Source organism: Curtobacterium sp. MCPF17_003, from assembly GCF_003224385.1.
Taxonomy (GTDB): Bacteria; Actinomycetota; Actinomycetes; order Actinomycetales; family Microbacteriaceae; genus Curtobacterium; species Curtobacterium flaccumfaciens.
In genome coordinates, this window is record NZ_QKLC01000009.1 from 115,344 (window position 1) to 157,658 (window position 42,315).

Here is a 42,315-nt window from a genome sequence, read left to right on the forward strand (position 1 = left end):
GGCTGTGCGAGATCACGATGCCGCTCGACGAGTCCGCCAGGATGCGGGCACCGTCCCCGAGCACGGCGAGGTTGTTCGGTCGACCACCGGACTGCAGCTTGGCGAGGGAGGCGAAGTCCCCCACGTCGTCCCAGTCGAAGTCACCGGGGACGACCGCCATGCGTCCGGCCGCGGCGGCCGGTTCGGCGACCGTGTAGTCGATCGCGATCTTCTCGAGCATCGGCCAGACGGCGTCGACGACGGCGCCGCGGGCCGAGGTGTCCCAGGCGTCGGCGAGTTCGTTGATGCCCGCCAGCAGTTCGGGCTTCGTCCGACCGATCTCGGCGAGCAGCACGTCGGCGCGCGCGATGAACATGCCGGCGTTCCAGAGGTAGTTGCCCTGCTCGACGTACGAGCGGGCGGTGTCCAGGTCGGGCTTCTCGACGAACGACTTCACCGCGTGTGCGGTCGGGGCACCCTCGATGTCGAGCGCGACGGTGTCCGCATTGATGTACCCGAAGCCGATCGCGGGTTCCGTCGGGGTGATGCCGATGGTCGTGACGTAGCCGGCGCGGGCGACGGCGACGGCCTCACGCACCGAACGACGGAAGCCGCGGGCGTCCCCGATGACGTGGTCGGCGGCGAACGAGCCGATGACGACGTCGGGCTCGCGGCGCACCAGGATCGCCGCGGCCAGGCCGATGGCGGCCGTGGAGTCCTTCGGCTCACTCTCGAGCACCACGTTGTGGTCCTCGACGCCGGGCAGCTGCGACTCCACCGCGACCCGGTGCGCACGGCCGGTGACGACCATGATCCGCTGGTCGCCGGCGAGCGGCGCCAGGCGGTCCCAGGTCTGCCGCAGCAGCGAGGTGCCGGAACCCGTCAGGTCGTGCAGGAACTTGGGTGCGTCCGCGCGCGACAACGGCCACAGGCGCGATCCGATGCCCCCTGCGGGGATGATCGCGTAGAAGTCTTCGAGAGCGTCAGCCACGCGCTCACCGTACCGGTCCCACCGGGCGGATCCTGGGTGGTCTCCGCACGATTCCCGCATGCGGGCTCCCGCAGCGTCGGCCGCCGCGTTGTTCACCCGGCGCGCGCGTCCCGTTCACGTCGTCGGCCCCACCGGGTCACGTCACGCCCGGAGCATGGGCAGCACCATGAGCGCACGCAGCGTGGAGCGCGGCACGTCCCCCCGGACCGTCGCCGTCGTGACCGAGAGCTTCCTGCCCACCCTCAACGGCGTGACCACCAGTGTCCTGGCGGTCCTCGACCACCTGGAACGACGGGGTCACCGCGCGGTCGTGATCGCCCCGGACACCCCCGGCCTCGCGCAGTTCCGGTCGCGCAGCGCCGTCGAGCGCTACCGCTCCTTCGACGTCCACCGCATCCCCGCCGTCGCCTACCGCCAGTTCCCGGTGGCACTCCCCCACCCGGTGCTCGACACGATCCTCGCCGCCTCCGGCGCCGACGTGCTCCACGCCGCCAGTCCGTTCCTGTTGGGTGGGCGCGCGATCACGGCAGCCGGGAGGCTCGGCATCCCCTCCGTCGCCGTCTTCCAGACCGACGTGGCCGGGTTCGCCCGCCGCAACGGCCTGACCGCGACCGTCCCGTTGGTGCGGAAGATCCTCGGACGCATCCACGCCGGCGCCTCGCTGACGCTCGCCCCGTCGAGCGCGACGGCCGCGATGCTCGCCGAGGAGGGCGTGCCCCGCGTCGCCCGCTGGGGTCGCGGCGTCGACACCGAGCTGTTCCACCCCGCGCGCCGGTCGACCGGGCACGTGCGGGGACTCCGTCGCCGCCTGGCCCCGAACGGCGAGACCATCGTCGGCTACGTCGGACGCCTGGCCCCGGAGAAGGAGGTCGAGCGGCTCGCCGAAATCGGCGGTGTCCCCGGCATCCGGGTCGTCGTGGCCGGAGGGGGTCCATCGCGGGCGATGCTCGAACGTCGGCTCCGGCACCTCGACGTCACCTTCACCGGTCCCCTGCGCGGCGACGCCCTCGCCGACGCGTACGCCGCGCTCGACCTGTTCGTGCACACCGGTCCGGCCGAGACCTTCGGGCAGACCCTGCAGGAGGCCCACGCCTCCGGCCTGCCCGTGATCGCGCCGGCGTCCGGCGGCCCGCTCGACCTGGTCGCCCCGGGGCTCGACGGCGAGCTCTACGACGCCGAGGCCCCGCAGGCCCTGCGGCACGCGGTCCTGCGGCTGCACCACGACCGCGCGCTGGCGGAGCGGATGGGTTCCGTCGGTCGACTCCGCGTCGAGGGAACCACCTGGGAAGCCGTCGGCGACCAGCTCCTCGACCACCACGACGCGGCCCGCACCATCGGCGCGCCGCCCGTCGGACGGGGCCTCCGGGCCGGTCGGGACGAGAAGGTCAGCGCCCGCGCATAGGATGGGTCGTGTTCCACACGAACACGAACGGCAAGGGCTCGCCGATCGGGCGAGCCCGTCCTATGGAAGGACGAGCTCATGGCTGAGCACACCGGCGGGGGTACGGCGACCGCGGTGCCCGACGCACGTATCGATGGGGAGCGTATCGATGCTCCACGGGCTTCTCGGACGCCACAGGGCACGCTCTACCGCGGTTCGATCGGGATGTGGTCGTGGGTCCTCCACCGCATCACCGGCGTGGCGATCTACTTCTTCCTGCTCGTGCACATCCTCGACACGGCGCTCGTGCGGCTCTCACCCGAGGCGTACAACGCGGTCATCGGCACGTACAAGACCCCGCTCATGAACCTCGGCGAGATCGCCCTGGTGATGGCCATCGTGTTCCACGCCTTCAACGGGCTACGGATCATCCTGATCGACTTCTGGTCGAAGGGCCCGAAGTACCAGCGGGCCATGTTCTGGATCGTCATGGTCCTGTGGGCGGTGGCGATCGCGGGCTTCCTGCCCCGCCAGCTCATGAACCTCGTCGCGGACTTCAACTGAGGGGCACGAAGATGACCACGCAGATCGTCGAACCTCCCCGCTCGGCCGCAGCCGCCCGCAGCACCACCAACTGGGAGAAGTGGGGCTGGATCTACATGCGCGCCTCGGGCGTGCTGCTCGTCGTGCTGATCTTCGGCCACCTCTTCGTCAACATGGTGGCGGGCGAAGGCGTCAAGCAGATCGACTTCGCCTTCGTCGCCGGCAAGTGGGCCAACCCCTTCTGGCAGGTCTGGGACTCGCTCATGCTGGTCCTCGCGCTCATCCACGGCTCGAACGGCATGCGCACGATCGTCAACGACTACGTGTCGAAGCCGGGCATCCGGAAGACGCTCCTCGTCGCGATCCTGGCCGCCTGCGTCGTGCTGATCGTCCTCGGGCTCCTCGTCTGCTGGACCTTCGACCCGTGCCCCGCCGGCGCCGCTGCCGCTGACCTGCCGTCCTTCTGCCCGGCGCAGTAGCACCACCACCGCTGCTGCCCGCGTTCCCACCGTCTACGGAAAGACCCCTGTGACCGAGACCACCGTCCACCACCACCAGTTCGACATCGTCATCATCGGCGCCGGAGGCGCGGGCATGCGAGCCGCGATCGAAGCCGGCCCGAAGGCGAAGACGGCCGTCATCTCGAAGCTCTACCCCACCCGGTCGCACACCGGTGCGGCACAGGGCGGGATGGCCGCGGCCCTCGCGAACGTCGAAGAGGACTCGTGGGAGTGGCACACCTTCGACACGATCAAGGGCGGCGACTACCTGGTCGACCAGGACGCCGCCGAGATCCTCGCGAAAGAGGCCATCGACGCCGTCATCGACCTCGAGAACATGGGCCTGCCGTTCAACCGCACGCCCGAGGGCAAGATCGACCAGCGCCGTTTCGGTGGCCACACCCGCGACCACGGCAAGTCCCCGGTCCGCCGGGCCTGCTACGCAGCAGACCGCACCGGGCACATGATCCTGCAGACGCTGTTCCAGAACTGCGTGAAGCTCGGCGTCGAGTTCTACAACGAGTTCTACGCGCTCGACCTCATCATGGTCGACGTCGTCGGTGACGACGGTGTCACCCGCCAGCAGCCGGCCGGCGTCGTCGCGTTCGAGCTCGCGACCGGTGAGCTGCACGTCTTCCACGCCAAGGCGATGATCTTCGCGACCGGCGGCTTCGGGAAGATGTACAAGACCACCTCGAACGCGCACACCCTGACCGGCGACGGCGTGGGCATCATCTGGCGCAAGGGCCTGCCGCTCGAGGACATGGAGTTCTTCCAGTTCCACCCGACCGGGCTCGCCGGGCTCGGCATCCTGCTGACCGAGGGCGCCCGCGGCGAGGGCGCCATCCTCCGGAACGCCTCGGGCGAGCGCTTCATGGAGCGGTACGCCCCCACCATCAAGGACCTCGCACCCCGTGACATCGTGGCGCGCTGCATGGTGCAGGAAGTCGCCGAGGGTCGGGGTGCCGGACCGAACAAGGACTACGTGCTGCTCGACTGCACGCACCTGGGCGCCGAGGTCCTCGAGACGAAGCTGCCGGACATCACCGAGTTCGCACGCACCTACCTCGGCGTCGACCCCGTCGTCGAACCGGTGCCCGTGATGCCGACCGCGCACTACGCGATGGGCGGGATCCCGACGAACGTCAAGGCCGAGGTCCTGTACGACAACACCACCGTCGTCCCCGGCCTGTACGCCGCCGGCGAGTGCGCCTGCGTCTCCGTGCACGGCTCCAACCGCCTCGGGACCAACTCGCTGCTCGACATCAACGTCTTCGGCAAGCGCTCGGGCAACAACGCCGCCGAATGGGTCCAGACCGCCGAGTTCCTCCCCCTGCCGGAAGACCCGGCGGCCGGCGTCCGCGGCATGCTCGACCAGCTCCGTGCCTCGACCGGCACCGAGCGCGTCTCCGCCCTCCGCAAGGAACTGCAGGAGGAGATGGACAAGAACGCCCAGGTGTTCCGCACGGACGAGTCGCTCGCCCGCGTCACCGAGACCCTGCACACGCTCCGCAACCGCTTCATGCAGGTCTCCGTGCAGGACAAGGGCAAGCGGTTCAACACCGACCTGCTCGAGGCCGTCGAGCTCGGGTTCCTGCTCGACCTGGCCGAGGTCGTCGTCTACTCCGCACGAAACCGCAAGGAGAGCCGCGGCGGTCACATGCGCGACGACTACCCGAAGCGCGACGACGAGAACTACATGCAGCACACCATGGCGTACCTGACGGGCGACCCGCACTCGTCACTCGCCGACGACCACATCACGCTCGACTGGAAGCCCGTCGTCATCACGCGGTACCAGCCGATGGAGAGGAAGTACTGAGATGACCGACACCCTGGTCTCCGACGCACCCCGCACCGGCACCGTGCAGGACGCTCCTCCCGGATCCTTCTCCGTCACGGTCATCGTCCGTCGCTTCGATCCCGACGTCGATGACGAGCCGCGCTGGCAGGACTTCGACGTCATGATGCTGCCGACCGACCGCATCCTCGACGCCCTGCACAAGATCAAGTGGGAGCAGGACGGGTCCCTGACCTTCCGCCGCTCGTGCGCACACGGCGTCTGCGGGTCCGACGCCATGCGCATCAACGGTCGCAACCGCCTGGCGTGCAAGACCCTGATCAAGGACCTCGACGTCTCGAAGCCGATCTACGTCGAGGCGATCAAGGGCCTGCCGCTCGAGAAGGACCTCGTCGTCGACATGGAGCCCTTCTTCCAGAGCTACCGCGAGGTGCAGCCGTTCCTGCAGTCCTCGTCGGCCCCGACGCCCGGCAAGGAGCGCGTGCAGTCCGTCGCCGACCGCGCCCGCTTCGACGACACCACGAAGTGCATCCTGTGCGCCGCGTGCACGTCGTCCTGCCCGGTGTTCTGGACCGACGGGCAGTACTTCGGCCCCGCAGCGATCGTGAACGCACACCGGTTCATCTTCGACTCCCGCGACGACGCCGCGAACGTCCGTCTCGACATCCTCAACGACAAGGAAGGCGTCTGGCGCTGCCGCACGACCTTCAACTGCACCGACGCGTGCCCCCGTGGCATCCAGGTGACGAAGGCGATCTCCGAGGTCAAGCAGGCGATCATGCGCGGCCGGGCGTAGTCCCGGCTCCGTCCAAGGCCCAGCACCACGCCGACCGATAGGCTCCCGACCATGACGCTCGCGGACACCCGCCCCATCCTCGACCAGCTCGGCTACACGACCCGGTACGTGCAGCTCCCCGGCGAGACCCTGCACGAACCGCCGGTCGAGGGGGCGCTCCGCATCGTCCAGACCGACGCGTCCGGCTACGCGCTCGAGGTCGTCGACTACGGCACGGCTCGACGTCTCGCGCAGGCCACGGGCGAGGACGACGCGGTGGAGATGCTGCGCCGGTTCCTGAACCGTCCGTTCCCGGAGCCGCGCGACATCCCCCGCCACGAGCTCGAGGGGCTCCGTGACCGTGCGGCGTCGACCTACCCGCAGCTCGCGCAGCAGGTCGCGCAGGCCGGCGAGCAGGGGCTGACCATCCAGATCCCGGCCGGCGTCCCCGTCGACCGCATCGGTGGCCCGGACGGCTACCTGCTGCACCCGCTCGACACCCCGCTGCCCAATCGGTCGCTCCCCCCGCACGTGGCCTCGTCGCCGGAGACCCACCGCTACGTCGTCGACCGGCCGTTCCTGGTGAACGTCCGTTTCGTCCAGCCGTGGTTCGAGCAGCCGGGCGGGGCCCTGCGCTTCCAGATCGCCGACCCGTCAGCCACCGTGCGTGACCTGGTCGTCGACGGCGCGCTCGTCCGTCTCCGGGTGGTCTGAGCCCTCCGACACACGAACAGCCCGCCCCACGCTCGACGCGTGGGGCGGGCTGTTCTCGTTCGTGGAGCTACCGCAGGTCGGGGCGGTCGTACTGCGCGCCGGCCGGGCTCGACGGCAGGCAGCCGAACACGATCGCGGCGGCGCTGACGAAGAGCGCGATGAGCCAGAACGGGCCTGCCAGGTTCGCGTCGTGCACGCGACGCCAGCCCAGGGCGATGCCCGGCACGATCGTGGCGAGCCACCAGAGGAAGTAGAGCGCGAGCAGCACGAAGGCGAACGGCGACGGCGCGCTGCTCCCCGTGGGGTTGCCGTACTCGTCGACGGCGCCACTCGCCCCGACCGTCGCGAAGAGGACGGCGTAGAACCCGCCGAACAGCACGATGGTCACGATGGCGTTGGCGAGCACCGCGTACCAGAACTCACTCCGGCTGGCGCGGCCGTCGAACCGGGCGTACTTCTTGAAGAACCGGGTGAACGCGTCGAGGAACCCGATGCCGTACCACGGTGCCCAGAGCGGCGGGACCCCGTCGGGACCGAGCGGGATCGGCTGCGCGAACTGCGGGTACGCACCGACGTACGGCTGCTGCCCGTAACCCGGCTGCTGCCCTTACTGAGGCTGCTGCCCGTAGCCCGGCTGCTGCCCGTACCCAGGCTGCTGCCCGTAGCCCGGCTGCTGCCCGTACCCAGGCTGCTCGCCGGAACCGGGCTGCTGCCCGTGGCCCGGCTGCCCCTGCGACTGGTCGCCGTCCGGCTGGCCCCACTGGGGCGTCCCGCCGTAGCTCATCGGTTCGTCTCGGGCCGGTCGTACCGCGCGCCCTGCGGGTTCGACGGCAGCAACCCGAAGACGATGCCGGCGACGCCGATGAACAGCGCGATGATCCAGAGCGCACCGGACAGGTTCGCGTCGTGCAGGCGTCGCCAGCCGAGAGCGAGCGACGGCACCAGCGTCGCGAGACCCCAGAGCGCCAGCAGGACGAGCACCACCCAGAAGACCGGCGGGACCGGGTCCACCACCTGGTACTCAGTGCCGTAGTAGTCGACCATCCGGGCGTTGAGGGTGGTGAGGCGGATGACCGTCCCGATGGCCACGAGTGCCCCGGTGACGATCGTGTTCGCCAGGAACCACCACCAGAACTCACTCCGGCTCGCACGACCGGTGAACGTGGCGTACTTCGCGAAGAAGCGCGCGACTGCCTTCGGGAACGAGATCCCGTACCACGGGGCCCATCGCGGCGGCGTCCCCCCGGCGTCGGTCTGCTGACCGGTCTGCTGCGGGGCCGCCCACTGCTGCGTGCTCTCGGTCATCGGGAGCCCTGCGGACGGTCGAAGCGCGCACCCTGGGGGTTCGAGGGCAGCAGGCCGAAGACGATGCCGACGATGCCGACGAAGATCGCGATGATCCACAGCGCGCCCGTCAGGTTCGCGTCGTGCAGGCGGCGCCAGCCGAGGGCGAGCGTCGGGACGATGATCGCGAGACCCCAGAGCAGGGAGACGATGCCGACGATGACGAAGAGCGCGGACGGCTCGGTGACGGTGGACTGGACGCTGGCCGACGTCGAGGACGACATCGACACGGTCGAGCGCTCGGAGGTCGCGAAGCCGATGCCGTACAGGATGCCGAGGACGATGCCGACGATCCCGTTCGCCAGGTACCACCACCAGAACTCGCTCCGGCTGGCCCGACCACTGAACGTCGCGTACTTCTTGAAGAAGCGGCCGAAGGCCTTGCCGAACGAGATCCCGTACCACGGTGCCCAGAGCGGCGGTTCGCCGTTCGGTCCGGTCGGCGGCTGCTGGCCGTACTGCGGTGCGCCGCCGTTCTGGGGTGTGCCGCCGAACTGGGCGTTCGGCTGGTTGTTCGGATCCTGCGGGTACTGGTCGCTCACGTGGTCCCCCTCGAGTGTTGGCTGATGTTCACGGTCGAGTCAACCAGAACTCCTGAGAGGCCGTCAGAACCGGTACCGCGCGTCAGCCCTGCAGCGGACGGTCGTACTGCTGCCCCTGCGGGTTCGACGACATCAGGCCGACGATCAGCGAGAACAGGATGCCGATCGGCGGGATGACGAACAACAGCGCGAGCAGGCCGCTGAGGTTCACGTCGTGCAGCCGCCGCACGGTCAACGCGATGAAGCCGAGCGCGCAGGCCAGGTTCCAGAGGCTGCCGAGACCGTCGGAACCGTCGTCGATGAACGGCAGCACGTTGAACCCGTTGCCGATGATGCCCGCGGCCGCCGAACCGATCAGGTACCAGAGCGCCCAGAACCAGTACTCCGACTGGCTGGCCCGGCCGTCGAACCGCACGTACTTCTTCCAGAAGCGCAGGAACGCCTGGGGGAACGGGATGCCGTACCAGGGCGCCCAGAGCGGCGGCTCGGACCTGCCGCCACTCGGCCGCCCCGGACCGGGCTGCGCGGACTGGCCGTACGGGTCCCGGGGCGGGTACTGGTCACTCATCGTGGGGTTCCTTCCGGCGGGGCTGTCGGTCCACACAGAGTGTGGCACTCCCTCGAGCCGGCGAGCGTCCTCCGTGCGAACGACTCTGGCCCCGACCGTGCACCTGACCCGACCGTGCGGTCAGGGCAGGAGCGCGAGCTTGCCCCCGGGGTGCCCGGACTCCAGCAGCTCCGCCGCCGCCTTCGCCTCGGCCAGCGGGAAGGTCCGCGCCACCGGGACCTCGAGCTGTCCGGCGCCGGCGAGGTCGATGAGCCGCTGCCGCACCGAGTCACGGAACGCCTTGCTGGCCGGCTGCGCGCCGCCCACCGCGGCGATGCCGTCCGATGCAGCCCGCGCCTGCGCGGCGATCGTGACGATGCGTGACCGGTCCGCGACCAACGCGAGCGAGACGTCGACGGCCTCGTCGGTGCCGACGCAGTCCAGTGCCACGTCGATGCCGGAGGGTGCGAGGTCACGGACACGCGCCTCCAGGCCGTCGCCGTACTGGACCCACTCGCCACCGAAGCGTCGCACGACGTCCGCACCACGTTCCGACGCGGTTCCGATGACGCGGGTGCCGAGCAGCCGCAGCTGCTGGAGCAGGCTGACGCCGACCGCGCCCGAGGCGCCGTGCACCAGGACGGTGTCGCGCCCCTCGGCGCGGGTGACGCGGAGCATGTCGGCGGCGGTCGAGCCGGCGAGGAGCAGGTTGGCGGCCTCCGGGAAGCCGAGCGACGCGGGCTTCGCGAAGACGTCGGCCGCGGGCACCGTGACCGACTCCGCCCAGCCGCCGCTGATGCGGAACGCCAGGACCTCGTCGCCGACCGCTCCCCCGCCGGACGCGATCTGCGTGTCGGGGCCGACGGCGGCCAGGACGCCGGCGATCTCGTACCCGACGGCGATGGGCAGGTCCGCGGGATCGCCCTGACGGGTGTGCTTGGTGTCCGCCGGGTTCATGCCGGCGGCGCGGACGGCGATGGTGACCTCGCCGGAGGCGGGCGCCGGCACCTCGGTGTCGACGTACTCGAGGACTTCGCTGCCGCCGAACCGTGGTGCCACCCAGTGCTTCGTCATGCGTGCGACGGTACGCCGATGGCCTGCTGGCGGGACGAGCCACGATCGACTGACCGGCCTCGTGCTGCCCTTCCGGCACGACGCCGGATGGTCACGAGTGCTCGCGCCGGTCAGGGCGTGGTCGCTTCCGTAGCTCCTGGTACCAGGCGGAGCCTTCGACACGGCGGACGAGATCTTCGACGGCCGCCTCGCGGTCGCCGCTCTCGCGAGTCGATTCATCCGTGCCGCGATCGCTGGTCGTGGACACTCGCCATCCGTACCGTTCAGCTCCGCACGCGACTGACTCATGGAATGACCACCGCCTTTCGGACAAGCGTCGGACGCCAACCGAGGTCGAATCTCCGTGCCGGGCCAGGCGCAGTGGTGCGAGTCACGCTCGCCGGCATCGCCGTCTTCGGACAGCCAGGCTCGGCGCACACCCGGGGCCGCGGAAGGACGAATCGAGTGATTCGGGACTAGATGCTTCCCACTTGTGTACCCGGAGAAGACCCACTCACGATCTCGATCGCCTCGGCGAGCGAACGCTCCCGGACCCAAGCAAGCCGGTAGACCAGTGACCACTCGATGTCGGAGAGCGTTCGCACGATGTGTTCCTCACCGTCGATGTGCCACCGAAGCTCTCTGTCTGAATTGTCCTCAATCAGGTCGACTCCTGCAGGCGTCATCGCCTTCCCGTCGAACCACGGCGCATCATTTCGGGCTTCACCTTCTCGCACCAAGACGTAGCGCTCGGCGTCGGCCAAACAGCTGAACCACGCGAGAGGCCAGCTGCTCCCCTTGTCACGAATCTCGAACTTGTACCCAGAGCCGTCGGAAGCAATCCGGAAAGCGGTCTCCGGTGTGCCGTACTCGAAAACGATCCGCTCATCGCGCTTGATGCCGGGTATCGAAGAGAGGTCCGGCGGTTCATTGCCCACGAACGCTCCGAGCAGATCGGCGTCAAGTCGCCGAAGGCCAGTCCGATCAATCAAGCGTGAAAGCCCTTCTCGTCATCGACGGCAGCATTCCTTCGTCAGGTCTGCTCCGCAGCATCGTCATCGCATCGACCGGAGTTCCGCGTGAGGTCACGACCTGTACGTGCGGACCGCCGCCCGGCTGACCGAATGCCGCGTCGATACGACTCACCTTGAGCTCCCGCCCGCGATCCCGGTCGACCGCGTCGGTGGGCCGGATGGTTGGCTCCTCAACCCGTTCGGCGCGTCGTTCGAGTCGAGGCCACTCCCGCCCAACGCCTTGTCGCTCCCGTCGAGCGTGCACCCTCACGTCACCGACGGCATCGTGCTCGTGCATGCGCAGATCACACTTCCGTGGTTTGGCAGCCCGGCGGAGCGATCCGGTTCTCCATCGCCGAGGACACCGTGACGATCCGGGACCTGCTCGTCTGCGGTCAGCTCCGGAGGATGCCCGGCAGCGACTGATCAGACGGTGGCATCGGCGAACGCTGCACGGCCATCCCACAAGTGCTCGGGCTTGCCTCCGAAGCACTTCTGCCGACCGTCCGATTCGGCACGAAAGAACACTCGATCCGCACGGACCCACTTCGGATAGCTCATCGTCCTCAGTCATCTCACGGAGACAGCTCGGTGAATCTCGGTGACGTCGTTCGCCTGCAGGGAGGCCCACACTTCATCCACAGCGGAAGCGGAATCCAGCGTTTCGTCAGCAATGAGATAACGGCCGCCGTTGCCCGGCTGGACACGAACACGAGAGGTCGACGTCTGCACGATTCCAAGACGATCAGAAACCCACGTGCGCTGCCCGATTACCGGCGCGAACTTGCCTCGTCCTTCGGCTGCCACGGCAGCGTCATCGTCATAGACCGCTGCCGAATCCGGATCCCAAGCTGACACGAGGCCCCGCAGTACGCCCTCGACGAGGTCGGAGTCGATCGAGAGACGCTCTCCGTCGCGCAGTGGACCCGCGATAGTGATCTGCACCGTGTTGGAAGGCATGCGCTTCACTGCCCTCGCGGATCCGACCCGGAATCTCAGCGCAAGATGACCAGCGCTGCCCTCGCGGTACACGTTCAGGATGTACCCGCGTGCCGGGAATGCGACCCCCTCGGCGTCACGGTAGACGTGTGCGGAGAGCACCAAGGCGAGAGTTGCAGGATCCGGTAGGATACTGCGGTCATCGTCGGTGAGCGTCCACCCGTCGCCAGGGCCAAGGAATTCGTCGTACGCGGCGAGCTGGTCTGCGATTCGTCCAGCCAAGTGTCCGGGCAGCTCTTCTCGTGCGTCCCACACGGCACGAGCGTTCACCTGCGCAGTCCGGAGCCAAGAAGGAAAAGGCATCCGACAAATACTCCGTTCTCATCGGCGTCAAGATGACCGTCAGATCATCGCCGTCGTTCCCCACGCCTCGAAGAAGCCGTCGAACGGCGTCCGCTGCGTACGGATCCCACACATGCCATTCTAATCGAGCCCCTTCAGGCAAGGCGGCGATCTGGTCCTCGGCCTGCTCGATCATCTTGGGAATCCGCTTGCTCCAGTACGGACCAGACGGGTCCGCGAACGCAATTCCTCGGTCCAATGCCTTCGCATCGAAGAACACCTGCTGTAGGGGGTGTCCGCGTTCAGTCATGCCGTCGAAGTCGACGGTAGCGCCGTCTTCCGTACCGCGTGCCCGTCAGCGGTCCGGCACCACGGTCCACCGCTCCTCGATCACCGAAAAGTCCGACACCGCGAATCGCCCCACAATCTCGCGCCCTCGAGGAGCCCAGGTCGTGGAAGGTTCCGGAACGCGCCCAATCACCACAGAGACCCGAACTGAGTTAGTGCCCGAGGAACTTCTTGCGGAGCTCCTTGTGCCGGACGAATCCTTGCACACGGTTCACAAAATCGTCGACGGCTGCGGAGCGGTCCGAATAGTCGTTGACGGACTCCTCCGTGCTTCGTTCGTTCGTCGTTGAGACCCGCCATCCGTCTGCAGTCTTGTAGATGCAAGAGGTGTCCACGTCGTTGGAGGGCCGCCGCATCCAGCAGAAGGGAACACCTGCGGCTTCGGCAAGGGCGAGTTCGCGCGTGGCGTCGATGTCATCCATGAGTTCGTCCTGTTCTCAGTGCCGAAGGAGTTCGCGGAGCACGCCGAGCGCCTGGAGGATCCCGAGCGGCAGCGGCATCTCATCGGTTCAGCGCCAATCCCAGGAGAACTTTCACTCGAGCGCGTCGAGCGCGTCGAGCGCCGAGGGATCCAGGTCTGAGTGAAGTCGCGAGAAGTTCCCCTTGACCAGATCCATCCCGCAGATCAAGTCGTTGTCGACGGAGGCCCAGTCGATCTGTGACAGCGTCTCATAGTCGCGCATGACCTCCTCGAGATCACGGTGAACCGTGTCGGGAAGCGACTCCGCTTCGATCCAGGACTCACCGGGTGTCGCACTGCGCCCCTTCCCGATCAGTTGCACTACTGCTTGGCTGAGAGCGACATCCACGACCAAGTGCGGTCCTTCCGTTCAGGCCAGGTCGCCCGGGCGGGGCTGAATGCCGGATCCACCTTCACGCTCTTTGTGATCGCCGGGTTGTTCTTCAGAGGCGGGATCCGCTCCCAATCGTTCCTCCACCGCCGCCCGTACCCAATATCCGTTGTTACGCTCGTGGCATGACGTTCGAACAGCTTCGCGCTGACCTCGATGGCCGGGGCTTCGGCCTGGAGCTGGTAATCCTCCCTGGCGATCCGCCAGCCGGGCCCCCTCCCGAGGGTGCACTCCGGGTGGTGCAGGTCGGGCAGGCCTTCGAAGTGCAGTGCATCGACTACGGGCAGCCTCGGGTCGTCGTCAAGGCCCCTGACGAGGACGCGATCGGGCGAGCACTTCTGGGGTTCCTCGACCGGCCGATCCCGCCGGTGCTGACGATGGCCCCGTCGGAGGTCTCCGCGATCGAGGACAGACTCGCTCCGTACTATCCGCAGCTCCGCGAGCAGATCACGGCGAGTGGTGGTGCGAGCTTGATCCAACTCCCGCCTGGGATCCTCGTGGACCGCATCGGCGCGTTCGACGGCTGGCTCTTGACCCAGCTCAACGCTTCGTTCGAGTCTCGCTCCCTGCCGCCGACGGCGCTTCGGGAGCCTTCCGGAGTGCACCAGTTCGTGACCGAGGCGACCGTGCTCGTGCGAGCATCGATCGTGCCTGCCTGGTTCGGACAGCCCGGCGGTGCCATCCGCTACACGATCGCCGACGAGTCTGTGACCATCCGCGACCTCCTCGTCGAAGGTTCTCTTCGACGGATCTCCGTGCCTGTCAAAGCGCAGACTCCTTAGCCAAGCCGAAGCGATCGAGCGCGACTCGGGGATCGGTTTCCGGTCTACCGGACTCGATGACGGAAGCCCTTCTGGTCATCGACCGCAGAATTCCTTCCTTAGGTCTGCCCCGCAGCATCGTCATCGCATCGACCGGATTTCCACCTGAGGTCACGGCCTGCACCTGCAGACCGCCACCCGGCTAACCGAATGCCGTGCTCGTGCATGCGCAGACCACACTTCCGTGATTCGGGCAGCCCGGCAGAGCTCCGGAAGATCACCGGCAGCGACTGCTCCGACAGTGGGATCGGCGAACCCTGCGCGGCCATCAGCCGCAAGCGTTCGGGTTGCCTCCGAAGCCACTTCTCACTCGGGGAGGGCCGCCCCCGAGAATGCTCGCCGAGAGTCGACCTCGAGCGCACCCCGTTCGATGTCAGCTACGGGTACCCGCGCGACCGTTGCGAACTGCACCGCCGGGGCGATGAACCGCCCGCCTCCGAACCACGCTCGGTGAGGAGATCCGCGGACCGTCCATTCCAGAAGGTTCCTCTCGTTCTCCACACTCAGCGACATCCCATCGGGGAGTTCCTCGGGACGGTCGAGGAGCCAGTGCCCCAGCTCAAGGCCGGCCCGATAGCGAAGGGCACCAGACGCTGAAGCGGCAATCCGCCGCGCAGCGTCCTCGCCTGCTTCGAACGCCACCCCGGTCCAGTCACCGGATCCCCTGTCGCCTTTCCACGCGTGAACGGCTCCGCCTCGAACGACGTAGCGCTCCAGCGTCTCCCGATCACCGAACTCGACGAGCCCCGGCTCCGTCACGACCAGATCGTGTCCAGCGCGGCGCAGGAGGTCTTCGAGGAGTTCGAGGTGCGGGATAGCGATGCGTTCGTCCCTCACGACGGGATGCCGAGCTCGCGGAGGTCCGCAGACGAGCGGAAACTCACGGGAGGACCGGGGTCGATGAACCTGACTTGGCCCCCTTCCTGATGCCCGAATGCTGGAGCGATCTCGCTCACCTCGATCTTCAGCCCCTGCCCCTCGAAAGCAGCGGCGTCAAAGTCGTACGTCCGGTAGGCCTCGCTGAGGTTGGACGGTGGAAGGGCGCGCTGTTCGAACGAGGTCCCCGCGAACGAGAAGAAGTTGCCGGACTCCTTGCCCAGCCGGTCGAGTTTTGAGCCGTATCGCTTGACGAACCCGTGCGGATTTAACCAGTTGATGAGGTGCCCGGCGACGGCGTCAGCGTTGCCGGGGTCCTCGGGCAGGTACGACTGCCGTTCCTCGTTCCAGTCGATGTAACGGTCTTCCCAGCTGTCCCGCGTGAGGTAATTGCCGTCGGCGTCCTTACCGTATTCGTCGTATCTCCGTGCCGATCGAAGCGCAGACTGGGTAGCGACAATCGGTTCGGGCACCCGTGCGCTGAGACCGGTGACAGCAGAGTGGCCCCGAGCTGGATCAGTCACCTGACGAACGCCTTTATTGTGATCATGGGGCCAGCCCGGCTCGCGGGTCTCCTTCGAGGAACTGCGCAGCGTCGACCGCCGCACCGTCGGGAGCGATGATCTGCACCTGAAGACCGCCGCTGGGCTTGGCAAATGCGGGGTCGATCCGACTGACCTCGATCGAGTACCCGTTACCCCTGAGCGCGACGGTGTCGATGTGGAACACGGAGTCGAGTACCGCACAATGCGCTGCAGGTCAGCAGTCCGGCAGGGAGCCAAGGACTGCCTACCGTGCGGCCGAAGACGCAGCTGCGGCGAACGCTGCGCGGGAATCAGCCGCAAGCGCGCACGATTCGATCAGCGCGATGGGCACGCGCGCCACGGTGGAGAATTGCAGCGCCGATCCCTTCGGGAGCGCGCCGCCGAACCGGGCTCGGTGTTCCGTTCCCGAAGCGACCCACCGGAGGACGATACCGTCGCCGTCAGGGTGCAACGCAAACCCTTCAGGGAGCTCCTCTTCGCGGTCGAGGAGCCAATGTGCGATCGGCAAACCACGGGCCTCGCGCAGGTATCCGCTGGCGTCCGCGACGATCCACCGTTCCGCATCAGCCGCCGACTCGAACTCTGTGCCTGTCAGCGCGCCCGTCCCTCGGTCTCCGCGCCACTCGACCACCGAGGTGTCCGACACCGCGAACCGCCGCATCGTCTCGAAATCGCCGTACTGGACCCTGTGCGGCTCGACGACGACGCGGTCGTTCCCGGCCCGCCGGAGGGCACTCTCGAGGAGTTCCAGGTGACGAAACACCCCCGGAGGGTCCTTGATCATGACAGGACCCCGAACCTCTTGAGGTCAGTTACGGAAACGAACTGGGGAGGATCTCCGGGCCGGAAGAAACGCACCTGCAGTCCCCCGCCAGGATGGCCGAAGGCCGGAGCGATCTCGCTCACCTCGATCTTCAGCCCCTGCCCCTCGAAAGCAGCGGCGTCGAAGTCGTACTTCCGATAGGCATCGCTGAGGTTGGACGGTGGAAGGGCGCGCTGTTCGAATGAGGTCCCCGGGAAGGAGAAGAAATTGCCGGACTCCTTCCCGAGCCGGTCGAGTTGCGGGCCGTACTGCTCGACGAACCTGTGCGGATCCACCCAGTCGATGCGGTGCCCGGCGACGGCGCCGGCGTTGCCGGGGTACTCGGGCAGGTACGACTGCCAGTCCTCGTTCCAGTCGATGTACCGGTCTTCCCAGCCGTCCCGCGTGAGGTAGTTGCCGTCGGCGTCCTTGCCGTACAGGCCGTTCGGATTGCCCCAGTCGTCGACGAGAGCGCGCACTTCGTCGCTCATCCCCGCGCCCTTGTACGTCGGGTCGTCAGGAGCTCGGTAGTTCTCACCGAGCTCGTCGAAGTGGAGGTGCGGCTGGCCGTAGCCGGGCCGCTCGGCATCGCCCCGGGCCGACTCGTCACGCTCCCAGCCGGGACCACTGGGATCGTCGGAGAACACCGGGTCCGTCGAACGGTCGTAGTGGTGCGGGGGCGGAGTCCCGGACCCGTCGTGCCCGTCGCCGTCCGGCCGACCACCACCGGCGCCGTGATCGGCATCCGTGCCGTGGCCCGACCCACCGTGCCCGGCCGAATCGCCCCCGTGCCCTGCCCCGCCGTGCGACCCCGACGTCGAACCGCCGTCGCCTGTCGCCGTCTCACCGTGCTCCCCGCGCCCACCGGCCCCCACGAGCGCCGGCTCCCGCTCCGGCGCGTGCACCGTCGCGTCGCCGCCGTCGGCCCGCGCGTTCGCGTCGCTCCCCGCCCGCACGTCCGTGTCCGCCTCGGTCCGAGCCGGCGGCACCTCGACGTCGGTGTCGCCGTGCCGTCCGTGCAGGTAGTCGCCGAGCCCGGTCTTGAAGTCGGCGAGGCGCCCGGTCGACCCGACCGCGTCGTCACCGACACCCTTGGTCATGATCGTCTTGAGCTCATCGAGCCTCGGCAGCACCTTGGTCAGGCCCTTCGAGACCCACGCGCCGGCATCGACGAGATCGAGGTACTTCCCCGCCTTGCCGACGGCCCCCGCGACTTCGCCGACCTTGCCGACGGCGCCGAGCTTGCCCGCCTGCCCGACGATCGGGACGGCGATCGAGCCGATCCCCCACAGCGCCTGCCCGGCGGCGCGACCGGGGTCCCTGCCCCATTCGTCCCAACCGACGGTGGCCTTGATCACCTGGGTCCACGCCGCACGCTGGAGGTCGGGGTCCTTCTGCATGGTCTGCGTGTTGACGCCCGTGAGGGCGAGGACTCCGCTCCACGACGTCGCCGCGGTCTCCAGGTGGAAGCCCGTGCCGTCCAGACCGACGAGGGTGCCGAGCCCCTTCACGGTGCCCCAGATGCCGTCGACGACGACGCCCTTGAGCATGTTCGGCAGGAAGTCGACGGTCTTCTCGGAGCACGATTCCTTGCGCTCCGACGCGGTCCCCCACGGCAGCTTCGTGCCGGCGGGCAGTTCGTCGTACCCGTAGGCGAGGGCGTCGTCCGAGCCACTGCCGCTCATCGCGTGCAGCGGTTGCAGGCCGGACAGCCCGCGGATGGTGTTCGCGCAGGAGCGCTCGGCGGCCTGGTACGCCACCACCTGGGCGGCGACGCCGTTGATGATCGCGTTGTTCTCGTCGGTCAGGGTCTCGTCCTGGTCCCAGGACTCGACGGTCGCGTTGTTGCCGTACTCGGTCGTCGCCGTCGTCGGGGTGAACGCATCGACGTCGCGGTGCAGCTGCTCGGCCCGCGTGACGTACGCCTTGAGCGCGGCGACGATCGGCGTGACCTCGGTGACGAACGTGTCGAGCGCCTTCGCAGCGGTGTCCAGGTCGTCGCCGAACGTCGTGCCCTGGGGCCCGATGGGCGTCATGACCGCGAAGAGTTCCTGATCGCTCGGGCCCTCGTAGGAACCGGAGATGCCGCTCCAGGCGGTGACGATGTCGGCCGTGCCGTCGCGGACGGCGGACGCGACGGTTCGCAGCGAAGCGGCGCCGCTCGTGATCGCCTCGAGCTGGACGTCCGTGTACGGGATGGCTCCCGTCTTGACGACGCCGGTCACCGGTCGAACATCCCGTCGAACGCGCGGAAGTCGCCGTTGGTGGACGCCGTGACGGCGTTCGCCTGTGCCGTGGCAGCACCCATCTCGTCGTCGCCGTGGACGATGGCACGTGTCGCGCCGGCAGCGCCGTACAGCGACGCCTGGATCCGGTTCTGGATCCCCGTCAGTGTGGCCTGCCGGTGTTCGAAGAACCCGGCGAGCGCCTCACCGATCACCTGGGACTGTGCTGCCGTCGCTGCGTCCTGCACGACTGCTCCGACGCCCTGGATCGATCCGTCCGCGGATCCGCCCAGAGCGTTGTTCATCGTCGTGGTCTTGGTCGACACGTCCGTCAGCACAGCTTCGACCCCGGCGGGGTCGACCCGCCATCCGTCGACCACGTCAGCCGATGTTGCCGACGGCCGACTTCGCCTTGCTGATGGCCGACTGCGCCGACTCGTCGTTCGACTGCAGCGATGCGCGCAGCGTGGCGATGATCTGCTTGACCTCGCCGGCGACCGTGTTCCACCGCTGTTCCTTGGCGTGGTACTCGTCCGAGACGCCGTCGGCCTGGTAGTCGGCCATGGCTGCCTTCACGTCCGAGTCACGCTGCGCGATGAGCGACTCGAGCTGCGCCGCCACGGCGTTGAAGTTGTCCTGTGCGTTCTGCGAGGCCGCGACGTCGTAGTCGCGACGATCTGCCTGGTTGCCACCGCTCATGGTGTTCTCTCCCTCTCCCCGAAGATCCGTCAGGCGCGGCCGCTGAAGCGGGCCGCGTCGAAGTTCGAGCTGCCCTCGAGCGAGCTCGTGGACTGCGCCATGTCCTGGTCGCCTTCCTGGAACGAACGGTCCATGCCCGAGATGCCCTGCAGCACGCTCGCGAGCGCACCGTTCAGCTCGTTGGCGATGGTGTCGGTCTCGGCCTTGAAACGGTCGAAGGCCGCTCGACCGGCACCGTTGAACCGACCCTGCAGCGGCTCGGCCGAGTCGGCCAGCTTGCGGACGAGCGTCCCCAGGTCACCGGAAGCACCGGACGTCTGCTTGGTCAGGTTGGTCAGGACCTGAGCCCCCATCGCGAACTTCATCGCGCATCCTCTCCGTCGTTCCCCCACCCCGAACGGGTGACAGCGAATACCCGCAGCGTAGACCACGTCCGCCGCGCGCGTCACCCCCGGGTTCTGACATGATCGTTCCTGCCGAGGGGAGGTGGGGCATGTCGTCGATCGTGGTCGAGTCCGTGGTGCCCGTGCTGACCTGTGGTCGCTGCGGGGTCGCGACGAGCCAGGGCCAGCGCTTCTGCACCGACTGCGGCGCCCTCCTCGGGCGCACGGTCGGCTCCGCCGAGTACGACGCCCTGCAGGGCGTCGCCACGGCGCCGGCCGGTTCGGTCCTCCTCGCCCGGCTGGTGGACGTCGTCGTCTGCCTGCTCGGTGGTGCCGCCGGCGCCGCCCTCCTCTTCCTCGCCCACACCGCGGTCCCCTCCTCCGCCCCCGTGGGCACCGCCGTCGCCGGCGCGGTCGCCGGGCTCGTCGTGACGACCGCGATCGTGGTGATGCGTGCCTCCAGGACGGGCCGCGGGCCGGGCGGGCTGCTCCTCGGTACGCGCGTCGTCGACGTCGACGACGCGCTGCCCGCCGGGCCCGTCCGACAGCTCGCCCGACTCGGTGGCCGTCGGCACGGGCGTGCGCCCGGAGCCGGCCCGTGGGCCGCGGCGACGGGCACGCTGACCGCGTCGCTGCACCGTGGACGAGAGCCGCTCGACCCAGCGGTGCCCGCGCTCGGCACCGCCTTCGGTGCCGCCGCGTCGGCGGGTGTCCGTCCGGGGTCGACGCCGCTGCCCGGAGGCGCGGTGCAGGCTGGTCTCGACGCCACCCGTCGTGCGGGGTTCGGTCCCACCCCCGCGGCCGGGTTCGCGGCGGTGCCCGCGCCGACCGCACCGGTGGCCGATGACTCGGTACCGCCCGACGCGGTCGTCCTGCGGTTCGACTCCGGCGCCGTGCACTGGTTCGGCGGAACCTGCGTGATCGGCCGGAACCCCGAGGCGGAGCCCGGCATCGCGACGGTCGCGGTGCCGGACCTGTCGCGCACGCTCTCGAAGACGCACGTCGCCCTCGTGCAGGCCGGCGGAGTCGTCGTGCTCCGCGACCTCGGTTCGACCAACGGCACCTCGGTGGTCCGTCCGGACGCCTCGTTCGAGGACCTCGTCCCCGGAGTGGACCTGCCCGTGCCCGCCGGCTCGACGGTCCGGATCGGGGACCACGCGTTCGTGGTCGACCGCGTCGGAGCCGCGACGTGAACCCGCTCCGACGCGACACCGCCGGGGACGACCGCCCGGTCGCGAAGCACCCGCTCATCGACTCGGCGGGCGACGGCAGCATCCGCTACGAGACCCGCGCGGGGATCGTGCGGCTCGGACGTGCCCAGGCCGACCTGCTCGCCACCGCGGCAGGCGAGGGCGCCCGCCCGATCCTGGTGACCGACGGCCTGTCCGTCGTGACCGAGGCCTTCCGCCAGGCGTTGCTCGACTGCGGCGGGGCGTGGGTCGTCCGCGGTGACGACGGCCTGCGGAACGGACTCGACGGCGGACGACTCGACGACTTCACGGACGCGCTCCGGACCGGCCCGCCGACCTCGGTGCAGGACGTCGCCGTCGGGTACCTGCGCCCCTGGACGCCGACGGCGGAGCAGCTCGTCGTCTCGGTGTCCGTCCGGCACCGGGCCGCGGACGAGACCATCCTCGGGGGCACCACCGAGCTGCTCGCGACGGAGCTCGCCGGGGCGGCACCGACCGGCTGGGCGACGCACGAGCCCGCGGGTCGCGCGTGGGACCGGCGCACGCTCACCGAGGCCGCTCGCTCGCGGATGCCCGACCCCACGCGGTTCCTCGCCGTCGGTTCGCCCGACGCGCCCCTCGCGGTGACGATCGTCGCGCAGCGCACCGAGCACGGCGTCGAGGAGCTCACCACCGGGCTGCTCGCGGTCGGTGCACCCGGGGACACCGTCTCCGAGATGCGGGTCGCCGCCGTCCCGCAGGTGCTCGGGCGGCTCGCCACGACGCAGCTGCCGCTCTTCGCCCTGGTGCTCCGGCGCCCGGGCCGCGCGGACCTCGCGCAGGCGCCGCGCCTGTCTCCGCCCCCGCTGCCGGTCGCGATGCTCCTCGGTGCGCCGGCGGTCCGGCAGCTCGACCTCGACGTCGAGGCGATGCGCGACCGCTTCGGCGCCGTCATCGCCGGGCGCCCTCGGATCCCGGCGCTCGTGCTGCCCTTCGGGCGGCAGCAGGACCGCAACCCGGTCGACGAGCTGGCCGACGTCATCGACCACATCGGGCCCGACCGCGTCGCCGACGCCGTCGGGATGGACGACCGGACGAGGGAGCAGGTGCAGCGTGCCGCGGAACAGTGACTCGATCCTGCTGGAGAGCGTCTCGACGCACCGCCGACGACTCCGGCAGGCGTTCGTGCTCGGGCGCCTCGCCGACCGCCGGTTGGTGAACGACAACGTCAAGCGGTTCATCGGCAGCGTGGTGCTCGCCGCGGTCGTGGGGGTCGGGTGCCTCGGGTACTCCTTCGTCACGAACGCGCTGGCGCAGCAGGCCGCCCAGCAACAAGCGCAGCAGACACCGCGACCGGTGCCGACCACGCAACCCCAGCAGGAGACCAGTTGAGCGACTTCACCCGCGTGACCGTCGTCGGTGTCGGCCGCCGTGCCGACGTCGTCGTCGCCTCCGACGAGCCGTTCGCCGGACTGCTGCCGCGCCTGGTCGACATCCTCGACGAACCGATCGCGGACAGCGCGCAACCCGTCGCCCTCGTGCGCGTCACCGGTGAAGAGGTGTCCCTGGCCGCGGACGCCGCGACGCAGGAGATCGCCGACGGCGAGGTCCTGCACCTGGTCCGTCGCGCCGATGCACCGCCCCCGCCCGAGGTCTCCGACGTCACCGACGCCGTCGCGGACTCGCTCGGCCGTCGTCGCGACGGCTGGGGCACCGCCGCACGCCAGTCCGTCGCCGCCGCAGCCGTCGGGGCCACCGCCTCGGTCGCGGGCACCCTCGTGGTCGCGGCGTTCACCGTCGCCTCGGTCCGAGCCGCGTTCGACGGCGGGACCGTCGCCCCCGCACTGTTGCCGTCCGTGCTCGTCGGCAGCGGTGTGGTCCTGGCGATCGCTGCGCTCGTCGCGGGTCGTGCAGGGGCCCGCTGGACCGGCATCGCCCTCACCGCCGCGGCCACCGGGCTCGCGCTTCCGATCGGGTTGGCCGTCGGACCGGTCGTCGGACGGGACGGCGACCAACCCGCGATGGTCGCCGCCCTGGTGCTCGTCTGGGCGTGGATCGCGCTCGGCCTCGGACTCGGCGTCGGGCAGCGCACGCGGACGATCGGCGTCGCGGCCGTCGTCGGCGTCGTGCTCCCGCTGCTCGGCATGGTCACCTGGCTCACACCGGCCCCGCAGGCCGCCGGCTGGGGCGTGGTCGGGATCGCAGCCATCGCCGTCTGCGGGCTCCTGCCCTCGGTCGCGATGTCCTCCGCCGGACTGACCGGCCTCGACGACCGGGTGAGCGGCGGCGAGCCCGTCGCCCGCGCCCGCGTCGTCACGGCGCTCGAGGACGCGTACCGGGCACTCGACTGGACGACCGCCGCGGTGGCCGCCCCCATCGCCCTCGCCGGCGCCGCACTCGTCTCCGACCGCGACCCCTGGGCCGTCGGGCTCGGTGCCGCGGTGGTCGTCGTCGCCACACTCCGCACTCGGGCCTTCCCGCTGACGCTGCAGGGTGTGCTGCTCTGGAGCGCCGTCGTGGTCGCCGCGGTGCTCGGGCTCCTCGGTCACGCCACCACCGCGCCGTTCCAGGTGCTCGGCTCGCTCGCCGGCCTCGGGGCGCTCGGAGCCCTGCTGGCCGGGGTCCGGCCGGCCGCACACCAGCGAGCCCGCCTGCGGTCGCTCGGCAACGTCCTCGAGACGATCTCGGTCGTCGTGGCACTGCCGCTGCTGCTCGGCACCTTCGGCCTCTTCGCCGCGCTCCTGGAGACGTTCTGACCATGCGGCTCCTCGACGACGTCGTCCCCGCGCTCGGGCGGGCGTTCTTCGGCAGCGTGGCCGGCGGTGCGCGCGAGCTCGACGATGCGCACCGTGCCATCCGGCAGGCCGTTCCCACCAGTCGGCGCATCGCGTTCGCCTCGCTCCGCGGCGGCACCGGCTGCTCCGTGACCGCGGCAGCCGTGGCGACCGTGCTCGCCCGTCGTCGCTCCGGTCGGGTGCTCGGCGTGGACGGTGCCGCCGGGCTGCGCTCGTTCGCCACCCACGCCGGCGCCGACCGGACGGACCCGACGCCGCGGTCCGAGCGCCGTGCCGCCGCCCGGACGTCCTGGGACGCGACCGACGGTCTGGCGGTGACCCCGTCGGGACTGCACGTGCTCCGGATCGGCGACCCGCGCCTCCCGAGCCGACAGGCCGCACCCGCCGAGTGGACCGACGCCGTCGAACCGATCGCGCGGTTCTTCGACGTCGTCGTCGGGGACTGGGGGTCCCGGAGCCCGTTCGTCGACCTCGGCGCCGTGGCTGCCGACGCCCACGTCGTCGCCCTCGTCACCGGCCCCGACCGCCCCGCCATCGAGGAGGGCGTCGCGCACGCCGACGCCGTCCGGCGGCACGCGCCGGGCACGCGCGTCCTGGTCGTCCCGGTCGACGCCACGGGGGCTGGCCTCCGTGCAGCGCGCACCGCCGTCCGGTGGCCCGGGCACGCCGTCCACCCGATCCCGGGCGACCCGAGCGTCACCGGGGGCGGCGAACGCCCCACGGCCTCCCGGATCGCGCTCATCCACCTGACGGCAGCCCTGGTCGACGCCGCGGTCGACCGTCGCACCAGCCGCACGACCCCGGAGGCCGCCCGGTGAACCGCGTCGTGCACCGGCCCGCCCGGGTCTCCACCCCGCTCGTCCGTCCCGAGGCCGAGCAACTCGCCCCGCCACCGCAGCTCCCGGAGGGGCCGAGTGGCGGCCTCCCGCTGCAGTCGCTGCTGCCGGTCGTCGGTGCGATCTCGTCGGTCGTGATGATGGTCGTGCTCCGCGGCAACAACCCGGTGCTCATGGTCGTCGCCGCCCTGGTCTTCGTGGTCGCCCTCGTCGGCGGCCTCGGCATGGCGTTCACCCAGCGGGGCAACGCCGTGCGGAACCGGCGGACGCAGCGCGAGCGGTACCTCGACTACCTCGAGGAACTGCGCGGCGACCTGCGGACGCGCACGACCGCCGTCCGCGAACGTGCCGAGCACGTCGACCCCTCGCCCGACACCCTCCCCCGTCTCGTCGGCGACCCGGCACGCCTCTGGGAACGGCGGCGCACCCACGGCGACTTCCTGCGGGTCCGCATCGGATCAGGTGACGTGGGGTGGCTCGACCTCGCCGTGCCGCCGGACCAGAACCCGGTGCAACCGCTCGACCCGCTCATGCTCGCCGAGCTCGAGCAGGTCGCCGAACACTACGGCACCGTGCACGCCATGCCCATCGCGGTCCGACTCGACGACGCCGGGGACGTCTCGGTCGTCGGTGACCGCGACGCCGTGCTCGAGGTCGCGCGGGCACTCGTCGTGCAGCTCGCAGCGCTGCACGCCCCGGACGACCTCCACCTCGCCGCGGCGTTCCCGGCGGCGCACGCCGACGACTGGGACTGGTTCGACCTGCTCCCGCACGCACGGATGGACCGCACCTTCGACGGGCCGTTGCGTGCGCGCCGGGTCGCCGAGGACGTCCCGGCGCTCGCCCGCACGCTCGCCGGCGAGTTGGGCGAACGCGCCCGGACCGCCGCGATGTACCGGCGGTCCGGTGACTCGGCCAAGCGCAGCGACCTGCCGCGCCTGGTCGTGTTCGCGGACGAGCACGGCGTCGTCGCCGTTCCGCTCGCGCTCCCCGAGGGCGAGACCCGGCCGGAGGACCTCCGGATCACGGTCGTGCACCTCGTCGCCGACCGGCTGCACGAACCGTCGGACGTCCGGGTGCGGGTGACTGCGAGGTCCGACGCCCCGGGTACCGGCCGTGGCACGGGCGCCGGATCCGGTGCACGCACGACGCTCCTCGAGATCGTCGACGCCCGCGACGTCGAGGAGGGTGAGCCCGCACCGGTCCAGCTCGCCGTCTGCGACCCCGTCGCCCCGCCCCTCGTCACCGCCGTCGCACGAGCCCTCGCGCCCCTCCGCCTGTCCGCCGACACCGAGCAGCGTGCCGAGTCGTCGGCCGCCATCGGCGTCTCGGACCTGCTCGGGGTCGACGACGTCGCCACGATCGACCCGGACCGCACCTGGCGGCCCCGAGCCCCGCGGGACTTCCTGCGCGTGCCGATCGGTGTCGACGACTTCGGCGCCCCGCTGCTGCTCGACCTCAAGGAGTCGGCGCAGCTCGGCATGGGCCCGCACGGCATCTGCATCGGTGCGACCGGGTCCGGCAAGAGCGAGATGCTCCGCACCCTCGTGCTCGGCCTCGCGGTGTCGCACCCGCCGGAGGACCTCGCGATGATCCTCGTCGACTACAAGGGCGGTGCCGCGTTCGCCCCGTTCGCCCGCCTCCCGCACGTCGCGGGTCTCATCGACAACCTCGCCGACGACCCGCAGCTCACCCGGCGTGCTCGCGCGTCGATCGCCGGCGAGGTCCGACGGCGTCAGGAGATGCTGCGCGACGCCGGATCGGCGCCCTCCATCACGCACTACCGGGAGCTCCGGACCCAGCGACCGGACCTGCCGCCGATGCCGCACCTCGTGCTCGTCATCGACGAGTTCGGCGAGCTGCTCACCGCGGAACCCGAGTTCGTCGACCTGCTCCTCATGATCGGGCGCATCGGGCGATCGATCGGCGTGCACCTGCTGCTGTCGAGCCAGCGCATCGAAGCCGGCAAGCTCCGCGGCCTCGACACGTACCTGTCCTACCGGCTCGGCCTGCGCACGTTCTCCGAAGCCGAGAGCCAGGTCGTGCTCGACACGGGCGACGCGTTCCACCTGCCCGCGGTGCCCGGCTACGGCTACCTCAAGGTCGACACGAGCGTGTACACCCGGTTCCGATCCGGCTACGTGTCCGGCCCGGTCGAGGACGCCGCTCCCGTGTCGGCCGTCACCACGTCGTCCGCGGACGCCGCTCCCGAGCCGTTCGAGCTGCCCGTCTACAACACGCTGGCCGCCGAGGACGACGAACCCGGTGAGGTCACGCTCGAGGCACCCGACGTCGGGCGGAGCGTCGTCGACGAGGCCGTCGAACGCCTCGACCGCGGCGACCGCGACACCACGCCGGTGTGGTTGCCGCCGCTGCCGACGCGTCTGGCACTCGGCGCCGTCCTCGATCCGAACACCGTCTCCGACCCGACCGGGGTCACGGTGCCGATCGGCCTGCTCGACGACCCCGCGCGGCAGCGACAGCGACCGTGGATGCTCGACCTCACGCGGGGCGGCGGACACGTCGCTGTCATCGGAGCACCCGGCTCCGGCCGGACCACGTTCCTCCGCACGCTGGCCGCATCGATCGCGCTGACCACCACGCCCCGGCAGGTCAGCGTCTACGGGATGGACCTCGCCGGCGGCGGCCTCGGTCGCATCGAGGGCTTCCCGCACGTCGGCGGTGTCGCCACGCGTGCCGACCGGAACCGCCTGCTCCGGTTGGTCGAGGAGCTGCAGGCGATGATCCGTCTGCGCGAACGGGTGTTCCGCGACCACGGCATCGACTCACTCGCGATGCTCCGCACCCGGCACGCCGCCGGCCGTGTCCCCGAACTGGGATCGGCGGACGTGGTGCTCCTCGTCGACGGGTTCGGCGTGATGCGCACCGAGTTCGAGGAGCTCGAGGACGCCTTCGCCGACCTGCTCCAACGCGGCGGCAGCTTCGGCATCCACGTCGTCCTCGGGCTCACCCGGTGGAACGAACTCCGGCTCGCGAGCCAGCCACTGATCGGGCAGCGGTTCGAACTTCGCCTCAACGACCCGGCAGACTCCACGATCGCCCGCGCCGCCGCGGCGACCCTGAAGTCCGGCGAGCCCGGTCGTGTCCTCACCGACGGCGAGTTGTTCGGCCAGGTGGCCCTGCCGGTGCTCGACGACGTGGAGGACGGTGTGGTCGGCGACGAGCTCGGCGCCCTCGCCCAGCGGGTCGCCGACAGCTGGGGTGGTCCGGCTGCCGCGCCGATCCGCCTGCTCCCGGAGTCGTTCGACCCGGCCGAGCTCCCGGACCCGCTCGACACCCCGACGACGGTGCCGTTCGCGCTCCGCCAGGACACGATGGACTTCGTGGCCTTCGACCCCGCCGTCGACCAGCACCTGCTGGTGTTCGGCGACACGGCCAGCGGCAAGACCGCGCTCCTCCGGGGCCTGGCGGCCGGGTTCATGGACCGTTCGACGCCGGACGAACTCGTCCTCGCCTTCATGGACGTCCGCGGCAGCGCTGCAGCCGGGACGCCGGACGACTTCCTCGGCGGGCACGCGGCGAACGGCCGGGACGCCCGGGGGCTCGCCGCGGCCATCGCCGCGGAGCTCGAGCAGCGCGCAGCCGGCACGTCCACCGGACCACGGCCCCGCATCGTGGTGCTCGTCGACGACTACGACATCGTCGCCTCGGCGGGCACCGACCCGCTCGCGCCCCTCATGCCGTACCTGCCGTCGGCACGTGACCTCGGACTCCACGTCGTGCTCACGCGGCCCGTCGCCGGTGCCGCACGCGCGATGTACGACACCGTGATCCAGTCGATCCGCGACTCGGGTGCGACCGGGCTCGTGCTGAGCGGCGAACGGTCGGAGGGGCAGGTGTTCCCGAAGGTCTACGCGGAGCAGTTCCCGCCCGGCCGCGGGCGTCTCGTCCGACGCGGGACGCCCCCGCGCATCGTGCAGGTCGCCCACTTCCCCACGGCGACGACCGTCGCCCCGGCGCAGGCCGACCCCGCCGGTCAGACGACCGTGCTCGACCCGAAGGGAGCCGTCGATGCCCCGTGAGGTGACCATCCTGTCCGCTGCGGCTCCGTCGTCGCTCGCGCTGGTCGAGGCCGGAGCGCGGATCGCGCCGGATCTGCGGGTGCGAACGCTCGACCGCGTGGTCACCGAGATCGTCGACGACCGCGGGCGGGCCGTCCTGAGCGTCCAGATGCCCGAGCGTGTCGAGAACGCCGCCGAGATCGCACGACTCGCCCCGTGGGCGACGCTCGCCGCGCCCGTCTGGTGGACCGAGGCCTGGCTCCCGTGGGGGCCGACGGGTGAGGTCGGTGTGGCGATCGTCCAGGCCTTCGCAGCGTCGATCGACGCCCAGCTCCTCGTGGAGGACGGCGCGTGAGCACCACACCCCCGACCTCGGCTCCGCTGCCGCCCATGCCCGGCTCGCGGCGGGCAGCCGCGCAGCGCGCCCGGACCGTGCTCGTCGCCGGGGTCGCCGGCGGCACCGGGACGACGACGGTCGCGGCACTCCTCGCCGATGCGGTCGGTGGACGTCTCGGCGTGGTGGTCCAGGCGACGGACCACTCCGGTGGCGAGCTCGCCGCACGACTCCCCACCCTGCAACCGGCCACCTCACGCGTGACGGTGCACGACATGGGGGCGCACGTCGGCCCTGCCGCCGTGCTCGCGGCGACGCCGGAGAACTCCCTCGTCGTGGTCGGGCGGGCCACCGCCGACGGCGCGGCGGACGTCCGGGCAGCGCTCGCGTCCATCGCCGATGCTCCGGACCCGACCCTCATCGGGCGATCGGTCGTGGTGCTCGTGGACCGCGGCGCGGCGCACGATCCGGTGGACACCCGTCGGCTGAGCGACACAGGGGTCTCGGCGGTCCTCGTGCTGCGCGCCGACCGCGCTCTCGGCCGTCCCGGTCGGGTCCAGCTGGGAGCGATCAGCGACACCACGATCACGACGGTGTCCGGTCTGCTCACGGCCCTGGGCTGGTAGCCGCGACCGGTGGACGAACGGGAGGCCCGTCACCAGCTGGTGACGGGCCTCCCGTTCGTCGGTGCTGACGTCGTCAGGCGCGCGCGGACCGGATCCGCTCGGCGAACGCGGCGTGCAGCGGGTGCTCCGCAGCGAGACCGGTGATCTGCGTGGCCACGTCCGCGTCGGACGCGTCCGACGCCAGCAGAGCCTGCAGTTCGACGCTCTGCTCGTCGTCCGCGACGTCGAAGCGGAGCGCCGCACCCATCGCGTCCAGCAGCGCCGTCGGCTCCGTGCCGTCCTCGGCCAGCGCGGCGGCTGGCGAGACGAACCGCTCGTCGCGCGACAGCTTGCGGAGCGGCTGGCGGCCGACGCGGGTCACCGTGTCGGGCAGGTGCGGGTTCTCGAACCGGCCGATGATCGCCTGCACGTACGCGCGGTGCACCTCGGGGTCGAGCTCGTGCCGGCGGATGAGCAGGTCGCTCGTCTCGGCGAGCACGGACTCGAGCTCGGAGCGCACGGCGGGGATCGCGATGGCGTCCGAGATCTTGTCGGCCCCGGCGACGAAGCCGTGGTAGGCGACGGTGGCGTGGCCGGTGTTCACCGTGAAGAGCTTGCGCTCGATCGAAGCCGCGAGGCCGTCGACGTAGTGCGCGCCGGGGATCTCCGGCTCGTTCCCACCGAACGGCGTGCGGTCGATGGCCCACTCGTAGTAGGTCTCCACGGTCACGTCGAGTCCGCCGCCCTCGGGTTGCGCGGGCACGATGCGGTCGACGGCGGTGTTCGCGAAGACGGCCTTGGCCAGGGCGGCGTCGCGGCCGTCCTCGGGCAGGGCGGCGACGATGAACTCGCGCAGCCGGTCCGTGGCGTTCAGGGCGTTCTCGCACGCCATGACGGCGATCGGTGCGGCGTCCGCGTCACGGGCGACGAGCGCGCGGGCGATGACCGGGGCGATGAACTTCAGAACGTTCGGGCCGACGGCGCACGTGACGACCGCTGCGGTCGCGATCTCGGCGACCACGCCGTCCTCGTCGTGCGCGCTGTTCAGTGCGCGGAAGTTCGTGACCTCGTGGTCCTGGGCGCCGGCCCCGACCTCGTGCACGGTGTACGAGTCGGCTGCGGCCAGGGCGTCGATGAGCGGGGCGGCGACGTCGGCGAAGACGACCTCGTACCCGGCCTCGTGGAGCAGGAGCCCGACGAAGCCGCGGCCGATGTTGCCGGCGCCGAAGTGGACGGCGGTGCTGGTGCTCACTCGTTGACCTCGCCGAGGATCGACAGGATCGCCGCGGTGTCGGCCGCGTCCGTGAGCTTCTGGACCTCGTCCTCGTCGGAGAACACGATCGCGATCTTCGACAGGATGTCGAGGTGCTCGTTGTTCACGCCGGCGATGCCGACGACGAAGCGCACGGGGTTGCCGTCCCAGTCGATCGGGCTGGCGTAGCGGATGAACGACAGGGCGGACGACTTGATGGCGTCCTTCGCGTCGTTGGTGCCGTGCGGGATGGCGAGGAAGTTGCCCATGTAGGTGGACACGCTCTTCTCGCGCTCGAGCATCGCCGGGTAGTAGTCGGCCGTGACCGCGCCCGCAGCCTCGAGGATCTCGGCCGCCTCCTTCATCGCTTCCGACTTGGTCGGCGCGGTGTCCTCGGTGTGGATGCGGATCTGGCTCTCCTGCAGGACGGGCATCGGGGGTTCTCCTTGTGTTGAGGACGAGATGGAGGGGACGGGTCAGCCCCGTCCCCTCCGATACTGCACTTCGTTACTGGTTGTGGCGTTACTGGTTCTTCAGCTGCTCGACGACCTGGTCGTACTGCGGCGCGTTCATGAAGTTGCCGACCGACACGTGCTGCGCGTTCGGGTTCTTCTGCTTCGCGCGGTCCGTCAGCTCCTCCTGCGTGATGATCAGGTCCTCGTCACCGGACAGGTTCGCGATCGCCTTGTTGGAGACCGTGACCCCTTCGATGCCCGCCTTCTTGATCTTGTTGCGCAGGACGCTGGCGCCCATGGCGCTCGAGCCCATGCCGGCGTCGCAGGCGAAGACCAGGTTCTGGACCTTCGTCGCCGTCGCCGTGCTCGCCGAGCCGACGCCACCGAGGGAGGCCTCGGCCTCTTCCTCGTTGGCCGGGGAGTTGTTGCCGAGCAGACCGGCGGTCGCCGAGTTGACGTCACGGCCCTTGTTGGCCTGGAGCTTCGCCATGGCGGCGCTCATGTCACCGCCGCCGTTCGCCAGGTCGCGCTTGCGGCTGGCGAGGAGGAAGAAGGACGAGACCGCGAAGGACACCGCGGCGGAGAGGATGACCGACAGGATCACGCCGAGGAAGCTGTTGCGCTCCGTGGCGCCGAGCACCGCGAAGATCGATCCGGGCGACGCCGGGGCGACGAGGCCGGACTGGAACGCGACGTTCGTGGCGACACCCGTGGCACCACCGAGGATGACGGCGATGAACAGGATCGGCTTCTGCAGCACGTACGGGAAGTAGATCTCGTGGATGCCACCGAAGAACTGGATGATGATCGCGCCGGGAGCGGTCGAGCGGGCGATGCCGACACCGAAGAAGGTGAAGGCCAGCAGCAGACCGAGGCCGGGGCCGGGGTTCGCCTCGAGCAGGAACAGGATCGACTTGCCGGACTCGGCGACCTGCGCCGCGCCGAGCTGGTCGAGCACACCGTGGTTGATGGCGTTGTTCAGGAAGAAGACCTTCGCCGGCTCGATGATGACGCTGGCGAGCGGCAGGAGCGAGTGCTGCACGAGGAAGTCCACCGCGGAGCCGAGGCCCTCGGCGATGAGCTTGAACAGCGGCGCGAGCCAGAAGAACCCGATCATCGCGAGGACGAAGCCCAGGATGCCGGCCGCGTAGTTGTTCACGAGCATCTCGAAGCCGGGCTTGATCTTGCCGTCCCAGATCCGGTCGATCTGCTTGATCAGGTAGGCACCGAGCGGGCCACAGATCATCGCGCCGAGGATCATCGTGGTGCCGGAGGCCCCGATGATGACACCCATGGTCATGATCGACCCGACGACGGCACCGCGGGTGTCGTAGATCATCCGGCCGCCCTGGATGGCGATCGCGAGCGGGATCAGGTAGGTCAGGATCGGGCCGACGAGGCCGGGGTTGGCGACACCGGCCGTCTCACCGAACCCGCCGAGGACGCCGACGGGCGTCCACCCGGTCTCGATGAAGAAGGCCGTGATGATGCCCCACGCGATGAAGATCGCGATGTTGGGCATGACCATGCCGGAGAGGAACGTGCCGAACTTCTGAACGGCGACGCGTGCGCCGCCCCGCGACTTCGCGGGTGCGTCGGGCGCTGCAACGGACGACGTTGTCATGTGCGGTGACTTTCTGTGTGGTGGAGCTGCTGCGTGGTGATGGGAGGGGTGGTGCTGGGGTGGCGGCTCAGGCGGCGTGCGTCGCGGCCGCGGCAGCGGACTTCGCGGCCGCCGCCGTGCTCGCGGCGAGTGCCGCCGTCGCCATCTCGCGGGCCTGTTCGAGCGTGTAGCGACCGAGTTCGGCGCGCACGTCGGCCAGGGCCGCGGGGGTCATGGAGAGGGTGGTGGCGCCGAGACCGACCAGGACGACGGCGAGCAGCGGGTCGGCTGCTGCCTCACCGCAGATCCCGACGGCCTTGCCGGCGGTCGCCCCCGCGGTGCCGAGCTGCGCGACGAGGCGCAGGACGGCGGGGTGCCACGGGTCCTGGTAGGACGCGACGGTGCCGAGCATGCGGTCGGCAGCCATCGTGTACTGGGTCAGGTCGTTCGTGCCGATCGACACGAAGTCGGCGTTCTGGAACACCTGCTCGGCCATCAGCGCGAGCGACGGCACCTCGGCCATGACACCGGCGGTGCGGATGCCGAGTTCGCGGGCCAGGGTGACGAAGTACTCGGTCTCCTCGGCGTCGGCGACCATCGGGGCCATGACCCACAGGTCGGCCTCGGTCGCGGCGTCGGCCTGCGCGAGCGCGGTGAGCTGGTCGCGCAGGACCTCGGGGTGGTTCCGCAGGGCACGCAGGCCGCGGCGTCCGAGGGCCGGGTTCTCCTCGTCCTTGTCGGTGAGGAACGGCAGGGGCTTGTCGGCGCCGGCGTCGAGCGCGCGCACGACCACCTTCTTGCCGGGGAACGCCGCGAGGAGCTGGCGGTACGACTCGGTCTGCTCGTCGACCGTGGGGGCCTTCGGCGAGTCGAGGAAGAGGAACTCGGTGCGGAAGAGCCCCACGCCCTCCGCACCGAGAGCAACGGCGCCGGCGGCGTCGGCGGGGCTGCCGAGGTTCGCGAGCAGGGGCACGACGTGGCCGTCGGCGAGGGCACCGGCGGTGAGCGGCGCCGCTGCGGCGGCGAGACGCTCGGCGATGCGGCGCTCGACGTCGGCGACCAGTGCGGCGTCGGGGTCGGTCACGACCGTGCCGGCAATGGCGTCCACGACGACGGACTGGCCGTCGGCCAGGTCGTCGGCACCGGTCACACCGACGATGGCGGTGATGCCCTTGGCACGGGCGAGGATCGCGGTGTGCGAGGTCGGGCCGCCGTCACGGGTGACGAGCGCCAGGACCTTCTCGAGGTCGAGCAGCGCGGTGTCCGCCGGGGCGAGGTCACGGGCGACGAGGACGAAGGGGGTGTCCGACTCGGGGACACCGGGGGCGTGCACGCCGCGGAGCTTGGCGATGATGCGCTGCGCGACGTCGTCGAGGTCGGCCGCGCGCTCCCCCATGTAGCCGCCCATCCCGACGAGCAGGTCGCGGAACTGGGCGAACGCCTCGTACACGGCGCGCTCGGCGTTGGTGCCGCCGTCGATGCGGGTGTGCACGTCGTCGAGGAGCGTCGGGTCCTGCGCCATGAGCGCCTGGGCCTCGAGCACGGCCTGGGCGTCGCCACCGGCGAGCTGTCCGCGCTTGTTGAGGTCGTCCGCCACGGCGGCCAGTGCGTCGTGCACGGCCTGCTTCGCGTCGTCGGCCGAACCCACCAGGGCGTCCTTCGACGGTTCGCCGAGCGGGTCGGCCATCCGGAGCACGGGGCCGTGGGCAACGCCACGGCCGACGCCGGTGCCGAGCAGTTCGGACATTCGAGACTCCTTCATCTCACACGCGCTTGCGGTGGGGTGGATCGTTCGGTGCACACGACACGGGAACAGACCACGCCCGTGCGGCTGAGCAGCACACTACCCCGCATCGCGTTGACAAACAAACACATCCGGGGATAAAAATGCAGAAACAGATGCCCGTTTGCGTCTGACGGATCGAACGCAGGGGACGACATCGCGGATGCCGTGCCCGAGCGTGTCCGTTCCGTTCCGACCCGAGACGACGAGGTCCGATGTACGCACCAGAACGCCACCAGCGCATCGTCGAGCAGGCGCGCGCGCAAGGCCGGGTGGACGTCAAGGACCTGGCCGAGTTGCTCGCCGTCACGCCCGAGACCATCCGCCGCGACCTGACGAGCCTCGAGCGCCGCGGGCTCGTCCGTCGCGCGCACGGCGGCGCGATCCCCGTCGAGCGGATCACCCTGCACCCCGGTGTCGGCGACCGCGGCGGCATCAACCAGACCGAGAAGATGGTCATCGCCGAGGCCGCCCTGGCGGAACTGCCCGAGAACGGCTCGATCATGATCGACGCCGGCACCTCGACCATCTGCCTGGCCGAGCTGCTGCCGACCGACCGCGGGCTGACCGTCGTCACGCACTCGCTCCCCGTCGCCACCGCCGTCGCGAACCGCCCGGGCATCGACCTGCACCTGCTCGGCGGCAACATCCGCAGCGACTCCCTGGCCGGCGTCGGCACCTGGACGCACCAGCTCATCGGCATGGTCAGCGTCGACGTCGCCTTCATCAGCATCAACGGCATCACGCCGGAGCGCGGCCTGACGACCCACAACATGGCCGAGGCCGCCGTGAAGAGCGCGATGATCAAGTCCGCACGACGGAGCATCCTGCTCGCCGACCACACCAAGTTCGGCCGCGAGGAGTTCGGTCGCGTCGCCCCGCTCGCCGCGATCGACACGATCATCACCGACCCCGCCGTCAACCTCGACCTGGTCCGCGAGGTCGAGGCCGCCGGTACCGAGGTCTTCTGGCCCGGCCGACCCTGACCGCGCCCCGTTCCCGCCCACCCAGCGCTCGCTAGCATGAGCCAACCACCCATCGACAGGAGTACATCGATGTCCGAAGCCACCCGCACCGTGACCGTCGCCAGCGCATCCGGCCTGCACGCTCGCCCCGCATCCCTCTTCGTCCAGACCGTGACGGCGTCGGGGCACCAGGTCACGATCGCCAAGGGCGACAAGTCCGGGAACGCCGGCAGCATCCTCGCCCTGCTCGGGCTCGGCATCGAGAACGGCGACGAGGTCACCCTCACCGTGTCGGGCGACGACGCCGAGACCACGGCGGACAGCCTGGTCGAGTTCCTGAAGACGGACCACGACGCGGCCTGATCGCGCAGGTCGCGTCCTGCACGCGACCACAGAGCGGACGGGAGGCACGGTGCCAGCTGGCACCGTGCCTCCCGTGCGTCCGTGGGGGCGTCCAGGGCTGTCGGCACCCGCCGATAAGGTGTTCTGCATGACACGCCTGCGCCTCGCATCCGTCAACGTGAACGGCGTCCGCGCCGCCTTCCGCAAGGGCATGGGCGACTGGCTCGCCACCCGCGACGTCGACGTGCTGGCCCTGCAGGAGGTGCGCGCGTCGAGCGACGACCTGGCGGCGCTGCTCGGGGACGAGTGGGACATCGTGCACGACCCGGCGACCGCGAAGGGCCGGGCCGGCGTCGCGATCGCATCTCGACACTCCGCTCAGATCCACCGCGTCGCGCTCGGCCCGGACGACTTCGACTCGGCCGGCCGCTGGCTCGAGGCCGACTACGAGATCGGCGGGACGACCGTCACGGTGGTCTCGACGTACGTGCACTCGGGCGAGGTCGACACCCCCAAGCAGGACGAGAAGTGGAAGTTCCTCGACGCGATGACCGAGCGGCTGCCGAAGCTCCGCGAGCACAACCCGCTCGCGGTCGTCGTCGGTGACCTCAACGTCGGGCACGACGAGCGCGACATCAAGAACTGGAAGGGCAACGTCAAGCGAGCCGGCTTCCTGCCGCGCGAGCGCGCCTACTTCTCGCGGTTCTTCGGCGCCGACGGCGAACCTGTCGAGGGTGCCGACGGCTCCACGGGCCCCGGGCTCGGTTGGGTCGACGTGGGCCGCGCCCAGGCCGGCGACGTCGACGGCCCGTACACGTGGTGGTCGTGGCGCGGTCAGGCGTTCGACAACGACACCGGCTGGCGCATCGACTACCAGATGGCGACGCCCGACCTGGCCGCCAAGGTCACGGAGTACACGGTGGACCGCGCCGCGGCGTACGACCAGCGATGGTCCGACCACGCCCCCGTGGTCGTCGACTACGAACTCTGACCCCTCTTCTCTCGCTTCACCTGACGCACCGGAGCACCACCATGACCAAGACCCGCATCTTCTCGGGCATCCAGCCGTCCGCCGGATCGCTGCACCTCGGCAACTACGTCGGGGCGCTCATGCAGTGGAGGACCCTGCTCGACGACCACGACGCGATCTACTGCGTCGTCGACATGCACGCGATCACCTCACCCCAGGACCCCGCCGAGCTCCGCGCGAACACCCGGGCCACCGCTGCGCAGTACATCGCGTCGGGCATCGACCCGTCCAGGGCGACGCTGTTCGTGCAGTCGCACGTGCCCGCGCACGCCGAGCTCGCCTGGGTGCTGAACACGCTGACGGGCTTCGGCGAGGCGAGCCGGATGACCCAGTTCAAGGACAAGTCGGCACGCCAGGGCGCCGAGGCCGCGTCGGTCGGGCTCTTCACGTACCCGATCCTGATGGCCGCGGACATCCTGCTGTACGACACCAGGGTCGTGCCGGTGGGCGACGACCAGCGACAGCACGTCGAGCTGACGCGCGACCTGGCCGGACGTTTCAACTCGCGGTTCGGTGACACGTTCGTCACGCCCGAGGCACGGATCCTGACCGAGACCGCGCGCATCTACGACCTGCAGGACCCGACCAGCAAGATGAGCAAGTCCGCAGCGTCGGACAACGGCCTCATCCGACTGCTCGACGACCCGAAGCGCACCGCGAAGAAGATCAAGTCGGCCGTCACCGACGCCGAGCGCGAGATCCGGGCCGACCGTCAGGCCAAGCCCGGTGTGACGAACCTGCTGTCGATCCTGTCGGCGTTCACCGGCACCTCGATCGCCGCGCTCGAGGAATCGTTCGCCGGCAAGGGCTACGGCGACCTGAAGGGCGAGGTCGCCGACGCCGTCGTGGCCGAGCTCGAACCGGTCCGCGCCCGGACGCTCGAACTGCTCGACGACCCGGCGGAGCTCGACCGGCTGCTCGCCGTCGGCGCCGACCGCGCCGAGTCGATCGCGCAGGAGACCCTGGCCCGCGTCTACGACCGCATCGGGTTCGTCCCGCGGTCGCGCGGCTGACCGTGCAGCCCGTCACGCTCGAGTCGGCGCGGGTCCGGCTCGACCTGCCCACCCGTGCCGACACCGCGGCGATCACCGAGGCCTGTCAGGACCCGGAGATCGTCCGGTGGACCACGGTCCCGACGCCGTACCGCGAGCAGGACGCCCGGACCTTCGTCGACGCCCTGGTCGGACCGGGGTGGGCCTCGGACCGCGAGTACACGTGGGCGATCCGACCGGCCGGTTCGACGTGGCTCGCGGGCATCATCAGCTACCGCACCGCCGGTCGTGACCTCGGGTTCTGGCTCGCACCGTCCGCGCGCGGTGCCGGACTCATGCACGACGCCGTCCGGCTCGTGGTCGACCAGGCGTTCGAGCAGGGCGCGCCGGACGTCTACTGGGAGTGCTACCAGGGCAACACGGCCTCGGCGGCGGTCGCCCGTGCGGCCGGGTTCTCGTACACCGGCCTCGGCGCAGCCCGGGTGCCCGACCGGGACGGCGGCCCGACCACGGCGTGGACCGCACTGCGACGCGCCGACGGCACTCCCGCCTCCGAGCTCCCCTGGCCCAGCGCCTGAACGCGCTCACAACCGTGGTGACGTGTCACCCAACCGCCGCCGGTAGGCTCGGCCCGTGAGCGACACGGCACGACCCACCGAGGTCCGGGCGATGCGCCGCGGGCTCGAACTCGCGGCCCTCGGGCCCGTCGTCGGCGACCACGCCCGCGTCGGCGCCGTGATCCTCTCCCCCACCGGCGAGGTCCTCGCCGAGGGGTGGCACAAGGGCGCCGGCACCCCGCACGCCGAGGTCGACGCGATGGCCAAGGTCGATCCGGCACTGCTGCGCGGCGCGACGGCGGTCGTGACCCTCGAACCGTGCAACCACGTCGGCCGGACCGGGCCGTGCGCCGTGGCACTGCTCGACGCCGGGATCGCCCGGGTCGTGTACGCGATCGACGATCCCGGAGCCGACGTGCACGGCGGCGCCGACCGACTCCGCGCCGCCGGGGTCCAGGTCGTCTCCGGGGTCCTGGCCGACCAGGCCGAGGCGTTCCTCGAACGGTGGCTGCTCTCGGTCCGGCTCGGCCGACCGTGGGTCACCGTGAAGTGGGCGTCCAGCCTGGACGGGCGCGCCGCCGCTGCCGACGGCACGAGCAAGTGGATCACCGGCGCCGCCGCACGGCAGCACGTCCACGAACAGCGTGCCGCCCACGACGCGATCCTCGTCGGCACCGGCACCGTCCTGGCCGACGACCCGAGCCTGACCGCCCGCGGGGACGCCGGCGAACTGCTCGCCGACCAGCCGCTCGCCGTGGTGCTCGGTGACCGCCCGGTGCCGGCCGACGCCGCGGTCCGTCGGCACCCGCGCGGGCTCGTCACCTTGCCCGGACACGACCTGGCCGCCTCACTCGGTGCCCTGCGCGGGCACGGCGTGCACTCGGTGTTCGTCGAGGGTGGTCCCACGGTCGCCTCGGCGCTCATCGCCGCCGGACTCGTCGACGAGTACCTGGTGTACCTCGCCCCGGTGCTGCTCGGCGGACCCCGTGTCGCCCTCGACGACCTGGGGGTGGGAAGCATCTCAGATCGTCGGCGGTTGGACGTACTATCGACCACCAGCCTCGGCCCCGACCTGCTGGTCCGAGCCCGACCGCACCGTCCGCAGCACCAGCAGCAGCAGCAGCACGACGCGACACCCGGGCTCGGGAACGACGGGCCCACGAACGACCGGAGCACCCCATGACCGATGCGCTGACCTCCCCCACGCCGGGGAGCCCGGTCAAGTTCGAGGTGTCCACGAACGTGCCGACCACCCACGGCACCTTCCAGATGCGCGCCTACCGCGACCTCGTGACGAGCGCCGAGCACGTCGCGATCATCGGCACCCTGCCGGACGGCTCGATGCCCACCGACGGGGCACTCGTCCGGGTGCACTCCGAGTGCCTGACCGGTGAGGCCTTCGGGTCGCTGAAGTGCGAGTGCGGCCCCCAGCTCGACGCCGCGCTCGACACGATCGCAGCCGAGGGCGGCGTGGTCGTCTACCTGCGCGGGCAAGAGGGCCGCGGCATCGGCCTCATCAACAAGCTCAAGGCCTACCGCCTGCAAGAGGACGGTCTCGACACCCTCGACGCCAACCTCGCGCTCGGCCTGCCCGCCGACTCCCGCGCCTACGGCGGCGCCGCGGGCATCCTCGCCGACCTCGGCATCACCCGCGTCCGGCTGCTGTCGAACAACCCGGAGAAGCGCCGCCAGCTCGAGGAGCACGGCATCACCGTCGACTCCCTCGTGCCGCTGGTCGTCGGCGTCTCGGCGCAGAACGCCGGGTACCTCGACACCAAGCGCGACCGGATGGGCCACCAGCTGCCCGAGCACCTCGAAGCGGGAGCCGGCGCGGGCGCCTGAGCGCGCGCAGGCGACGGAGCTGCAGCCAGCCGACTCTGGGCTGATTCGCAGGCAGACGACATCTGTCGTATGATCGGGCTTCCGTCACAAGCGGTCCCCCCTCAGCCGAACGCACCCGATCGGTGCCCGCGCCACCCCGCGCGAACCGATCGGTGTCCGCCGTTTCGGATCCTCGTGCTCCCCGTCGGGAGCACGCAGCACGGAAGACCCCGCCCTGTCATGACCGCCGCCCCGGCACCCGCAACCCCCACCTCCGCTCCGGCGCCCGCCGGCAACCCGCGCTCCCGCGTCGTCATCGCGAGCCTCGTCGGCACGTCGATCGAGTTCTACGACTTCTACGTCTACGCGACCGCCGCGGTGCTCGTCTTCCCGACGCTGTTCTTCCCGAACGAGGACCCGACGGCCTCGCAGCTGTCGTCCTTCGTCACGTTCGCCCTGGCGTTCTTCGCCCGGCCGGTCGGGTCGATCATCTTCGGGCACTTCGGCGACCGGATCGGCCGCAAGACCACCCTCGTCGCGTCGCTGCTCGTGATGGGCACCGCCACGTTCCTGATCGGCTGCCTGCCGACGTTCGACACCATCGGGGTCTGGGCCCCGATCCTGCTCGCCGTGATGCGCTTCGCCCAGGGCGTCGGGCTCGGCGGCGAGTGGTCAGGCGCGGCCTTGCTCGCGACCGAGAACGCGCCGAAGGGCAAGCGCGGCGTGTTCGGCTCGATGCCGCAGCTCGGTGCCCCGATCGGCTTCCTGCTCGCCAACGGCCTGTTCATCGCCATCAACGCGGCGATGCCCGCCGGCGCCGACGGCACCCCGAACGCCGACTTCCAGGCATGGGGCTGGCGCATCCCGTTCCTGCTGTCCGCCGTGCTCGTCATCATCGGCCTCTACGTGCGCTTCAAGCTCGTCGAGTCGCCGGTGTTCCGCGGTGTGCAGGAGTCCGGCACGGTCGCGAAGGTCCCGCTCGGCCGGGTGTTCCGCACCTCGTGGCGGGCCGTCATCGTCGGCACCTTCGGCATGGTCGCCACGTACGTGCTCTTCTACTTCATGACGACGTTCACCCTGTCGTACGGCACCACCGGCGCCGAGGCGAGCGCACTCGTCCCGAAGGTCGGACTCGGCTACACCCGTGGCGAGTTCCTGACGCTGCTCATGATCGGCGTCGTGTTCTTCGGTATCTTCACCCCGATCGCCGGACTGCTCGCCGACAGGTTCGGCCGCCGCAAGACCCTCATCCCGACCACCATCGGCATCGCGCTGTTCGGCCTGACGTTCCAGTTCTGGTTCGCGGCGTCGAGTGGGCCGATCACCGTGGTGACGTTCCTCATCGTCGGGCTCTCGCTGATGGGGCTGACCTTCGGTCCGATGGGTGCGCTGCTGCCCGAGCTGTTCCCGACGAACGTCCGCTACACCGGCTCGGCCATCGCGTACAACGTCGCGTCGATCCTCGGTGCGTCACTCGCCCCGACCATCGCATTGGCACTCTGGAAGCCGGACGGCGACATCTTCCTGGTCGGCCTGTACCTGACGATCGCCGCGGTCGTGACGCTGGTCGCGCTGCTCTTCGTGCGCGAGACCAAGTCGAAGGACATCGCCGACGCCTGATCGCCGACCACCTGACGGACGGGAGGCCCGGTGCCAGCTGGCGCCGGGCCTCCCGTCCGTCGTCTGCCCGGTCAGAACGCCTTGCCCGGGTTCAGGGTCCCCGCCGGGTCGAGCGCGTCC

The 42,315-nt window shown here is 70.4% G+C and carries 45 protein-coding genes and 2 pseudogenes (1 of these 47 cut by a window edge); 24 read left to right on the plus strand and 23 right to left on the minus strand.

From position 1 onward, the window contains the following. Positions 1-970, minus strand: the 5' portion of a protein-coding gene (locus DEJ30_RS10875) for a mannose-1-phosphate guanylyltransferase (protein WP_110861300.1). 146 nt of this gene lie to the left of the window's left edge; only the first 970 of its 1,116 coding nucleotides appear in the window; it begins with the start codon at positions 968-970; its stop codon lies off the left edge, out of view. Positions 971-1,136: 166 nt separating this feature from the next. Between DEJ30_RS10875 and DEJ30_RS10880 the strand changes: the two genes are divergently transcribed. The 6 genes from DEJ30_RS10880 to DEJ30_RS10905 all read left to right on the plus strand — a co-directional run bounded on the left by DEJ30_RS10880 (position 1,137) and on the right by DEJ30_RS10905 (position 6,684). Next, the gene (locus tag DEJ30_RS10880; RefSeq protein ID WP_258369901.1) at positions 1,137-2,372 is read left to right on the plus strand and encodes a glycosyltransferase family 1 protein; all 1,236 of its coding nucleotides are present in this window, start codon (positions 1,137-1,139) and stop codon (positions 2,370-2,372) included. Between the two features lie 78 nt (positions 2,373-2,450). Beyond that, entirely contained in the window at positions 2,451-2,915 is a 465-nt protein-coding gene (gene sdhC, locus DEJ30_RS10885) for a succinate dehydrogenase, cytochrome b556 subunit (RefSeq protein WP_110861304.1), read from the plus strand. 11 nt (positions 2,916-2,926) lie between these two features. Continuing rightward, a complete protein-coding gene (gene sdhD, locus DEJ30_RS10890) occupies positions 2,927-3,373 on the plus strand; it encodes a succinate dehydrogenase, hydrophobic membrane anchor protein (protein ID WP_027466446.1) in 447 nt (148 codons plus the stop codon). 49 nt (positions 3,374-3,422) lie between these two features. Beyond that, a complete protein-coding gene (sdhA, locus tag DEJ30_RS10895) occupies positions 3,423-5,216 on the plus strand; it encodes a succinate dehydrogenase flavoprotein subunit (protein WP_110861306.1) in 1,794 nt (597 codons plus the stop codon). A gap of 1 nt (position 5,217) precedes the next feature. Continuing rightward, positions 5,218-5,991, plus strand: a complete 774-nt coding sequence (locus DEJ30_RS10900; RefSeq protein WP_110861308.1) for a succinate dehydrogenase iron-sulfur subunit — start codon at positions 5,218-5,220, stop codon at positions 5,989-5,991. 51 nt (positions 5,992-6,042) lie between these two features. Then, the gene (locus DEJ30_RS10905) at positions 6,043-6,684 is read left to right on the plus strand and encodes a TNT domain-containing protein (RefSeq protein ID WP_110861310.1); all 642 of its coding nucleotides are present in this window, start codon (positions 6,043-6,045) and stop codon (positions 6,682-6,684) included. 67 nt (positions 6,685-6,751) lie between these two features. On the opposite strand, the gene DEJ30_RS10910 is transcribed toward DEJ30_RS10905, so the two are convergent. The 7 genes from DEJ30_RS10910 to DEJ30_RS10935 all read right to left on the minus strand — a co-directional run bounded on the left by DEJ30_RS10910 (position 6,752) and on the right by DEJ30_RS10935 (position 11,108). Next, positions 6,752-7,228, minus strand: coding sequence for a DUF805 domain-containing protein (locus DEJ30_RS10910; protein WP_110861312.1), 477 nt, complete (start codon positions 7,226-7,228; stop codon positions 6,752-6,754). Between the two features lie 63 nt (positions 7,229-7,291). Further along, complete coding sequence (locus DEJ30_RS18190) at positions 7,292-7,468, minus strand: hypothetical protein (RefSeq protein WP_181420106.1); 177 nt, start codon at positions 7,466-7,468, stop codon at positions 7,292-7,294. Continuing rightward, positions 7,465-7,989 (minus strand): DUF805 domain-containing protein, encoded by a 525-nt coding sequence (locus tag DEJ30_RS10915; protein WP_110861314.1) that lies wholly within the window; start codon positions 7,987-7,989, stop codon positions 7,465-7,467. Before DEJ30_RS10915 ends, DEJ30_RS18190 begins: the two co-directional genes overlap by 4 nt. Next, complete coding sequence (locus tag DEJ30_RS10920; protein ID WP_110861316.1) at positions 7,986-8,570, minus strand: DUF805 domain-containing protein; 585 nt, start codon at positions 8,568-8,570, stop codon at positions 7,986-7,988. Before DEJ30_RS10920 ends, DEJ30_RS10915 begins: the two co-directional genes overlap by 4 nt. An 82-nt stretch (positions 8,571-8,652) precedes the next feature. Beyond that, entirely contained in the window at positions 8,653-9,138 is a 486-nt protein-coding gene (locus DEJ30_RS10925; RefSeq protein WP_110861318.1) for a DUF805 domain-containing protein, read from the minus strand. Between the two features lie 120 nt (positions 9,139-9,258). Then, entirely contained in the window at positions 9,259-10,191 is a 933-nt protein-coding gene (locus tag DEJ30_RS10930; RefSeq protein ID WP_110861320.1) for an NADP-dependent oxidoreductase, read from the minus strand. Between the two features lie 455 nt (positions 10,192-10,646). Further along, entirely contained in the window at positions 10,647-11,108 is a 462-nt protein-coding gene (locus tag DEJ30_RS10935; protein ID WP_146238565.1) for a hypothetical protein, read from the minus strand. A gap of 160 nt (positions 11,109-11,268) precedes the next feature. Between DEJ30_RS10935 and DEJ30_RS18665 the strand changes: the two are divergent. After that, positions 11,269-11,454: pseudogene (locus tag DEJ30_RS18665) on the plus strand (hypothetical protein); the annotation flags it as partial. 299 nt (positions 11,455-11,753) lie between these two features. Here DEJ30_RS18665 and DEJ30_RS17860 read toward each other — a convergent pair. The 3 genes from DEJ30_RS17860 to DEJ30_RS10950 form a co-directional block, all read right to left on the minus strand. Beyond that, positions 11,754-12,437 carry a hypothetical protein gene (locus tag DEJ30_RS17860; protein WP_146238566.1) on the minus strand — a complete coding sequence of 228 codons (684 nt, stop codon included), beginning with the start codon at positions 12,435-12,437 and terminating at the stop codon, positions 11,754-11,756. A gap of 527 nt (positions 12,438-12,964) precedes the next feature. Beyond that, complete coding sequence (locus DEJ30_RS10945; protein ID WP_110861326.1) at positions 12,965-13,234, minus strand: hypothetical protein; 270 nt, start codon at positions 13,232-13,234, stop codon at positions 12,965-12,967. Positions 13,235-13,345: 111 nt separating this feature from the next. After that, positions 13,346-13,621, minus strand: coding sequence for a hypothetical protein (locus DEJ30_RS10950; RefSeq protein ID WP_110861328.1), 276 nt, complete (start codon positions 13,619-13,621; stop codon positions 13,346-13,348). Between the two features lie 167 nt (positions 13,622-13,788). On the opposite strand from DEJ30_RS10950, the gene DEJ30_RS10955 reads away from it, so the two are divergent. Then, complete coding sequence (locus DEJ30_RS10955; RefSeq protein WP_110861330.1) at positions 13,789-14,445, plus strand: TNT domain-containing protein; 657 nt, start codon at positions 13,789-13,791, stop codon at positions 14,443-14,445. A 345-nt stretch (positions 14,446-14,790) separates the two neighbouring features. Here the strand turns inward: DEJ30_RS10955 and DEJ30_RS10960 are convergent, their stop codons facing one another. From DEJ30_RS10960 to DEJ30_RS10990, 8 genes are read right to left on the minus strand one after another with little or no spacing between them, the layout of a single operon-like run. Next, positions 14,791-15,321 (minus strand): hypothetical protein, encoded by a 531-nt coding sequence (locus DEJ30_RS10960; protein ID WP_110861332.1) that lies wholly within the window; start codon positions 15,319-15,321, stop codon positions 14,791-14,793. Beyond that, on the minus strand, positions 15,318-15,884 hold the full coding sequence (locus tag DEJ30_RS18195) for a TNT domain-containing protein (protein WP_181420100.1): 567 nt from the start codon (positions 15,882-15,884) through the stop codon (positions 15,318-15,320). The genes DEJ30_RS10960 and DEJ30_RS18195 overlap by 4 nt, the downstream gene beginning before the upstream one ends. 22 nt (positions 15,885-15,906) lie before the next feature. After that, positions 15,907-16,089 carry a hypothetical protein gene (locus DEJ30_RS18200; protein ID WP_181420101.1) on the minus strand — a complete coding sequence of 61 codons (183 nt, stop codon included), beginning with the start codon at positions 16,087-16,089 and terminating at the stop codon, positions 15,907-15,909. 60 nt (positions 16,090-16,149) lie between these two features. Next, complete coding sequence (locus tag DEJ30_RS10970; RefSeq protein WP_110861336.1) at positions 16,150-16,689, minus strand: hypothetical protein; 540 nt, start codon at positions 16,687-16,689, stop codon at positions 16,150-16,152. After that, positions 16,686-18,932 (minus strand): TNT domain-containing protein, encoded by a 2,247-nt coding sequence (locus DEJ30_RS10975; RefSeq protein ID WP_110861338.1) that lies wholly within the window; start codon positions 18,930-18,932, stop codon positions 16,686-16,688. The genes DEJ30_RS10970 and DEJ30_RS10975 overlap by 4 nt, the downstream gene beginning before the upstream one ends. Then, positions 18,929-19,312, minus strand: a complete 384-nt coding sequence (locus tag DEJ30_RS10980) for a DUF6507 family protein (RefSeq protein WP_110861340.1) — start codon at positions 19,310-19,312, stop codon at positions 18,929-18,931. The genes DEJ30_RS10975 and DEJ30_RS10980 overlap by 4 nt, the downstream gene beginning before the upstream one ends. A 1-nt stretch (position 19,313) precedes the next feature. Then, positions 19,314-19,631, minus strand: a complete 318-nt coding sequence (locus DEJ30_RS10985) for a pore-forming ESAT-6 family protein (protein ID WP_027466434.1) — start codon at positions 19,629-19,631, stop codon at positions 19,314-19,316. A gap of 29 nt (positions 19,632-19,660) precedes the next feature. After that, positions 19,661-19,996, minus strand: coding sequence for a WXG100 family type VII secretion target (locus DEJ30_RS10990; RefSeq protein ID WP_110861342.1), 336 nt, complete (start codon positions 19,994-19,996; stop codon positions 19,661-19,663). Between the two features lie 128 nt (positions 19,997-20,124). On the opposite strand from DEJ30_RS10990, the gene DEJ30_RS10995 reads away from it, so the two are divergent. From DEJ30_RS10995 to DEJ30_RS11030, 8 genes are read left to right on the plus strand one after another with little or no spacing between them, the layout of a single operon-like run. Then, positions 20,125-21,207 (plus strand): FHA domain-containing protein, encoded by a 1,083-nt coding sequence (locus tag DEJ30_RS10995; RefSeq protein ID WP_181420102.1) that lies wholly within the window; start codon positions 20,125-20,127, stop codon positions 21,205-21,207. Further along, a complete protein-coding gene (locus tag DEJ30_RS11000) occupies positions 21,204-22,313 on the plus strand; it encodes a DUF6177 family protein (RefSeq protein ID WP_110861347.1) in 1,110 nt (369 codons plus the stop codon). Before DEJ30_RS10995 ends, DEJ30_RS11000 begins: the two co-directional genes overlap by 4 nt. Continuing rightward, positions 22,297-22,575, plus strand: coding sequence for a hypothetical protein (locus DEJ30_RS11005; protein WP_110861350.1), 279 nt, complete (start codon positions 22,297-22,299; stop codon positions 22,573-22,575). The genes DEJ30_RS11000 and DEJ30_RS11005 overlap by 17 nt, the downstream gene beginning before the upstream one ends. Further along, a complete protein-coding gene (locus DEJ30_RS11010; RefSeq protein ID WP_181420103.1) occupies positions 22,572-23,939 on the plus strand; it encodes an EsaB/YukD family protein in 1,368 nt (455 codons plus the stop codon). Before DEJ30_RS11005 ends, DEJ30_RS11010 begins: the two co-directional genes overlap by 4 nt. 2 nt (positions 23,940-23,941) lie before the next feature. Continuing rightward, on the plus strand, positions 23,942-24,796 hold the full coding sequence (locus tag DEJ30_RS11015; protein WP_110861353.1) for a hypothetical protein: 855 nt from the start codon (positions 23,942-23,944) through the stop codon (positions 24,794-24,796). After that, on the plus strand, positions 24,793-28,857 hold the full coding sequence (eccCa, locus tag DEJ30_RS11020; RefSeq protein ID WP_110861355.1) for a type VII secretion protein EccCa: 4,065 nt from the start codon (positions 24,793-24,795) through the stop codon (positions 28,855-28,857). The genes DEJ30_RS11015 and eccCa overlap by 4 nt, the downstream gene beginning before the upstream one ends. Next, positions 28,847-29,191: a hypothetical protein gene (locus DEJ30_RS11025; RefSeq protein WP_110861357.1), complete on the plus strand. Its 345-nt coding sequence runs from the start codon at positions 28,847-28,849 to the stop codon at positions 29,189-29,191. The genes eccCa and DEJ30_RS11025 overlap by 11 nt, the downstream gene beginning before the upstream one ends. Beyond that, positions 29,188-29,796, plus strand: a complete 609-nt coding sequence (locus tag DEJ30_RS11030) for a hypothetical protein (RefSeq protein WP_146238567.1) — start codon at positions 29,188-29,190, stop codon at positions 29,794-29,796. The genes DEJ30_RS11025 and DEJ30_RS11030 overlap by 4 nt, the downstream gene beginning before the upstream one ends. A gap of 73 nt (positions 29,797-29,869) precedes the next feature. Here the strand turns inward: DEJ30_RS11030 and DEJ30_RS11035 are convergent, their stop codons facing one another. The 4 genes from DEJ30_RS11035 to ptsP all read right to left on the minus strand — a co-directional run bounded on the left by DEJ30_RS11035 (position 29,870) and on the right by ptsP (position 34,832). Next, the gene (locus tag DEJ30_RS11035; RefSeq protein ID WP_110861362.1) at positions 29,870-31,027 is read right to left on the minus strand and encodes a mannitol-1-phosphate 5-dehydrogenase; all 1,158 of its coding nucleotides are present in this window, start codon (positions 31,025-31,027) and stop codon (positions 29,870-29,872) included. Beyond that, positions 31,024-31,461 (minus strand): PTS sugar transporter subunit IIA, encoded by a 438-nt coding sequence (locus DEJ30_RS11040; RefSeq protein ID WP_071244331.1) that lies wholly within the window; start codon positions 31,459-31,461, stop codon positions 31,024-31,026. The genes DEJ30_RS11035 and DEJ30_RS11040 overlap by 4 nt, the downstream gene beginning before the upstream one ends. Before the next feature lie 88 nt (positions 31,462-31,549). After that, a complete protein-coding gene (locus DEJ30_RS11045; RefSeq protein ID WP_071406396.1) occupies positions 31,550-33,106 on the minus strand; it encodes a PTS mannitol transporter subunit IICB in 1,557 nt (518 codons plus the stop codon). Positions 33,107-33,173: 67 nt separating this feature from the next. Next, complete coding sequence (gene ptsP, locus DEJ30_RS11050; protein WP_110861364.1) at positions 33,174-34,832, minus strand: phosphoenolpyruvate--protein phosphotransferase; 1,659 nt, start codon at positions 34,830-34,832, stop codon at positions 33,174-33,176. Between the two features lie 251 nt (positions 34,833-35,083). Here ptsP and DEJ30_RS11055 point away from each other — a divergent pair, with 251 nt between their 5' ends. From DEJ30_RS11055 to DEJ30_RS11090, 8 genes and pseudogenes are all read left to right on the plus strand, one after another. Further along, entirely contained in the window at positions 35,084-35,854 is a 771-nt protein-coding gene (locus DEJ30_RS11055; RefSeq protein ID WP_027466423.1) for a DeoR/GlpR family DNA-binding transcription regulator, read from the plus strand. 69 nt (positions 35,855-35,923) lie between these two features. Then, positions 35,924-36,196 carry an HPr family phosphocarrier protein gene (locus DEJ30_RS11060; RefSeq protein WP_022905912.1) on the plus strand — a complete coding sequence of 91 codons (273 nt, stop codon included), beginning with the start codon at positions 35,924-35,926 and terminating at the stop codon, positions 36,194-36,196. Between the two features lie 127 nt (positions 36,197-36,323). Then, on the plus strand, positions 36,324-37,166 hold the full coding sequence (locus tag DEJ30_RS11065) for an exodeoxyribonuclease III (RefSeq protein ID WP_110861366.1): 843 nt from the start codon (positions 36,324-36,326) through the stop codon (positions 37,164-37,166). Between the two features lie 41 nt (positions 37,167-37,207). Further along, positions 37,208-38,218 (plus strand): tryptophan--tRNA ligase, encoded by a 1,011-nt coding sequence (gene trpS, locus DEJ30_RS11070; RefSeq protein WP_110861368.1) that lies wholly within the window; start codon positions 37,208-37,210, stop codon positions 38,216-38,218. A 2-nt stretch (positions 38,219-38,220) separates the two neighbouring features. Then, on the plus strand, positions 38,221-38,775 hold the full coding sequence (locus DEJ30_RS11075) for a GNAT family N-acetyltransferase (protein ID WP_181420104.1): 555 nt from the start codon (positions 38,221-38,223) through the stop codon (positions 38,773-38,775). Between the two features lie 55 nt (positions 38,776-38,830). Then, positions 38,831-39,937 (plus strand): bifunctional diaminohydroxyphosphoribosylaminopyrimidine deaminase/5-amino-6-(5-phosphoribosylamino)uracil reductase RibD, encoded by a 1,107-nt coding sequence (gene ribD / locus DEJ30_RS11080; protein WP_110861372.1) that lies wholly within the window; start codon positions 38,831-38,833, stop codon positions 39,935-39,937. Between the two features lie 29 nt (positions 39,938-39,966). After that, positions 39,967-40,596, plus strand: a pseudogene (ribA, locus tag DEJ30_RS11085) (GTP cyclohydrolase II); the annotation flags it as partial. 219 nt (positions 40,597-40,815) lie between these two features. After that, positions 40,816-42,195, plus strand: a complete 1,380-nt coding sequence (locus tag DEJ30_RS11090) for an MFS transporter (protein ID WP_110861376.1) — start codon at positions 40,816-40,818, stop codon at positions 42,193-42,195. The last annotated feature ends 120 nt before the right edge of the window (positions 42,196-42,315 follow it).

What these genes read in the sequence shown, in the direction of transcription:
- DEJ30_RS10880 (WP_258369901.1), top strand. Translation starts at nt 1,137, where the DNA reads ATGAGCGCACGCAGCGTGGAGCGCGGCACGTCCCCCCGGACCGTCGCC.
- sdhC (WP_110861304.1), top strand. Translation starts at nt 2,451, where the DNA reads ATGGCTGAGCACACCGGCGGGGGTACGGCGACCGCGGTGCCCGACGCA.
- sdhD (WP_027466446.1), top strand. Translation starts at nt 2,927, where the DNA reads ATGACCACGCAGATCGTCGAACCTCCCCGCTCGGCCGCAGCCGCCCGC.
- DEJ30_RS10900 (WP_110861308.1), top strand. Translation starts at nt 5,218, where the DNA reads ATGACCGACACCCTGGTCTCCGACGCACCCCGCACCGGCACCGTGCAG.
- DEJ30_RS10905 (WP_110861310.1), top strand. Translation starts at nt 6,043, where the DNA reads ATGACGCTCGCGGACACCCGCCCCATCCTCGACCAGCTCGGCTACACG.
- DEJ30_RS18190 (WP_181420106.1), bottom strand. Translation starts at nt 7,468, where the DNA reads ATGAGCTACGGCGGGACGCCCCAGTGGGGCCAGCCGGACGGCGACCAG.
- DEJ30_RS10915 (WP_110861314.1), bottom strand. Translation starts at nt 7,989, where the DNA reads ATGACCGAGAGCACGCAGCAGTGGGCGGCCCCGCAGCAGACCGGTCAG.
- DEJ30_RS10925 (WP_110861318.1), bottom strand. Translation starts at nt 9,138, where the DNA reads ATGAGTGACCAGTACCCGCCCCGGGACCCGTACGGCCAGTCCGCGCAG.
- DEJ30_RS10930 (WP_110861320.1), bottom strand. Translation starts at nt 10,191, where the DNA reads ATGACGAAGCACTGGGTGGCACCACGGTTCGGCGGCAGCGAAGTCCTC.
- DEJ30_RS10945 (WP_110861326.1), bottom strand. Translation starts at nt 13,234, where the DNA reads ATGGATGACATCGACGCCACGCGCGAACTCGCCCTTGCCGAAGCCGCA.
- DEJ30_RS10955 (WP_110861330.1), top strand. Translation starts at nt 13,789, where the DNA reads ATGACGTTCGAACAGCTTCGCGCTGACCTCGATGGCCGGGGCTTCGGC.
- DEJ30_RS10970 (WP_110861336.1), bottom strand. Translation starts at nt 16,689, where the DNA reads ATGATCAAGGACCCTCCGGGGGTGTTTCGTCACCTGGAACTCCTCGAG.
- DEJ30_RS10985 (WP_027466434.1), bottom strand. Translation starts at nt 19,631, where the DNA reads ATGAGCGGTGGCAACCAGGCAGATCGTCGCGACTACGACGTCGCGGCC.
- DEJ30_RS10990 (WP_110861342.1), bottom strand. Translation starts at nt 19,996, where the DNA reads ATGAAGTTCGCGATGGGGGCTCAGGTCCTGACCAACCTGACCAAGCAG.
- DEJ30_RS10995 (WP_181420102.1), top strand. Translation starts at nt 20,125, where the DNA reads ATGTCGTCGATCGTGGTCGAGTCCGTGGTGCCCGTGCTGACCTGTGGT.
- DEJ30_RS11015 (WP_110861353.1), top strand. Translation starts at nt 23,942, where the DNA reads ATGCGGCTCCTCGACGACGTCGTCCCCGCGCTCGGGCGGGCGTTCTTC.
- DEJ30_RS11025 (WP_110861357.1), top strand. Translation starts at nt 28,847, where the DNA reads ATGCCCCGTGAGGTGACCATCCTGTCCGCTGCGGCTCCGTCGTCGCTC.
- DEJ30_RS11040 (WP_071244331.1), bottom strand. Translation starts at nt 31,461, where the DNA reads ATGCCCGTCCTGCAGGAGAGCCAGATCCGCATCCACACCGAGGACACC.
- DEJ30_RS11045 (WP_071406396.1), bottom strand. Translation starts at nt 33,106, where the DNA reads ATGACAACGTCGTCCGTTGCAGCGCCCGACGCACCCGCGAAGTCGCGG.
- ptsP (WP_110861364.1), bottom strand. Translation starts at nt 34,832, where the DNA reads ATGTCCGAACTGCTCGGCACCGGCGTCGGCCGTGGCGTTGCCCACGGC.
- DEJ30_RS11055 (WP_027466423.1), top strand. Translation starts at nt 35,084, where the DNA reads ATGTACGCACCAGAACGCCACCAGCGCATCGTCGAGCAGGCGCGCGCG.
- DEJ30_RS11060 (WP_022905912.1), top strand. Translation starts at nt 35,924, where the DNA reads ATGTCCGAAGCCACCCGCACCGTGACCGTCGCCAGCGCATCCGGCCTG.
- DEJ30_RS11065 (WP_110861366.1), top strand. Translation starts at nt 36,324, where the DNA reads ATGACACGCCTGCGCCTCGCATCCGTCAACGTGAACGGCGTCCGCGCC.
- trpS (WP_110861368.1), top strand. Translation starts at nt 37,208, where the DNA reads ATGACCAAGACCCGCATCTTCTCGGGCATCCAGCCGTCCGCCGGATCG.
- DEJ30_RS11090 (WP_110861376.1), top strand. Translation starts at nt 40,816, where the DNA reads ATGACCGCCGCCCCGGCACCCGCAACCCCCACCTCCGCTCCGGCGCCC.